43 protein-coding genes and 1 tRNA gene (2 of these 44 cut by a window edge) are annotated in these 57,671 nt (G+C 61.6%); 11 read left to right on the top strand and 33 right to left on the bottom strand.

Translation table 11 applies throughout. From position 1 onward, the window contains the following. Both GXM19_RS09010 and GXM19_RS09005 read right to left on the bottom strand, forming a co-directional pair. On the bottom strand, positions 1 to 889 hold the 5' portion of the coding sequence (locus GXM19_RS09010; RefSeq protein ID WP_022095163.1) for a DMT family transporter. Its footprint begins 194 nt before the window's first position; only the first 889 of its 1,083 coding nucleotides appear in the window; its start codon is at positions 887 to 889; the stop codon falls past the left edge of the window. A gap of 231 nt (positions 890 to 1,120) precedes the next feature. Next, entirely contained in the window at positions 1,121 to 2,113 is a 993-nt protein-coding gene (locus tag GXM19_RS09005; RefSeq protein WP_006235139.1) for an SIS domain-containing protein, read from the bottom strand. 205 nt (positions 2,114 to 2,318) lie between these two features. Here GXM19_RS09005 and GXM19_RS09000 point away from each other — a divergent pair, with 205 nt between their 5' ends. After that, the gene (locus tag GXM19_RS09000; protein WP_006235140.1) at positions 2,319 to 3,041 is read left to right on the top strand and encodes a GntR family transcriptional regulator; all 723 of its coding nucleotides are present in this window, start codon (positions 2,319 to 2,321) and stop codon (positions 3,039 to 3,041) included. 21 nt (positions 3,042 to 3,062) lie between these two features. Here GXM19_RS09000 and GXM19_RS08995 read toward each other — a convergent pair whose 3' ends face one another. The 23 genes from GXM19_RS08995 to GXM19_RS08885 all read right to left on the bottom strand — a co-directional run bounded on the left by GXM19_RS08995 (position 3,063) and on the right by GXM19_RS08885 (position 29,948). Then, positions 3,063 to 3,653, bottom strand: a complete 591-nt coding sequence (locus tag GXM19_RS08995; RefSeq protein WP_006235141.1) for a GNAT family N-acetyltransferase — start codon at positions 3,651 to 3,653, stop codon at positions 3,063 to 3,065. Positions 3,654 to 3,730: 77 nt separating this feature from the next. Further along, positions 3,731 to 4,756, bottom strand: a complete 1,026-nt coding sequence (locus GXM19_RS08990) for a threonine aldolase family protein (RefSeq protein WP_006235142.1) — start codon at positions 4,754 to 4,756, stop codon at positions 3,731 to 3,733. Positions 4,757 to 4,801: 45 nt separating this feature from the next. Next, the gene (locus tag GXM19_RS08985; protein ID WP_006235143.1) at positions 4,802 to 5,665 is read right to left on the bottom strand and encodes a phosphatase PAP2 family protein; all 864 of its coding nucleotides are present in this window, start codon (positions 5,663 to 5,665) and stop codon (positions 4,802 to 4,804) included. Between the two features lie 56 nt (positions 5,666 to 5,721). After that, a complete protein-coding gene (gene mfd, locus GXM19_RS08980) occupies positions 5,722 to 9,354 on the bottom strand; it encodes a transcription-repair coupling factor (RefSeq protein ID WP_006235144.1) in 3,633 nt (1,210 codons plus the stop codon). A gap of 157 nt (positions 9,355 to 9,511) precedes the next feature. Further along, on the bottom strand, positions 9,512 to 10,177 hold the full coding sequence (gene nth / locus GXM19_RS08975; protein ID WP_006235145.1) for an endonuclease III: 666 nt from the start codon (positions 10,175 to 10,177) through the stop codon (positions 9,512 to 9,514). Between the two features lie 63 nt (positions 10,178 to 10,240). Next, on the bottom strand, positions 10,241 to 12,043 hold the full coding sequence (locus GXM19_RS08970) for an ABC transporter ATP-binding protein (protein WP_040359125.1): 1,803 nt from the start codon (positions 12,041 to 12,043) through the stop codon (positions 10,241 to 10,243). A 125-nt stretch (positions 12,044 to 12,168) separates the two neighbouring features. Beyond that, on the bottom strand, positions 12,169 to 13,524 hold the full coding sequence (locus GXM19_RS08965) for a DNA recombination protein RmuC (RefSeq protein WP_006235148.1): 1,356 nt from the start codon (positions 13,522 to 13,524) through the stop codon (positions 12,169 to 12,171). Positions 13,525 to 13,648: 124 nt separating this feature from the next. Next, complete coding sequence (locus GXM19_RS08960; protein WP_006235149.1) at positions 13,649 to 14,071, bottom strand: hypothetical protein; 423 nt, start codon at positions 14,069 to 14,071, stop codon at positions 13,649 to 13,651. Between the two features lie 463 nt (positions 14,072 to 14,534). Next, positions 14,535 to 15,167, bottom strand: coding sequence for a hypothetical protein (locus GXM19_RS08955; protein WP_006235151.1), 633 nt, complete (start codon positions 15,165 to 15,167; stop codon positions 14,535 to 14,537). 278 nt (positions 15,168 to 15,445) lie between these two features. Then, on the bottom strand, positions 15,446 to 15,985 hold the full coding sequence (rbr, locus tag GXM19_RS08950) for a rubrerythrin (RefSeq protein ID WP_006235152.1): 540 nt from the start codon (positions 15,983 to 15,985) through the stop codon (positions 15,446 to 15,448). Positions 15,986 to 16,099: 114 nt separating this feature from the next. After that, positions 16,100 to 17,005 (bottom strand): HhH-GPD family protein, encoded by a 906-nt coding sequence (locus GXM19_RS08945; protein WP_006235153.1) that lies wholly within the window; start codon positions 17,003 to 17,005, stop codon positions 16,100 to 16,102. A 21-nt stretch (positions 17,006 to 17,026) separates the two neighbouring features. Further along, complete coding sequence (locus tag GXM19_RS08940) at positions 17,027 to 17,512, bottom strand: RrF2 family transcriptional regulator (protein ID WP_022094514.1); 486 nt, start codon at positions 17,510 to 17,512, stop codon at positions 17,027 to 17,029. A gap of 359 nt (positions 17,513 to 17,871) precedes the next feature. Then, positions 17,872 to 17,949, bottom strand: a tRNA-Asp gene (locus GXM19_RS08935). A 411-nt stretch (positions 17,950 to 18,360) separates the two neighbouring features. Beyond that, positions 18,361 to 18,828 (bottom strand): YfcE family phosphodiesterase, encoded by a 468-nt coding sequence (locus GXM19_RS08930; protein ID WP_006235155.1) that lies wholly within the window; start codon positions 18,826 to 18,828, stop codon positions 18,361 to 18,363. A 96-nt stretch (positions 18,829 to 18,924) separates the two neighbouring features. Then, a complete protein-coding gene (locus tag GXM19_RS08925; RefSeq protein WP_006235156.1) occupies positions 18,925 to 19,641 on the bottom strand; it encodes a LytR/AlgR family response regulator transcription factor in 717 nt (238 codons plus the stop codon). Between the two features lie 72 nt (positions 19,642 to 19,713). Next, the gene (locus tag GXM19_RS08920) at positions 19,714 to 21,057 is read right to left on the bottom strand and encodes a histidine kinase (protein ID WP_006235157.1); all 1,344 of its coding nucleotides are present in this window, start codon (positions 21,055 to 21,057) and stop codon (positions 19,714 to 19,716) included. Continuing rightward, entirely contained in the window at positions 21,054 to 22,241 is a 1,188-nt protein-coding gene (locus tag GXM19_RS08915) for a glycosyltransferase (RefSeq protein WP_006235158.1), read from the bottom strand. The genes GXM19_RS08920 and GXM19_RS08915 overlap by 4 nt, the downstream gene beginning before the upstream one ends. Positions 22,242 to 22,412: 171 nt before the next feature. Next, positions 22,413 to 23,672, bottom strand: a complete 1,260-nt coding sequence (locus tag GXM19_RS08910; RefSeq protein WP_006235159.1) for an MFS transporter — start codon at positions 23,670 to 23,672, stop codon at positions 22,413 to 22,415. Positions 23,673 to 23,773: 101 nt separating this feature from the next. Beyond that, the gene (locus GXM19_RS08905; protein WP_006235160.1) at positions 23,774 to 24,718 is read right to left on the bottom strand and encodes a zinc dependent phospholipase C family protein; all 945 of its coding nucleotides are present in this window, start codon (positions 24,716 to 24,718) and stop codon (positions 23,774 to 23,776) included. Positions 24,719 to 24,810: 92 nt separating this feature from the next. Beyond that, positions 24,811 to 25,545 (bottom strand): LytR/AlgR family response regulator transcription factor, encoded by a 735-nt coding sequence (locus GXM19_RS08900; protein ID WP_006235161.1) that lies wholly within the window; start codon positions 25,543 to 25,545, stop codon positions 24,811 to 24,813. Positions 25,546 to 25,583: 38 nt separating this feature from the next. Beyond that, complete coding sequence (locus tag GXM19_RS08895) at positions 25,584 to 26,975, bottom strand: sensor histidine kinase (RefSeq protein ID WP_115596235.1); 1,392 nt, start codon at positions 26,973 to 26,975, stop codon at positions 25,584 to 25,586. 112 nt (positions 26,976 to 27,087) lie between these two features. Further along, the gene (locus GXM19_RS08890; protein ID WP_006235163.1) at positions 27,088 to 28,365 is read right to left on the bottom strand and encodes a metal-dependent hydrolase family protein; all 1,278 of its coding nucleotides are present in this window, start codon (positions 28,363 to 28,365) and stop codon (positions 27,088 to 27,090) included. Between the two features lie 131 nt (positions 28,366 to 28,496). Further along, positions 28,497 to 29,948, bottom strand: a complete 1,452-nt coding sequence (locus GXM19_RS08885) for an APC family permease (protein ID WP_006235164.1) — start codon at positions 29,946 to 29,948, stop codon at positions 28,497 to 28,499. Between the two features lie 354 nt (positions 29,949 to 30,302). Here GXM19_RS08885 and GXM19_RS11005 point away from each other — a divergent pair, with 354 nt between their 5' ends. Beyond that, positions 30,303 to 31,304, top strand: coding sequence for a C39 family peptidase (locus tag GXM19_RS11005; protein WP_203572362.1), 1,002 nt, complete (start codon positions 30,303 to 30,305; stop codon positions 31,302 to 31,304). A gap of 304 nt (positions 31,305 to 31,608) precedes the next feature. Here the strand turns inward: GXM19_RS11005 and arcC are convergent, their stop codons facing one another. The 7 genes from arcC to GXM19_RS08845 all read right to left on the bottom strand — a co-directional run bounded on the left by arcC (position 31,609) and on the right by GXM19_RS08845 (position 42,111). Then, positions 31,609 to 32,571, bottom strand: coding sequence for a carbamate kinase (arcC, locus tag GXM19_RS08875; RefSeq protein ID WP_006235166.1), 963 nt, complete (start codon positions 32,569 to 32,571; stop codon positions 31,609 to 31,611). 684 nt (positions 32,572 to 33,255) lie between these two features. After that, positions 33,256 to 36,795 (bottom strand): pyruvate:ferredoxin (flavodoxin) oxidoreductase, encoded by a 3,540-nt coding sequence (nifJ, locus tag GXM19_RS08870; RefSeq protein WP_040359129.1) that lies wholly within the window; start codon positions 36,793 to 36,795, stop codon positions 33,256 to 33,258. A 451-nt stretch (positions 36,796 to 37,246) separates the two neighbouring features. Then, positions 37,247 to 38,185 (bottom strand): FHA domain-containing protein, encoded by a 939-nt coding sequence (locus tag GXM19_RS08865; RefSeq protein WP_006235170.1) that lies wholly within the window; start codon positions 38,183 to 38,185, stop codon positions 37,247 to 37,249. Positions 38,186 to 38,188: 3 nt separating this feature from the next. Beyond that, positions 38,189 to 40,033: a serine/threonine protein kinase gene (locus GXM19_RS08860; RefSeq protein ID WP_006235171.1), complete on the bottom strand. Its 1,845-nt coding sequence runs from the start codon at positions 40,031 to 40,033 to the stop codon at positions 38,189 to 38,191. Beyond that, a complete protein-coding gene (locus tag GXM19_RS08855; RefSeq protein WP_006235172.1) occupies positions 40,030 to 40,935 on the bottom strand; it encodes a hypothetical protein in 906 nt (301 codons plus the stop codon). Before GXM19_RS08855 ends, GXM19_RS08860 begins: the two co-directional genes overlap by 4 nt. Positions 40,936 to 41,180: 245 nt before the next feature. Continuing rightward, on the bottom strand, positions 41,181 to 41,777 hold the full coding sequence (gene recR / locus GXM19_RS08850; RefSeq protein ID WP_006235173.1) for a recombination mediator RecR: 597 nt from the start codon (positions 41,775 to 41,777) through the stop codon (positions 41,181 to 41,183). Between the two features lie 13 nt (positions 41,778 to 41,790). After that, positions 41,791 to 42,111, bottom strand: a complete 321-nt coding sequence (locus GXM19_RS08845; protein ID WP_006235174.1) for a YbaB/EbfC family nucleoid-associated protein — start codon at positions 42,109 to 42,111, stop codon at positions 41,791 to 41,793. 339 nt (positions 42,112 to 42,450) lie between these two features. Here GXM19_RS08845 and GXM19_RS08840 point away from each other — a divergent pair, with 339 nt between their 5' ends. Beyond that, positions 42,451 to 42,924 carry a hypothetical protein gene (locus GXM19_RS08840; protein WP_006235175.1) on the top strand — a complete coding sequence of 158 codons (474 nt, stop codon included), beginning with the start codon at positions 42,451 to 42,453 and terminating at the stop codon, positions 42,922 to 42,924. Positions 42,925 to 42,945: 21 nt separating this feature from the next. On the opposite strand, the gene dnaX is transcribed toward GXM19_RS08840, so the two are convergent. Next, positions 42,946 to 45,423, bottom strand: a complete 2,478-nt coding sequence (gene dnaX, locus GXM19_RS08835; protein WP_006235176.1) for a DNA polymerase III subunit gamma/tau — start codon at positions 45,421 to 45,423, stop codon at positions 42,946 to 42,948. Between the two features lie 115 nt (positions 45,424 to 45,538). Between dnaX and GXM19_RS08830 the strand changes: the two genes are divergently transcribed. From GXM19_RS08830 to GXM19_RS08795, 8 genes are all read left to right on the top strand, one after another. Continuing rightward, positions 45,539 to 46,255, top strand: coding sequence for a hypothetical protein (locus GXM19_RS08830; RefSeq protein WP_006235177.1), 717 nt, complete (start codon positions 45,539 to 45,541; stop codon positions 46,253 to 46,255). A 148-nt stretch (positions 46,256 to 46,403) separates the two neighbouring features. Continuing rightward, positions 46,404 to 48,257 carry a serine/threonine-protein kinase gene (locus tag GXM19_RS08825; protein WP_006235178.1) on the top strand — a complete coding sequence of 618 codons (1,854 nt, stop codon included), beginning with the start codon at positions 46,404 to 46,406 and terminating at the stop codon, positions 48,255 to 48,257. Beyond that, positions 48,254 to 49,267: an FhaA domain-containing protein gene (locus tag GXM19_RS08820; RefSeq protein WP_035136732.1), complete on the top strand. Its 1,014-nt coding sequence runs from the start codon at positions 48,254 to 48,256 to the stop codon at positions 49,265 to 49,267. The genes GXM19_RS08825 and GXM19_RS08820 overlap by 4 nt, the downstream gene beginning before the upstream one ends. Positions 49,268 to 49,273: 6 nt before the next feature. Continuing rightward, on the top strand, positions 49,274 to 49,690 hold the full coding sequence (locus GXM19_RS08815; protein WP_006235180.1) for an FHA domain-containing protein: 417 nt from the start codon (positions 49,274 to 49,276) through the stop codon (positions 49,688 to 49,690). Beyond that, positions 49,687 to 51,621 (top strand): Stp1/IreP family PP2C-type Ser/Thr phosphatase, encoded by a 1,935-nt coding sequence (locus GXM19_RS08810; RefSeq protein WP_006235181.1) that lies wholly within the window; start codon positions 49,687 to 49,689, stop codon positions 51,619 to 51,621. Before GXM19_RS08815 ends, GXM19_RS08810 begins: the two co-directional genes overlap by 4 nt. 16 nt (positions 51,622 to 51,637) lie before the next feature. After that, positions 51,638 to 54,508 (top strand): FtsW/RodA/SpoVE family cell cycle protein, encoded by a 2,871-nt coding sequence (locus GXM19_RS08805; RefSeq protein WP_006235182.1) that lies wholly within the window; start codon positions 51,638 to 51,640, stop codon positions 54,506 to 54,508. Positions 54,509 to 54,640: 132 nt separating this feature from the next. After that, positions 54,641 to 56,602, top strand: coding sequence for a Stk1 family PASTA domain-containing Ser/Thr kinase (gene pknB, locus GXM19_RS08800; RefSeq protein WP_006235183.1), 1,962 nt, complete (start codon positions 54,641 to 54,643; stop codon positions 56,600 to 56,602). A gap of 560 nt (positions 56,603 to 57,162) precedes the next feature. Further along, positions 57,163 to 57,671 carry the 5' portion of a tyrosine-type recombinase/integrase gene (locus GXM19_RS08795; RefSeq protein WP_006235184.1) on the top strand. 799 nt of this gene lie beyond the right edge of the window, so 509 of the gene's 1,308 nt are visible here — the first part of the coding sequence; its start codon is at positions 57,163 to 57,165; the stop codon falls past the right edge of the window.

Here is a 57,671-nt window from a genome sequence, read left to right as displayed (position 1 = left end):
ACGCGAGCACCAACACGATGCCCAGGACTTTAATCGCGCCGGCGGGCTCGGCGTAGACACCAATGCCCACCAGTACGGTGACGACCGTCTCGAAAGACATTACGACGGGAACTTTCGATGTCTCGAGCCCCATGGACAGACCCTGCATATATAAGATGTAAGCAACGGCTGTGGGGATGAGTCCAAAGCCAAGGAACAGCAGCAGCAGCTGTGGCGACATTGCCGCGGCGACATCCGGCCACGGAGCCGCGATAGCTGCCATAACCGCACCGCCAAAAACAAAGCCCCAAAACGTGACAGCCAGCGGGTGGACCGTCTTGGTTGCTATTCGGCTAAACACCGCGAGCGACGCACCACAAAGGCCTGCAATCACGCCCGACGTGACGCCCCAAACCGAAAAATGAAAACCGGAAAGGTCGCCATTGGTCACTGCAAGCACGCAGCCTACGATGTTAAAGACAATGGCAACGAGCTTGTTGGGGGTCACGTCCTCGCGATAAAGCACGCGGCCGAGCATGACGCCAAACACCGGCGAGGTGTAGAGCAGCACCGAGGCCGTGGACATGCCCACCTCGCCCATGCACTCGTAATAACAGGTGTTGGCGGCGGCCAAACCGACGATGCCGACAAGCGCACAGGGAACAAGCTCTTTAGGGCTTGCCTTGAACAGGGCCAGCGGACCCTGAGCCACGGTAGACCCCTCACCCGGACGGCAGCCCATAAACATCAGGACCGGCGCCAAGATAAGCGCTCCGACCAACAAGCGAAAGGCAGCCATGCTCTGGGACGAAACGCCCATGGCCGAGATGCCGTTTACAAAGATTCCGATGCTGCCCCACATAAGCGCGGCGATCAGCACCAGCACATAGCCCAGATTGCTTTTCTTCAACGCAGCCTCCTCGGTATTGTTTCCAATATGTTTCGTACTACGTTATAGTCGTTATATACATTTTTCAAGACACAAATCGGCGAGCGGATAAGTGATCCGTTTTCCTCCGCCCCCAGCGGATTACTGGGCGGTTGCGGTGAAATAGTTCCTAAATAGAGGCTTCAAGCCCCCAAGCAGGAACTATTCCACCGCAACTTATGAGGACATCGAGCTGTTAGGCCGCTCTATCCCCTAGTAGTCCAGCTTCCACATGTAGCGGCGCGTCATGTAGTCCTTGTGGGTGACGGCAGAGAGCGCACGCATGTACACGTTGTTGAGGATCGGGGCAAAGATCAGGTGATTGAAGTACTCGCTCACGCTGTCCTTGATGTCGTTGAGGCCGAGCTCCTTGGCGTCGAGCTGATAGACGCGCTCGCCACCGTACTGGTTGACGAAGCGGATGCCGCGCTCGTCGTTGCAGCGGCTGCGGCCGACGCTGATGAGCTGGAACAGCGAGGTGCGCTTGTCCAGGATCTCGAAGGGGCCGTGGAAGAAGTCGCAGGTGTTGATGGTGCAGGAGTCGATCTGCAGCATCTCCTGCACGTTGCAGATGCTAAAGACGTAGGCGGCACCAAAGAGCGGACCCTGAGCCATCACGTTGATGCAGGGCTTGTCGGCGTTTTGCTCGGCCCACTTGGCGGCGAGCGGACGGGTGTACTCGACGGCCTTGCGATAGATGGGGTCAACCAGGTCGAAGGCGGCCATAGCGGTCTCATACTCGGCATAGCCCTCGGTCTGCTGCGTAAGCTCCATGGCGATCATGGTCACGACGGCGGAGTTGGTACGGCCCATGCAAGACTCGTCGACGGCCAGGCTGTCATACTGAATCTTGTAGTCGCAGACCTCGGTGAGGCCGGACTCATCGACATAGATGGCGATGGTGCTGGCGCCGTGGTCCTTGGCGACCTGGGCGGCGACGATGGTCTCCTTGGTGCCGCGCATGGACACGACGACGGCCAGGGTGTTCTCGTTGACATAGGCGGGCGTGGCGTGCACGAACTCATTGCTGGTGTAGCTGGAGCTCACGACCTGCGTGGCCTCGTGCTCCATAAAGTACTGGGCAGGATAGTTGCCACCGTTGGATCCGCCGGCGCCAATCCACACGACGCGCTTGATGCCGCCCTTGTCTGCCTTGTCGGCCAAAACCTGGGAGACGACGTCCTTAACCTGTTCCTGAGTAGTCATCGTGCATCAGCCTTTCTTCTCGTTTGATGCTCTCGATGGCATACAAGTTACATACATGTTTTGGTTATGTCGACTAGTTGTATGCTATATTTGTCTTAAAAAATTTGCTGATACGGTTTTCGATAACTTGATACCAGCGGTTTTGTTGTTGTATTGAATACATGCTTGATTAGATACGCATACAGGTTAGATACAGGTTGATCGCATGAACGCTTCATCTAAAAAGAGACTGACCCAATACGAGCGCTTGGCGGGCATGCTGCGCGACCGCATCGCCTCCGGCACCTACGCGCGCGGAGACAAGCTGCCGTCCGAGATGGAACTCATGGACGAATCGGGGCTGTCGCGCAGCACCGTACGCCACGCCCTTAAGGTGCTCGTTGACGAGGGCCTGGTGCGCACCGAGCGCGGGCGTGGCGCCTTTGTGGCCGACACGCCGGCACTCCACGAGAACAACCTGGTGTTTTCGAGCTACACGACACAGGTCCAGGGTCAGGGTATGAAGCCCACCACGCGCACGGTGGACTCGGGCTTTGCCAAGGCCGCGGGCAATGCGGCCAAGTTCTTCGATGTCGCCGTGGGCAGCAAGCTCGTCAAACTTGTCCGCCTGCGTTATCTGGACGATGCGCCGCTGTGCCTGGAGACCACCTATCTACCACCGAGCTTTGAAGCACTCATCGATCGCGATATCAACGGTTCGCTCTACGCCACGCTGCGCCAGGAATTCCATCGCGCGCCGGCACAGGGACATAAGACCTTTGAGGTGTGCTATGCCTCGCAAAACGAGGCGTTTTTGCTCAACGTTGGGCGCGGGCAGGCGCTGATCCTGATCACCGACTACGTGTACGACACCGACGGCCGACCGCTCCATGTCTCCAAGCGCATCCAGCGCACCGACCGTGCCAAATACACCGAGCCCATCGGCTAACCTGCCAAAATAAACCTGTCCCTAAATGGTAGGTTTGAGGAGGTCGGGGAACCAGGTTGGTTTGGGTTGGTTGGGGACGCGCTCGGCTAGGACCAACTCCATCCAGCACATGTCGTACCAGCGGCCGAACTTTTGGGCGCAGCGATCGAAGGCGCCCACCAGGCGATACCCCATATGGGCATGGAAGTCCTGGCTGTTGTGCGTCAGGTACTCATCGTCCTTGTCGTGCGGCACGGCGATGAGGGCGCACATGTTGGTGATACCCATCGCGATCAGGCATTGCTTAAGCGCGTCATGCAGCTTGCGGCCCAGCCCGCCGTGGCGCACATCACGCGCCAGGTAGATCGATGTCTCGACCGACCAGTCGTATGCCTCGCGGCTGTTGAGCGGACTCACATAGGCATAGCCTACCGGACGCCCGTCCAGTTCCATCACCAGATACGGATAGCGCTTGAGCGTGCGCTCGATGCGCCCGGCGAACTCCTCAACGCTCGGCACCTCGTATTCGCAGGTAATCGCCGTCTGGCGCACATACGGCTCATAGATGGCAAGCAACGCCGGCGCATCATCGGGCGTCGCCAGACGAATCGTCGGATCGGACATCTCGGTCATACAACCCTTCCCCCTCAAAAACAAAGGCCACCTTGCGCCAAACCCAGCGCAAGGCGGCCCCTCGTCATTACATCAGGCTACAGGACAGCCGCCAACGCGTCGATGTCCTCCTGCGTCGTGGCCCAGCTGGTGCAAAAGCGCACCACCGTGTGAGTATCGTCGTACTTTTCCCAGTACTCGATCGAGGCATGCTCGCGAATGCGGGCCATATCCTCGTTGGGCAGAATCACAAACTGCTGGTTCGTGGGCGTCTCCAAAAAGAACTGGTAACCGCGCTCGTGCAGCACACGACGTAGCGTCTGGGCCGTCTCGATCGCCTGTCGACCAATCTCAAAATACAAGCCATCGGTAAAGAGTGCCTCAAACTGCACGCCCGTCAGGCGGCCCTTGGCCAACAGCGCGCCGTGCTGCTTAATGCGCGGAATGGGATGTGCCGGAGCGTGCATGCCGCAGAACACCACAGCCTCGCCGCAGAGCGCGCCGCACTTGGTGCCGCCGATGTAGAACACGTCGCACAGCTGCGCCAGCTCGGGCAGGGTAATGTCGCACTCATCGGCCGCCAGCGCATAGGCCAGGCGAGCACCGTCCACAAACAGCGGAATCTCGCGCTTCTGGCATACCGCATGAATCGCCGCGAGCTCGGCCTTGGAGTACAGCGTGCCGTACTCGGTCGATAGACTCACGTACACGGCGCCCGGGAACACCGTGTGCTCGTAGCTCTCGTTTTCGTAGAACACCTGGATATAGTTCTCGAGGTCCTCGGCGTGCATCTTGCCCTCGTAGCCGGGGATGGTGAGTACCTTGTGGCCGCCAAACTCGATGGCGCCCGCCTCGTGGCAGGCGACGTGGCCAGTCTCGGCAGCAACGACGCCCTCGTACGGCGCGAGCAGCATGTCGATCACCGTCGCGTTGGCCTGCGTGCCGCCCACCAGAAAAAACACGTCGGCATCGGGGGCCTGGCAGGCCTCGCGAATAAGTTGCTTGGCACGCTCGGTATGCGCATCGGTACCGTAGCCGGGCTGCGGCTCCATGTTGGTATCGACGAGCGCCTGCAGCACCGCTGGGTGTGCGCCGTGGGAATAGTCGTTGTTGAACGCGAGCATGGCAATCCTCTCTTACCGGGTATCGGCCAGATGATTCAAACGGAGCTATTGTACGCCGTTGGGATAGGCAATGCGCGCGGCAAGGCACTCAAGCGCCAGTACCAGGGCAAAACCGCAGCTCACGTCGCTCAAAAAGTGTGCACCGATCACGATGCGGCCAAGCGCGACGAGCGCCGCGACCACAGCCGCCGCCCAAAAGATCACGCGGCGACGCGAAGATTTTTCCTTAAAGGCTGCCGCGGGAAGCCCGGCGAGCATAAGGCCAATCGCCGCATGCGCCGTGTGTCCGCTCGCAAACGACTTAAAGCCGTCCTTGACTACACCGGCGGCAATATAGGCCCACTTGTCAGGGTTGCCGATCACCCACCACGGCTGAAACTCGAGTCCCTGCGTCACCTCGATCACGCGCATGCGTGGGCGCGACCACAGCGGCTTGACAATCACGTTGAGGATGATGGCCTGAGCGACCCACACGACAAGCACCATCAACGCCCAGCGCGTGAGCTCGTCGGGCTCGGTCGTGCGCGTGAGACGATAGACGATAAGATTGGCGGCGATGACCAGCACAAACGTCAGCACCAACTGAGCCGCGATGAGTTTGCCGCCAACCCTCAGGGACGAAACGATCTCGTAGCCGAGCAGGCCCACGTTGATGAGGATGCCGAGCACGGCGAGCCATTTGCTCCCCCTGGAGTCGGGACGCACCGCGCGCACGAGCATAACGCCCGCGATGCTCGCCGTCAGCTCAAACGGCAGCTCGCCGGCCGCCTCGATAAAGCGACCGTACATGCTGCCGATATTGAACAGCGCGCTCGAGATCTGATAATCGAAGAAGCTGCCCACGCCCAGACAAAGACACAGGACAACCGCGATAATGGCGACATCTTTCTTATAGATGTATCCGAACATGCTTTCCTTTCGATGGAGCCAGATTGCCCAAATGGGGCGTTTGCAGCGTCGACCCGTTAGTCGTCGTCGCTGGCACCCAGCTGTTGCAGCAGCATGAGCGCGGCCGCCACGGGGCCGGTGCCGTCGTTGGCGTCGAGACCGCGACCCAGGCCGCTGCCCGCGCCGGCGCCCGCCTTGTAGGGCACCGATAGCTTGCGGCTCTTGGGGAAGTTCACCGCGCCATAGCGGGTCTTAAGCTCAAAGGCCACCTTCTTGGGCACGTCGACGCCCAAAAACGTGATGCGACCGCCGCTGAGCGTGACGCTCTCGAGCCCCAGGCGCTCGCCGCGAATGCGGATGCGCGCGCGATTGAACAGGTTGAGTCCCGCCAACGGCAGCTCACCATGCGCGGCCTCGGTCTCTTCCTGCACCTCGTCAATGCTCTCCAGGTCCTCGGCCGCTGCGAGCTTACGGTACACGAGCACGCGCTGGTCCACCGCCGGCAGGTACTCCTCGGACAAGAAGTAGTCGGCCGGCAGGTTAATACCCACGCTCGCCGCCTCCACGCCGGCGTCGTCATCGCCGCGCGCCTCGGCCACGGCCTGGCCCAGCATCTGCGTAAACAGATCAAAGCCCACGCTCGACAGGTTGCCGTGCTGCTCGGCTCCCATAAGCGAACCGGCGCCACGGATCTCTAGGTCGCGCATGGCGATGCGCATGCCGCTGCCCAGGTCCTGGAACTCGGAAAGTGCGGTCAGGCGCGCCGTTGCCTCCTCGGTGAGCGGCAGCTCGCCGGGGAACATAAAGTACGCGTAGGCCTGCGTGGCAGAGCGGCCCACACGGCCCTTGAGCTGGTAGAGCTGCGCCAGGCCAAGGCGCTGCGAGTCCTCGATGATCAGCGTGTTGGCCGTTGCGTTGTCGATGCCGCTCTCCACGATGGTCGTGGCGATGAGCACATCGATCTTTTTGGTCGCGAACTCAATCATCACGTCCTCGACCTCGCGCGGGCTCATCTTGCCGTGTGCCACGCCCACGCGCGCCTCGGGCGCGGCCTCATGCACGCGCGCCACGGCGTCATCGATGGTCTTAACGCGGTTGGACACGTAGTACACCTGGCCGCCGCGGCCCACCTCCAGGCGAATCGCCGCGCTCACCACATCGGGGTCGTACTCCCCCACGTGCACGATCACGGGACGACGCCCGGTCGGCGGTGTGGTGATCAGGCTCATGTCGCGCACGCCGCTCGTGGCCATCTGCATGGTTCGCGGAATAGGCGTTGCCGAAAGCGTGAGCACGTCGATTTGCTCGCGCAGGTTCTTGAGCTGCTCCTTGTGCTGCACACCAAAGCGCTGCTCCTCGTCGATGATCACCATGCCCAGGTTCTTGGGGTTCACGTCGGCAGAAAGCAAGCGGTGCGTGCCGATGAGCACGTCGATCGTGCCCTCGGCAAACGCCTTAAGCGCGCGCTTTTGCTGCGCCGGGGTGCGGAAGCGGCTGAGCACTTCGACCTCGAGGCCAAACGGGGCAAAGCGCTCAAAGAACGTCTCATAGTGCTGCTGGGCCAGAATGGTCGTGGGGCAGAGCACCATGACCTGGCGGCCGGAGTCCACGCACTTAAACGCCGCGCGCAGGGCAACCTCGGTCTTGCCAAAGCCCACGTCGCCGCACAGCAGGCGGTCCATGGGCTTGGGCGCTTCCATGTCGGCCTTGATGTCGGCAATAGCCTCCAGCTGGTCGCGCGTCTCGTCGTAGGGAAAGCTCTCCTCCATCTCGATCTGCTCGGGCGTGTCGGGCGGGCAGGCGATACCGGTAATCGACGAGCGGCGTGTATACAGGTCGACCAGGTCAAACGCCAGCTTTTTGGCATTCTTGCGCGCCTTGTTGGTAGCCCGCGTCCAGTCGGCGGTGTTGAGCCTGGTCAGGCGCGGCTTGTCGCCGTCGGGGCCAACATAGCGCGTGATGCGGTCGACCTGCTCGAGCGGCACGTAGAGCTTGTCGCCGTCGGCATATTCCAGCAAAAAGTAGTCGCGCTCCTTGCCGCCCACTTCCTGGCGCGCGATCTCGCTAAAGAGCGCGATGCCGTGAGTGGCGTGCACCACGTAGTCGCCCGGCTTAAACGGAAACGTGATCTGCGTAATGTCCACCTTGCGGCGGCTGCGCGCGCGGTTGGCATCCATACGGGCGTTGAGGTCGGCGATCGAGAACACGGCCAGGTTGGCATCGGGCACCACCACGCCCTGCGGCAGGGCGGCATCGACAAAGGTCACGCGTCCGCGCGAGATAGTGGGCACGGCAGCACCGGCGGCAGCCTGGGCCGCGCCCGCCTCGAGCGAGCGGGCGTTGAGCGCGTCAGCCTTACGCTCGCGAATTGCAGCATGAGCATCCTGACGGGCAGCACGATCGGCAGAATCTGCCGCCGCCACGCGCACGCGCTCGCCAATGACGCCGGCGTTTTCGGGCGCGGCCGTCAGCGATTCCTCAAAGGTAATGCCCTCGTCGCCAAAGGTGAGCTCCATCGACTCGCGCGCGCCGCGGTCGGGAATGGCAAACACGCAGGCATAGCGCTTGCCCACGACTTCCTGAACGCGCGTCATAAAACGGTTGTCCGAGCCTGCGATAGCAGGCTGCTCAATCTTGAGCTCGGCCGTCACCGCACCGCCGGCACGGATGAGGCTTACGTAGTTCAAGCGCTGCTGGGCACCAAAATCGAGCTGTTGAGCGCGCACGTACAGACCATCCAGGCGGTCAATCCCTGCCTCGCCGGCACGCGCCTCGATATCCTCGTAGGCGCGCAGGCAGTCGTCGAACAGCGAGCGCGGCTCGGACAGAACCACGAGCGCCTTGCCGCTCACGTGCGCCAACGGGCTTACGGTCTGGCCGTACATCACCGGCAAAAAGCGGTCGAGCTCGGGCGTGACGATGCGCGCATCCACCATCTCGAGCAGCGCCGCCAGTTTGCTGTCATCCTGGCTGGCGCGATAGAGCGCCACATGCATGTTGTGGACGGCCTCGTCGGTGAGTGCCAGTTCGCGGCAGGGAAAGATTTCGATGCTGTCCTCGTTGCCGATGGTCTGCCCCGTGGAGCTCACCATGCGGCGGATGCGGTCAATCTCGTCGCCGAAGAACTCGATGCGCACGGGTGCCTTTTCCTGTGCGGGGAACACCTCGACGGTGTCGCCGTGAACGCGAAACAAGCCGGGCGCATCGGCGGCGCCGGCATTGGTGTAGCCCATGCCCACCAAGCGCTGCGGCACCTCGTCAAAGGGAATCTCCTCGCCCACCGCAAAAGTAGTGGACTCCCAGTAGCGGCTCTCGACCGGCGGCACGCAGCGCAGCAGCGCGCGAGCCGAGGCGACCATGATGCAGTTGTCCCCGCGCACGATGCGCCCCAGAGCCTCGCAGCGCTGCGCCACCACGGCGTCGTCCGGCGCCTGCTCGCGCCACGGATAGTCCTTGCGCTCAGGAAAACGACACACGTGCGCCAGGCCCACGTAGGCGGCAAGGCTACGCGCGGCGCGATCGGCCGCATCCTCGCCGCTCACGATATAGACCGTCGGGCGCGGACGGCGCGCAAACTGGGCGGCCGCCATAAGCGTGCGGCCCGACTGCGACACAGCCAGCGTCACGTCCTCGCCAGCATCGAGCCCGGCCTCGACGGCCTGCAAGGCCTCGGCAGTGTAGAGCTGCGCGGCTATACGGTGAATGAGCATGCTGTTCCTCCGGCATTGCAACGCCAAAAGCCCGCCGGGGCAAGCTCGGCGGGTATGCGGCGGATTTCATTGCCTGTCATGGTAGCGCATGGAGAGGACTCCGGCTCAAGAGCAAACCCAGCCCCGCAAAAAACGCCAGACGAAGATGCGTTCCGCCCTACCCCGCTACGCGCACGCTGGGGCACAAATCTGCCAGCGGACACTCGTCACACTTGGGTTTGCGGGCGTCGCAGATCTCGCGACCGAAGGTGATCCACTGATGGTTGACCGACTCCCAATACTCGTGCGGCAAAATCTTGAGCAGATCCTGCTCGGTCTTGAGCGGCTCCTTGGCATGTGTCTTGGGACTCAACATCAGGCGATGCGCAATGCGGTTGACGTGCGTGTCCACCGCAATGCCCTCCACGATGCCATACCCCACGTTGAGCACGATGTTCGCCGTCTTGCGTCCCACGCCCGGCAGCTTCACGAGTTCCTTCATGTCGGCCGGCACCTCGCCGCCATAGTCGGCGACGATCATCTGCGCGGCCTCCACGGCGTGCTTGGCCTTGCTCTTATAAAAGCCGAGTGACTTGATGGTGTCTGCCACGTCAGCCACACTCGCCCCGGCCATGGCCTCGGGCGTGGGCCACTGGGCAAACAGCTTCGGCGTCACCTTGTTGACCTGCGCGTCGGTCGTTTGCGCCGAGAGCAACACCGCGATCAGCAGGCGGAAGGGATTCTCGTGGTCCAAAAAGCACTCGACCGGGCCATAGCGACGGTTGAGGCGCTCACACACCTCAACGGCGCGCTCGCGTTTGGCGGCATTGGTCTCGCGTGGCATAACGACTCCTCGGCTCAACGGCACAATAAACTTATGGGCACAATTGTCCCACGTCCGAGACGCTTACGCCTCCAAGAATGCGCCGGTCTGACGGCTCCACAGGCTCGCGTACTCGCCACCCGCCTCGACGAGCTGCGCATGCGTGCCGTCCTCGACGATCTCGCCATCGGCCAGCACCACAATGCGGTCGAGCGCCGCCACGGTGGACAGGCGGTGCGCCACCACAATGGAGGTACGTCCACGCATCAGGTTTTCGAGCGCCTCCTGCACCAGCGCCTCGGACTCGCTGTCGAGGGCAGAGGTCGCCTCGTCGAGCACCAGAATCGGCGCGTCGGTTAGGATGGCGCGGGCGATAGCCACGCGCTGACGCTGGCCGCCCGAGAGCTTGACGCCGCGCTCGCCCACCATGGTGTCAAAGCCACGAGGCAAGCGGTCGATAAACTCGGTCGCATTAGCCAAGCGAGCCGCCTCGCGGATCTGCTCGTCGGTGGCGTCGGGGCGGCCGTAGGCGATATTCTCGCGAATGGAGCGATGGAACAGCAGCGCCTCCTGCGGCACGTAGGCAACCTGGCGGCGCAGGCTCTGCTGCGTGCAGTGCGAGACATCCTGACCGTCCACGAGCACGCGGCCGCCCTGAACATCGTCCAGGCGCAGCAGCAGCTTGGTGAGCGTCGTCTTACCCGAGCCCGATTTGCCCACCAGGCCCACGCGCTGGCCCGCCGCCACATGAAGTGTCAGGTCATCGAACACGCTCTCGCCCGCCGCAGCGTCACGGTACGCAAAGCTCAGGTGCTCAAAATCAATCGCGCCCTCGGTCACTTTAAGCTCGGGAGCGTTCTCGTCGTCTGCCACCAGACGCGGCTCGTCCAGCACGCGCGTCGTCTCGGCCGCATCGCCGAGCGCGCGGTTGATGCGCTGCATCATGGAGCTTACGTAGTTCAGGCGCATGGTGAGGTTATAGGTGTAGGTAAAGATCATGACGAGCGAGCCGGCCGAAATGCCAAACCACGCGTTGCCGCCCGCCACGAACACACTCACCACGGCCATGGTGATGACGATGAGGCCCGAGGTCGTAAAGTTGCGCTGCATCATGGCGTGCATCGAGACCGTCTCGGCGTCGCGCGCGGCACGATCGGCGGCGTCGAACAGATCGCGTTCAAAGTCCTCGCGCCCGCAGGTCTTGACGGCCAAGATGTTCGTGACCGCGTCGGAGAGCACGCCCGAGAGCTTGTTCTGCGCGGCGGACGTCGCGGCCGAAAGCGGCATGATGCGCTTGTACATAAGCCAGACAAACGCAATGTAGACGACCATGATGCACACCAGGATCACGGTAAACGTCGGTACCACCGGGGCGAGTGCGGCCACGGTGCAGATGACCGAGGTGATGGTGGGGATGAGCGAATACACCGTCACGTCGACCAGACCCGTGTAGCCGCTCATAAAACGGCTTGTCTGGCTCACAAGCGATCCGCCAAAGCGGCTGGTGTGAAATGTCATGGATTGATTGGAGAGCGTGTCGAAGCACAGGCGCGCCAGGTGATAGTTGCCCGCAATCTCGAGCTTGTAGACGGTGTAGTCCTGCAGCTTGGAGAGGATTTGGCCCACTAGGTTAACGAGCACGAGCGCCAGGATATAGGGGCCGAAGACCTCAAACACCTGGTCGCCTGCCACGGGACCGGCCTGGACGCGGTCGACGATGAGGGCCATCACATAGGTGTTGGCAAACGTGAGCAAAAAGATGTAGCCCGCCGACGAGAACACCGAGAGAAAGACGATCAGCGGCTGCGTGCGCGTGACGTCCCAAAAACGCTGCAGCGTGCGACGCACGGTGGAGCGTTTGAGCGGACTGGTGTTTCTCTGAGACATGGGCTTCCTTTCGCGTCTGATAGGGCGAAACGCCATTGTTGCACACTAAAGCGCACTTCAGGCAAGTGCGACGCGAAAAGCGCCCGCGCCCCGCGCTTGCGCAGGCGCCCCGCCGTCAGATGAAGCTAGTCCTCGTCTTTTTGGTCTGCGAGCAGGCTCGCAGACGTAAGCCCCAAGATCTCGTCGGCCTCCTCGGCATCTTCCAGGGCGTCGATGTCCTTGAGCTTGCGCTCCATGACGTTGGTGCGCGTGGTGATGATGCCCTCGACCGTTTTGCCCGCGGTCTCGATCTGCTGCTGGGCGCGGCGCAGCGCCTTTTGATAGCGCGGCAGCTCGGCCTTGACAGCGGAGAGCACGCGCAGTACATCGTCGGTGCGTTTTTGCAGCTTAAACGTTTGGTAACTCATCTGCAGGCTGTTGAGAATGGCCGCCATGGTGCTGGGGCCGGCAACGTTGACGTGATAGTCGCGGCCCAGGGTCTCGATAAGCCCGGGGCGGCTGACGACCTCGGCGTACAGTCCTTCAAACGGCACGAACATGATGCCAAAGTTGGTCGTTGCCGGCACACTCAGGTACTTTTCGCAGATATCATTGGCCTCGCGCTTGACCATGGTATCGAGCGTCTTGCGCGCAGCCGCCACGGTCTCCGCATCGCCCGACTCCTGCGCGTCGAGCAAATGCTCGTACGCGTCGCCCGGAAACTTGGAGTCAATCGGCAGCAGCACGGGATCGCCCTCGTCCACCGGCAGCTTGACGGCAAACTCAACGCGCTCCGAGGCGCCGGGCTTGGTGGCGACGTTTTCCAGATACTGGTCGGGTGTAAGAATGTCCGCCAGAATTGCACCCAGCTGCACCTCGCCCAAAATACCACGCGCCTTCACGTTGCCCAGCACGCGCTTAAGGTCGCCCACGCCGGTGGCGATGGACTGCATGTCGCCCAGGCCCTTGTACACGGCCTCGAGCTGGTCGCTCACCTGCTTAAACGATGCCGACAGGCGATCGTTGAGCGTGCGGGAGAGTTTCTCGTCCACCGTCGCGCGCATCTGATCGAGTTGCACGTTGTTGTCTTTGCGGATAGCACCCAGCTGGGCATCGACCGTCTCGCGCACCTTGTCCAGGCGGTGCTCGATGCCCTCGCGGTTGGCACCGAGCTGTTGGGCCGTCTCGCGGCGAAGGTCATCCATCCGGTCACCAGCTTGCGAAAACTCACGTGCAATGGTCAGGTAACGTTGCTGCCCCACGGCCGCATCTGTCGTCTGCTGCTGCGCGATGGCGTTGGCCGTGCGGCGAGTTTCGGCCAGCGCGACGTTCAGGGCATCGAGCGCGTTGTTGGCCTGCTCGAGTGCTGCCAGCGTTTCCGCGCTACTGTCGCCACGCTCCCGCAACTCGGCACGCAGGCTCTTGAGCTGGAGGGCGCAAGCCACAGCAACCCCCACCGCCACCAAGGCGATCACAACAAGCACGATATCAATAGCAGACATAGACTCCGCCCAACAAACTCAATCGGTCATCAATCAAAACCGCGATCAATCTTACCCCGCCACACGCACGGATCACCCACTGCCTTGCAGACAAATTTCTCTTAGAGCCGCGGACGCTAAAACGCTAGCTCTCCCAGCCGGTGCGAATGGTTGTCATGACGTCGCCTAGGCGCTGGCCCAGGGCTGACAGATGTTGGAGCACTTCGCCGGGCGAAGCACCGTTGAGGATGCAGGTGAGCGCATACGAGACCAAGAAAATCGCCGCAAGTCCTAGCGGAATGAGCACGATCATCGCCAATGTGCGCAGGCGCTGGCCCACGCGGCGACGACGCGTGCGGCGTTTGTCGAACGCAAGCTCCTGCGCATATGAATCTTGTTGTACGGAATAGTTCTCTGGCGCCGATCCGCCCGCAGGCGAAACCGCAGGCGTGGCATTTTGCGCAGGGGGCTGGGCGGCTACCCCTTGCATTTGCATCTCCATAAGCCGTTGCCGTTGGCGCAACATGCGCTCGGCTTGTTGCTGCGGAGTCTCAAGAAACAGATCCATGCTGGCCTCCAAAATCGGAGCATTCGACGCTTACGACCAGCATCCCGCACCGCCATGACCGCGACAACGCAATCGCCGGCAATAGCCACAAAGTTTCTTCTGCTCAAAAGCTGTCGAAAAGCTCAACAACTCCCCTACCAGCACTTTCTCTGAGCTTTTTTCGCCAACAATCTTTTGGCCTTCCACCCTTACGCCAACTGACCAAAATCTAACCAATAGCTTGACGAAAATTGTGGAGACCGGGACCCCACACAAAAAGTGCCGCCCCAAAGGGGCGGCACACAAACCAATCTATTAGCCAAAACTCGTTGGCAAGCCCGCGTCGTCAGACCCGCGGCGCATGCCTTTGCCTCGCGTGACTCTGCGAAGCCGTGAGCGAGAGGGAAAGGGATGCGCCGCGGGTCTGACGTCCGGAGCGGTGAAACCAGCAGTTGCCCTGCGCTCCGTGGTCGGTGAGGACAGACTACATGCCTGCGAGACCTCGGGCGGCGGTGGCGCACATAAACGCCAAGGCTAGAATCACGAGCGAGCCCGCGATGTCTGCCAGCACGCCCATTGCACGGCGTTCAAACAACCAGCTCTCAAAGTGCGGGGCGACGTTGCGCCAAACACGCCACAGCAAGATGCCCATACCGATGACGCCCGGGATATTGAGCAGTAGGATCTCGGAGCACAAAAGACCGATCAGGTTACCGGCGGCAAAGCCCGCATCACCCTCGCAGTATTTGCGGTAGACCATATACAGCATGTACGCCACAAACGGCTGCAAGCACGCAGAAATAAACGAGACCACCATCGAGGGGTCCTGCGAAAAGACCTCGGTGAGTTTATCGACACTCGTGGCGTCCTTCGAAGCCAAGAATAAACCGATAACCACAAGGGGCACCACGCCCAAAATTACCTCGACCAGAGTAAACAACTTGGCAGTCAAATCCTCACTAGCCGAATTCAAATGAGGCGCCCACTCAGGATGAGCATGCGCGCCGACTTTCTTGTCCTTCTCAGCACGATCGGCCTTTTTACCCTCGGCAACCCGATGACCAGGATCCTTGCGAGTTCCCGCCGCAGCAACCCGAGCTCGAGACTTCTTGCCCATAAAAAACACCCCATCAGGTAGTAGATAAACTAAAAGTCGCTACCCAGTGTACCCCACCCATGAACGGCGCCGTCCCAACCAGTCCCCATACAAAAACGTGCCGCCCCAAAAGGGGCGGCACACAAACTTTTTTATTAGCTTTTCTGTAACGAGCACGCGACGACCCAAAGCGGGCCGGGAGGGCCGGACTACCTTCCCTCAACGCGACCCTGCGAAGCCGTGAGCGAGGAGGGAAGGTAGTCCGGCCCTCCCGGCCCAGCTCACGCTAGCGCCAAGCGCTAGTAGTTCACCACCTGCTCCTCAAAGTACGCCTTCGGGTGGTTACACACCGGGCACACCTCAGGCGCCTCGGCACCAACGTGCAGGTGCCCGCAGTTCAGGCACTTCCATACCTTCACGCCCTCACGCTCAAACACCTCGCCCGACTCGATGCGCTCGACGAGTTTGTTGTAGCGCTCCTCGTGGGCCTTCTCGACGGCGGCGACACCACGGAACTTCTCGGCGATCTCGGCAAAGCCCTCCTCCTCGGCGGTCTTGGCGAACTCGTCGTACATCGTGGTCCACTCGTAGTTCTCGCCCGCGGCGGCGTCGCGCAGGTTGTCCAGAGTGCCCGGAACGGCGCCGTCGTGCAGATACTTAAACCACAGCTTGGCGTGCTCGGACTCGTTGCCCGCCGTCTCGGCAAAGATATTCGAGATCTGAACGTAGCCATCCTTCTTGGCCTTAGATGCGTAGTAGCGATACTTGGTGTGTGCCTGGGACTCACCGGCAAAAGCGGTCTCGAGGTTCTTCTTGGTTTGGGAATTCTCAAAATCCATAGGTGTACTTCCCTTCAACACGTGCCGCCCATAGGCTTTGAGCGACCTTGTCTTTAGGATGCCCTCAAGCCGCGAATTTAAACCTTACAATCCCGTTCTTCAGATTTGAGCGGGCTACACACTCAACCAACGATCGTCCTCGGCTCGGCAAAAGCCCTCGCGCTCCAGGTCAGCTAGAATGCCCGCGATCAAGTCGCACTCGACCGGCCCGCGACCGGCTGCCGCTTCCATCTCGTTAACGCCCACCACGGCATCAGCAAGCGTAATCCCCGCCGGCTGCCCATCGCGCGCTGCCAACAACATACGCACGATATGCGCGCGCTTTTGGCGGCGCGAGCCCTCAAACTTGGACTGACGACTATAGCCCGCCGACCGCCTGGACGGATTGGGCAGCGTCTTTTTAAGATACGCGCCGTAATCCAGCAATGCGTAATACCACGCGCGCGGCGTGTCGGCATCGTCTTGAGGCGCGGCAAAGGGAGCGATCTCGTCCGCCGCCGCACCGGGGGCCGCCGGACAGGCAGCTTGGATCAGCGGCACCAGTTCGCGATCGGGAACGGCCGGCACATCGGGAAAGAAATGATGCAAAAAGACCGTGCGCACATTGGTCTCCAAATACACGCCCGGAAGATCAAACGCAAACGAACGGATGCCCTGCGCCGTTGCCGGGCCAATGCCGGGCAGAGCGACCAAGTCACGCGTCTCGCGCGGAAACTCCCCATCCCAGTCCTCTACAACGCACTGTGCAGCCCTGTGAAGCGCCAAGGCGCGGCGATTATAGCCCATCCCCTGCCACGCATCCAAGACATCGGAAGGGACAGCCTGAGCGAGCGCCTGAACAGTCGGAAAGCGATCGAGCCACGCCGGCATACGCGTCTCCACGCGCGGCACCTGTGTTTGCTGCAACATAACCTCAGAAAGCCAAATGATGTACGGATCGCGTGTACGGCGCCACGGAAGGTCGCGATAACGCAGGACCCCTTCCGAACGAATCATCGAACGAAAGGGGTCCTGAATCATGGCTATGCTCCTTATGCGGCGCTATTCCTCCCGGTAAGCGCACGCGCAGGTGGCGTACTCGGGAAACGCTTCGCGGTCGGCGAACTTGGGATCGACGGCTGGGAACTGGCGGTGAGCGACGATGTCGCCGAGCGAAACGGAATCGAGGTAGTCGCGCATCAACGCCTGGGCTCCGGCCCACAGGGGATGATAGCAGCACGCGCCCATGCGCGCACAGTCACCATCGGGCGCGGTGCAATCGTTCATAACCATAGGACCCTGAACGGCCTCGACGACCTGGCGGATAGTGACGTCGTCCGGACTGACCTTGAGACGCATGCCACCGTGGACGCCACGCAGGCTCTCCACAATACCGGCCTGGACCAAACCGTGCTGAATCGAGCGGGCAAACGAATACGGGACATTGACCTCTTCGGCAGCGGTGCGAACAGAAAGTAAGCACTCCGGATCCTCGGCAAGCATCGCCAGCATACGAAGGGCGTAATCAGTCTTCCTCGATATGTCCATTTTTCCCCTTTCAAGGAATACGAACAGCTCGAACGAGCTCCGGGGCCGAGCTTGTGTCGAGACGCTAAATGACCGCCAGGACATCCAAATGGTAAATCGGATATCCACTGAGTGCCGCGCTTGGAGCGAAATGCATCAGATGCGGCGCACAGTGCAATTTAGTATAACCTAACCCCCTGTCTCGTTGAACAGGTGTTGCGCAACAAAGCTGTTGTTCAGACAGATATACTTATTGGATTTTACTTGCGTTCCCGAAGGCGCGAGGATTCTGGGCGAAGATGCACCAGGGCGATCGTTCTATCGAAACAAAGTGCATCAAACGCAAAAAGCCACGTCCGAAGACGTGGCTTTAATTGCGTTGGCGGGAAGTACGGGGCTCGAACCCGCGACCTCCGACGTGACAGGCCGGCGCTCTAACCAAACTGAGCTAACTCCCCAGGCAGTCGTTCGCGTTTGTTTCCGCTCGCGTGCGCTGCGGGGATTAGTATACACAGAAGTCTGTCCGCCGCGCAACAACTTTTTTGAAAAAATTTTTCGGTCCCTCCGGGAGGGTCTCCGGGGCCGGCTGGCGCGGGTTAAGTTTGCTGCTCTACAGTCCTGCGCAAGACGGAAAGCACATTAAGTGCTTTCCTTTGCGTGCGGAACTCGCGACAAACTTAACCCGCGCCAGCCGGCCCCGGAGACCCTCCCTGCCGTCACTTTGTTCGAGCCGTTGTTGTTGCTCGCCGCTTCGCGGCTCGGCGGCCCCGTTCTCCGCGGCGGGGTTGGTCTGATGGATCTTGTTGAAGCTCGGCCATTGGCTCAAATGGAAACGGGGGACGCATCTGCATCCCCCGTTTTTGTTGTGATTACTCTAGGTCAATAAACTTAGTGCTTAGGATCTTGCCGTCTTTTACTAGCATTCTGGCCATGGTGGGGCCTCGGGTGCCTCTGGGGTAGCTGGCGCTGCCCGGGTTGAGGACTAAGCAACGGCCCACTTGGGCTTCTTTGGTTACGTGGGTGTGGCCGTTGATGGCTACGTCTACGGATCCCACCGGAAGGTCTTCGCGGTAGTGGGCTACGGCGAATTTAAGGCCTTCGTAGGTAAAGAGCGCAAGACGGTCTACATCGGGGCCGTAGTCGCGGTAGTAATCGTTGTTACCCAGTACGGCCCGCACGGGGGCGATGGTGCATAGGTGCTCGTAGTCCATCTCTGACGTGAGGTCGCCAGCGTGGATGATCAGGTCTGCGCCTTCAAGCTCATCCAGGAGCGCAGGCGATAAATAGCCGTGGGTGTCCGAGATGATGTCGATACGCTTGGCGCTTGCACTGTTCATGGGATCCCTTCCGCAAAAAACGATTCGGCAGATACATACAAAAAAGGCCCCACGGCTCCGCAGACGATGGGTCTACAGGGCTGCGGGGCCAGTGTGCTAGAGACTCAGAGCCTTCTTGAGCGGCACGACGCGGCGACGCGAAACCGGAACGCGTTCGTCGACGCCCGTAATGCCCAGCTGGATGGCACCCGAGGGCACCGTCTCCACATCCGTGACGCACGCCAAGTTGACGATATAGCGGCGGTGAACACGGAAGAAGCCAAAGTCGCAGAGCTTGGCCTCAAACTGCGCCAGCGAGGTCGTCGACAAAAAGCGATCATCGACGGTATAGATGCAGGAGTAATCGTCCTTGGCCATGATAAAGCGAATATCGTCCACGGGAATGAGCACCTTGCGGCCGCCCTTTTCCACCGGGATACGCTCGATGGTCACCTTGCTGTCCGTAACCGGCTTGGCGCGTTGCATGACCTTCTCGATCGCGCGATCCAAGCGAGCTTCTTCGACCGGCTTCATCAGATAATCGACGGCATCCACGTCGAATGCCTCGACCGCATGGTCACTATACGCAGTCACAAACACGATCGCCGGCGGATTTTTGAGCTTATGCAGCGCCTCGGCAAGTTGCAGGCCCGAGGCACCGGGCATCGAGATATCGAGAAACACGACATCCACGCGACTTTCCATAAGCATCTCGATGGCGGAGCGGACGCTCGACGCCTCCGTGATCGTGCCGATCTTGCCCGTTTGCTCGAGCAGGAAGCGAAGCTCCGAGCGAGCCGGCGCCTCATCATCCACAATCATCGCACGCAGCATAGGGATAAAACCTTTCGTCAACTAACTACGCCGGGCATCCGTCGCATGACGTTGAGCCCGTAGCCTTTTATTTTACTCTTGAATGTCGAAGATGCTCTCTGACAAATCAAGATGAAGGAGCACTTTGGTGCCCTTGCCCGGCGCCGATTCGACACGCGTATAGGAGTGCGGCCCATAAAAGCGATGGATGCGCTCCGAAATATTGTGCATGGCCACACCGGCGCCGCCACCCTGGGGAGAGCTGGCGTCGGGACGGGCAGAACGCTCGTCAAACAGTCTGGCGGCGGTACCCTCATCCATGCCCACGCCATTATCGGCCACGGCAATCAAGATTGCATCCTCGCCGTCTTGGTGAACGGTCACGTCGATCCTCAGGGCGTCGTCATCGCCCATACCATGACGTACGGCGTTCTCGACAATCGGCTGGATCACGAACGCCGGCACCAGCGTATCTTCCACGTCCTCGGACACATCGAACGTCGCAAGCACGCGGTCCTCGCCAAAGCGGGCCTTCTCAAAGGTAAGGTAGCGCTTGGTCTGTGCGACCTCACGCGAGACCGGAATAAGCGATCCCGAGTTGTCGAGCGTGGCACGATAGAACGATGAGAACTCACGAAGCAGTTCGCGGGCCCGCAGCGGGTCGGTGCGCGTAAACGATGCAATGGTGTTCAGCGTGTTGAACAGGAAGTGCGGGTTAATCTGCGCCTGCAGCGCACGCACCTCGGCGCGCGCCGTGAGTTCCTTTTGCACCTCGAGCTCGTGGATGGCGAGCTGTGTGGACAAGATCTCGGCAAAGCCCGAGGCAAGCGCATACTGGGTACGGTCGACGGCGCGCGGGGTCTTGTAGTAGAACTTGAGCGTGCCGACGGTACGATCGCCCACCTTGATGGGGGCGATAATGCCGGCGGGGACTTGGTTGTGCGAGCCGTCCGAGCCCACGACATCCACCATACGGTTGAACGACTGCACGATGCCATGTTCGATAACGTAGCGTGTGGCAAGCGTGTGGATGGGAGTATCGGGCAGCAGTTTTTCCTCAAACTCGCCCGCGCAGGCAAGCACGTTGTCCTCGTCGGTGATGGCCACCGTCATGGCGCGCGTCTCGGGCAAAATGCGCCGGCACACCAAACGTGCCGACTCCTGCGTCAGACCGCCCTTAATGTCCTCAAGCATGGCCGAGGCCACCGAGAGCGTCTCCTCGGTGTACTGGGAACGCACCGAATCGGGATTGAGCGTCAAAAAGATAAAGATGCACAGAAAGATGCATAGCAGCGCGCAGGCAATCACCGTGGCGATCGGCTCGATACCGGTCACCAAGGCAAAAATAAAGTACACCAGCACGCAAATGGCGCAGGCGACGGCAATGATGCGAAAGATTGATATTGAACTATCGCGCTGGGCGCGGCGGTCGATCATTCGGCCCCCTCCAGGATACTGATCAGTTGTGCGTCACGCCAAAGCCCGTCCATGATCTTGGGCCAAAAGCTCTGGAAACGCAGGTAGCTTGCAGCGTTTTGGCGCGCATAGGCCTTTGCCTCGCCGATACCATGGCGCCAAATGCGCAGGTAGCCCTCATGCTCGCGGGTAAACACGCTGCGGACCATAGCGGTCTTGCGCACGCGGTCGTCGAGCTCGCGCGAAATCCACGGGCCCGGGTAGGGCATGAGCGATGCCGCCGTAACGGGAATGAGCTCCTTTTGATGCGCGGCGAATGTCAACTTGGCCCGTTCGTAGTACCAACGGTATACATCCTGCATAAAGCGCGGTGAGCGCTTTTCGGACTCCGGAGGCAGATGGCGCACGGTCCACTCGTTATCGAACCACACGTCGTAGCCAAACATGCGCATGTTAAAGAGGTAATCCAAGTCCTCGCCGCGGGTGATAAACGGGTCAAAGGCCACACGCGTAAAGGCGCGGGCGTGCAGGGCCATCAGGCCGCCACACACGTAGTTGGAGCGCGAGATGCGGGTGCCCGAGAGCGCCTTTTTCATCCAACGGTTGAACTCGATGCGCTTGGTCCACCAACGATGGCAGATGCCCGCCTTGTCCGTGGGAGCCAGCGGTGAGCCGTCGCGATCGTAGAAATAACCGCTCTTGACCAAGATCGGCAAGCCCTGACGCGTCTGCTGCCCCAACGCATAGGTCGCGCGCTTCATAAAGTCGGCGTCGATGACAGTCTCATCGTCATCCAAAAAGATAACCGCGTCATGCCCCAGCACAGCGGCACAGGCTAGCCCCATGTTGCGGATGGCACCGTAGCCTCGCAGGCTCACGCACTCGCCCGAACCCTTGGGCGCGATCTGAGCAACCCGGTCTGCAATGCGCGAGGCCTGGGTGTTGGTGACAACGGTGACCTTGAGCGTGGGATGCGCGTCGACAATCTCGCGCACGTGCAGCGACACATCGGCTGTGGCAGAAACGGGACAGACCACCAAAAGGATGATGCGAGGGATGTCACGTACCTGCTCAAGCGAGGCCAGGCAGCGGTCGAGTTCGGGATTGTCGGCGTTGAGTCGCGTCGAATGGTCATAGGTGCCAGGGGCGTTTGCGCAAGCGTCATCGCCCGCCCAATACGTTGGAATCACGACTGTGGCGTTCATGCCTTACCCTCCCTGCAACACAAAAACGGGACGCCGCCAAACACAGGCGACGCCCCGCGACCTAGCTGATTCCATCATACCCACTTGGGCAAATCATTGCTCGCAAGTCGCAATGTTTATTGCGGATAACCCCAAAAGAGTACCGTGGACAGGCACAATAGCCGCTCGCTCCTATGCGGCATGCTCTGCCGCCCGAGTCATGCGGGACAGGCGGACCAGCAGCATAAAGCCAACGATCAGCAGCACGCCAATGGAAAGGACGCCCAGCGACGGATTGCCGGTCAGCGAGGTGACGACCGACACTAGGAAAGTGCCCATGACGCTTGCATAACGACCGAAGATGTCAAAGAAGCCGTAGTACTCGTTGGACTTTTCCTTGGGGATAATGCGGCCAAAGTAGCTACGGCTGAGCGCCTGCACGCCGCCCTGGAACAGGCCGACCATAATGGCAAGCACCCAGAATTCAAAGGCGGTCTTTAGGAAGAACGCGGCGAACAGCACAATGCCCATATAGGCGGCGACTGCCACCAAGATCATGTTGAGCGTGCCCACGCGTCCGGCAAGCTTGCCGTAGATGATGGCGGACGGAAAGGCCACGAACTGCGTGACGAGCAGCGCCAGGACCAACTGGGTCGAATCGATGCCCAAGGCCGATCCGTAGCTGGTTGCCATGGAAATGACCGTGTGCACACCGTCGATATAGAAGAAGAACGCGATCATGTAGACCAGCACGGTCTTGTTGTGGGCGATCTCGCGCATGGTGTGTCCGACCTCGGAGAACACACCGCCCACGATGTGGCCGATGGTGTCCTCGGGACCGCGCTCGCGACCGTACTTTTGCTTATAGGTGCGAATGAGCGGCAGGGTAAAGATGAGCCACCAGGCACCGGTGATGATAAACGACAGACGCGTTGCCAGCATGGTGGGGACACCAAGAGCGGGGCCACCCATGATGAGCGCCAGGCAGATGACGAACGGCACGGTGGAACCGATGTAGCCCCAGGCATAACCCGAGCTGGACACGGCGTCCATGCGCTCGTCGGTGGTAATGTCGGGCAGCATGGCGTCGTAGAACGTCATAGAAGAGTTAAGGCCGATGGTGCACAGCACGTACACGGTCAAAAATGCCATGGCGGACATTGGGATAGCCTGCGCCAGGCAAAGCACCAGGCCCGTGAGGAAGAAGCCCAAGAAGAACTTGATCTTGTTGCCGGCGTAGTCGGCAAGCGCGCCCAGAATGGGCATGAGCATGGCGATGACCAGCGAGGCAATCGTCTGCGCATTGCCCCAGGCGACCACCAGGTCGGCCGAGGAAGCGCCGGTATTGATGGCGTTAAAGTAAATGGGCACCACCGAGGTATTGAGCAGCACGAGGGCCGAATTGCCCACATCATACATAACCCAGTTACGCTCGAGCTTGGTGTATTTCATGGACAGGGACCCTTCGTATTCGCCCGATATGCAGTTAGCTCATCGTACCCCAATTGTCCAGAACCGCCGGTAAGGATTCGGCAAAGGGGCACGCACGAGCCCTATTCCTCGCGGTCGAACTCCTCATCGGCATTGAGCACGCGACCGCTGTAGTTGACGTGACTGGTCACGGCATCCATGTCACCGGTCTCGATAAAACGTGCGACCGTGCACTCGTAATCGACCAGCGCGCGATCAAAGACCTCGGGGAAACTCTCGTTCGAGACCTCGTCGGTAAAGGGATTCTTCCATGTCAGATGGCCCAGGTTACCGGTGCGCTCGGGCAGCTCCGTCGTCACGCGATGGGCAAGGCCGTCGAGCAGCGAGTAGTCGTGCACCAAGCCCTCAACCAGCGAGATCGCGCGCGTCTTTGCGGAGCCGGCCGGCTCAATCGCGCGGTAAAGTCGCTGCATATTGGCAACGGCAGCACCGTACTCCCCCGCCGGAATGTCAATGCCATACACGCGTCCGGCAACATAGCTCATCAGCACGCCGGCCACGCGATTGATGCGATCGGTGGTGACGATCTCGCCCGCCGGCGGGTAATCGTCGACCGTAGCGCCATCGCGTTTAAGCTGCAGCATCAGTACATCCAGGTCGCTCTCGATCACGGCATGGACCTGACTGCTCGAATCCTCAAGCTCTGAGTCGGATTCCACGATGCCAAACTGCTGCTCATAGACAAAGGGGTGGGCGTTGCGGTCGAGCACGTAATGAGACAGCAGGCCCAGCGCAAAGGCGCGACCCAAGCTGGCGTCGCGCGGCAGCAGATGCGACACGCCGTCGCGCAGGCACGCGAACTGGCGAGACATGCGCGACCGATGCATGACCTGCGCCAGCAGCGTGCAGTCGGAAACACGCGGTGTCAGAATGTGAAAGAAAAACGGGTCGGGGCCTTGGTTGCCCAAGATAAAGGCAATGCGCTCTTCATCGGACGTGATGACGCCCTGCGGAAGACGGTCGATGCTTTCCTCGCCAAACAGATGATGGGTGATAAGCGCGGGCATAATGATCCTTTCGATTTCATTCGATGCCACCCATTATGCCCACCGCGCGCCCATGCCAAACCTGCGATGGTAAACGACGGCACGCAGACCGTCTACGCAAGCCCCAAGTGTGCTTTAACCTCGGCAGCGCGACGGCGGGACACGGGCACCGTCGAGGTTACGCGATCGAGTCTGAGCTCCATAAGACCCGTGGAACCGATCTCGACATTGTGCACGTCTTCCAAATTGACCAGATAGCTGCGATGAACGCGAATAAAGCCCTCGGAGACCAAGCGACGCTCGAGCGAAGAGATCGACTCATTGATCAGGTACGTTCCCTCGGCGCAGATGGCGTTGCAAAAATCGGCGCGCGCCTCAAAGTAGCAGACGTCTGCGGCGGGAATGAACACCTTTTTGCCCCCGCGGTCCACCGTCAGACGCAAAGGCTGGCGCGGAGCGTGGATAACACGACGGGCACCCAAGGCTGCCTCGATCTTGTCGAGTGCCTTTGACAGGCGTGCGTCCTCGACCGGCTTGACGACATAGTCGACCGCATCGAGGTTATACGCATCGGCGGCAAACTCGGCAAACGCCGTCACAAACACAACCACCGGCGGCGTCTTTAGGTTCTGCAGCGTCTCGGCAAGCTCAATTCCCGAGCGGCCGGGCATCGTGATGTCCAAAAACAACACGTTGGGCTTGTTCGAGAGAATCGACTCCACGGCCTCGGTGACATTGCCCGCCTCGGCAATCTGGCCCACACGCGTATCCTTTTCCAACAGATAGCGTAGCTCAGCCCTAATGGGAGGTTCGTCATCAACCACCAAGATGTTCCAGCCTTCGGACATATGTGCTTCCCCTCTTTTTCTCTCAATCCAACCGCGTGCTACGCCGTCAACGGCGCCGGCTCATGCGGCTCGCCGTTCAGCTCGACGATGACCTGCGTTCCCACGCCCTCCTGGGACTTCACGCGCATGCCGGAATCTTCTCCGTAAAAGAAATGGATGCGCTGAAGCACGTTGAAGAGCGCCAGGCCGCAACCTCGCTTGACGGAGCCGTCGGCGGTAATGCTCTCGGGCTCCTCCAGGCGATGTTGCTCAAACAGATGCGCGCAGACTTCTTCGCTCATACCGATGCCGTCGTCCTCGACGATGATCTCCAAACCGTCATCGGTCTCGAAAGCCCTAACATGAATAGAAAGCGGCTCGGTCTCGCGCTGCGCGTGCTTGATGCAGTTTTCGAGCAACGGCTGCAAGATAAACGGCGGCACCATGCAATCGCGCACCTCAAAGTCGATATCGACCGAGACGCGCAGACGGCCGTCGCCATAACGAGCCTGCATAAGATTGATATAGCGAGTGCCCTGTTCCACCTCGTGCTCGAGCGTTGTGAGGGTATCGGAATCAGAAAGCGTCTGACGGTAGTAATTGGAAAAGTCGATCAGCAGCGACCTGGCCTTGTCCGGCTCGGTACGTACGAGCGACACGATGGTGCTGATGGTGTTAAACAGAAAATGAGGATCGACCTGCGATTGCAAGGCGCGCAGCTCCACGCGGGCCGTAAGCTCGTCCTGGCGCTCGAGCTCAAAGCTCGCAAGCTGCGTGGAAATGAGGTCGGCAAAGCCCGAGGCAAGCGCCGTCTGGCGCATATCGATGCTGCTCAGACGGGGATAATACAACTCGAGCGTGCCCACGCAATGCCCGCGCACGGTAAGCGGTGCGACAATACCGGCGCGCAGGCGCGGAAAGTAGCCACCTGTCTCGGTCGAGGCATCGCGCGAGAACACGCTTTGCTCACCGCTGTTGATCACGTTGAGCGTAGTCCGCAGCACCACCGGGGTGCCCGCGGGGCATTTTGCCGAGTCCTCGCCCCAGCTTGCCAACACCTGCTTGCCGTCGGTAAAGCAGATGGCAGAGGCGGTAGTTTCGGACAGGATGATCTTAGAGGCGCCCAGGGCAGCTTCGGGCGTAAGGCCGCGCGACGTGTAGGCGAATATTTTTGAAGCGATGGCGAGCGTGCGGTCGGTTGCGCTCGATGTGAGGTCGTCGGGAACGAGAAAGACGTACGAGAAGAAGAAGCACAGCATGACCAAGCCGGCAATGACGACAACGGCCGGAACGGGATTGGGATTATCGGTTAGATCCCAGATGAGCAGCAGGATAAGCAGCGGAACGACAATACCGAGCAAGATGGCTTGAACCACATGCTGAGCGGTACGAAAGACCTTGGTAGAGTTGTAGCTCTTGCCCAGAATCAGCCTATTGAGATCCACCGTCATCTCCTTCTTACCGACGCACCCCATAGCAATAAAGAGGGCCGCAAGCGACCCTCTCCATTGCATTATGCAATCAAATACTGTGTTTTACATCAAGCCATCGATGAACGGTAGCTTAGGCGCTGTACTTGTTTGCCTCGCCGAAGGTGCCGCCCTCGACAATCCAGCCGTCCTTCATGATGACGTCCATGTTGTCGGTGTTGAGCACGTGGATGTCGGCGGCGACGTCACCGTTGACGACCAGCAGGTCGGCGCACTTGCCGGCCTCGATGGAACCGGTCTCGTCCTCGATGTGGCACATCTTGGCACCGTTGAGGGTGGCGCAGGTGATGGTCTCGACCGGAGTGAAGCCGATCTTGTCGACGAACTCGTACATCTCCTCGATGGAGCAAGTGCCGTACGGGGTGACGAAGGAGAAGGAGTCGGAGCCGATCGTCATGACGACGCCGCGCTTCTTGGCCTCGCGCAGGCAGTCGTAGTTGCGCTGCAGCTCCTTCTCGACCAGGGTGCCCTCGTACTTGTCGTGCAGCTCGGGAACGTAGACGGGCGGATAGGTGGCGTACCAGGTGGGCAGGAAGGCGATCGTCGGAGTGAAGAAGGTGCCCTGCTCGGCCATGAGGTCCATGGTGCGCTCATCGATATCGAAGCCGTGAATCAGCTGCTCGCAGCCAAAGCGAACGGAATCGTAGGCAGCGGCGTGGTTGTTGTAGCAGTGGCTCCACACGGGGATGCCGACCATCTTTGCCTCTTCGACCACGGCCTGGATCTCCTCGGAGCAGTAGTGCTGGTCGCGGCCGGAGTCCCAGCGCCAGATGCCGCCACCGGTAGCCCAGATCTTGATGGCATCGGGGTTCTCACGCAGGCGACGGCGGACGGCCTTGCGCAGATCCCAAGGACCGTCGACCTGATCGCCCCAGGGGTGCGATTCCTTGTTGAGCTCCTGGCTGCAGTGGTGGGAGTCGCCGTGGCCGGCAACGCGGCAGAAGCCAAGGCCGGTGGCCAGAACGCGCGGGCCCTTGAAGACGCCCTTGTCGATGCAGTCACGGATCTGGATACCAAAGCGGCCGATCTCGCAGACGGTGGTGAGGCCGTGGGTGAGGCAGTCGTAGGCCTGCTTGACGGCGACGGCCTGCTTCTCGAGGAGCGGCTGCATGACCCAGTCGGTGTCATCGTCGGTCAAGTTGCCCGAGAAGTGCAGGTGGGTGTCGATCAGGCCGGGAAGGACGGTCTTGCCGGCGGCGTCGATGACCTCAACGCCCTCGGGAAGGTCCTGCATGGCGCCGGCGTACTCGATCTTGCCGTTGTCGTCGACGAGAACGAGGGAGTTCTCGACCGGCCCGGCACCGGTACCGTCGATGAGCTTGCCGCCAACGATTGCATACTTAGTGGACATGGTTCCTCCTTATGGATCCATATAGTGGGCGAGGCCGCGTTGGGTTAAGGCCTCACAAAGCTACCCAAGTGGTGCCGGGTTCGGTGCGCGGAAGAGAGGGTCCCGCGCACCTGATCCGCCCCGGCTCGGCGTTACTTTTTGCGGGAATTGGTGAAGGCCATGAGAGCCAGGCCGACGGCCAGCCAGCCGATCACGATGCTCCACTCCACCATGTTGAGGGAGGCGGGAGAGAACGGAATCACGAGCAGGCCGATGATGATGGCGCAGGCAGCGATAGCGAGGCCGATGCCAAACTTGCCGCCGGGCACCTCGTAGGGACGAGGCAGGTCGGGCTCGGTGAAGCGCATGCGCAGGCAAGCGAGGGCGACCATGCCGCAGGAGAAGATGAAGGCGAGAGCCGACACGTTGGTCAGAGGGATGAGCATGTTCTTGCCCAGGAACGGACCGACGACGGTGATGGCGCCCAGAACGACGCAGGCGAGCTTGGGAGCGCCGGACTTGGGGTCGACCTCGGCGAACTGCTCGGGCAGCTGGCCCTTGCGGCCCATGGCGAGCATGATGCGGCTCGTGGCGCCGTAGAAGGAATTCATCGGGCCCATGGGTCCAAGCGTGGCGATGACGAGCATGGCCAGGTACAGGAGCATGTTGATGCCCTTGAGGCAGGCGAGCGCGGGAACCGGGCTCTTAACAAACTCATGCCAGTCGAGGATGGTGCCGAACGAGTAGATGCAGACCATGTAGAAGCCGCCGGCGGCCAGCAGAGCCAAGGAGATGATCTTGCCGAACTTGTTCCAGTTGAGGCCCTCGGCTGCTTCCTCAGCCTGCTGAGGAATGGTGTCGAAGCCGGCGTAGAAGAACGGGGTCAGAACCAGGACCGACACGATGCCGGCAAACAGGCTGGAGCTCTCGGTAGCGGCCTTGCCGCCGCCAGCGCCGGCGACCTGGGAGAACACGGGCATGGCGTTGTCCGGCGAGCCGGTGAACAGCGAGACGCCCATGGCGAGCAGCATGCCGCAGAGCAGAGCCTTGGTCAGGAAGGCCTGAAGCTTGGCGGCCGAGCTGGCACCACGGAAGTTGAGGAAGATGACGTAAACTGCAAAGCCGAGCGCGATCAGCGTCGGGAACAGGTAAACGTCGGCCCCCAGGATGGTGTAGAGCTTGACGGCGCGCAGCCACTCAAGGCCGGGCAGGCTACCGAACATCTCGGACACGAGAGTCGAAATGGCAATGGCCTCCCACGGGCACAGGATGCCGTTGCCCAGGGCCAAAAGCCATCCGGTGATGTAGCTCAGCGTACGGCCAAAGCTACGATCGACATACTCGACGATGCCGCCCGAGATGGGGATAGCGGCCGTGAGCTCACCGAAAACAGCTCCGACGGGCACGAGGAAGATTGCACCCAAGAGGAATGCGATCATAGCGGGAACGGGACCGCCGCCCACGACCATCCAGTCGCCGACCTGCAGAACCCAACCGGTACCGATAATGGCACCAAAGCCGATGGTGAAGAAGTTCCAGAGCGAGAGCGTTTTCTTCATGCCGCCGTTATCCTCGACTGCAACTTCTGCGTTCTTGTCCGCCATTGTTCCCCTCCTTTCCTTTTTGACGCCCTTGGCGTCACCCCTTGCGCGGTCCGTTTTGCCGCGCGCTTTTATTCCATGGCTTTAAGATACGGCCTTGGCGCAGCAGCGCCGCTCGCAGCTCGACCGAAGGCAGAACTGCAAAACGAGCGGCACCGTTTTTGGGACGAACGGCGGGAGACGTCATTCGTCTTGGACGCTTTCATCTTGTCTGCTTTTGAAGACCTGTTGCCGTGACGCTTGGCGCGCGGCGCGGCAACGTTCATACCATTTGTCAGGCTTTTGGCGCACATACCCATGTGTCGTGCATCTTTTTATGTAGGATAGACAAGTTACACATGAGGCAAGGTGATTCGAATGGCATACGGATACAATGACGGCGACCAACGGCCACAAAGCGTGCGCCTTGCCGGCCGCACCACGCCAACGCCCAGAAGCACCTCCGACAACGACAACCCGCAGCGCCCCCAAGAGCAGCCCGGGGCTTCTTCGCGGCAGCAAAGCCGTACCGTGCAGCAGTCAGACCGCGTGAGTACGAGCACACGCCAACGTCAGACCGACACATCGCAGCCACGCCGCTACGATCGCCGTAAGACCGACTACTACGTCAAGCGTTCCTTTTCGCGACCTCAACGCGATCGCGGCAATTCCTCCCCTCACCCCGCGTCGCACACCACAAGCCACGCGCTTCCGGCCCGCCGCCTACGCCTTGCGCTTTGCTCCATCGCCGCCTGCCTCGTCTTTGTGTTTTTGGGATCCTGTATCTCCCACGGATCAGCCGGTCTTGAGCCCACTGCCGAGGACAAGCTGCTTAAAGCTCCCGTCGCGCCCGGTTACTCCTTTGCGTTCTCGACCCCACGCTCGCAATGGCAGGCCGGCACCATGCCCCACATCTACCAAATTGACCCCGCATGGTCGGAGCTGCCCTATGCCGGTGGCACTATTCGCGAAAACGCTTGCGGTCCTACCTGCCTCACCATGGTCTATATCTTTAAGACCGGCCATACCGATAAGACGCCGGTCGATATATGCGCGCTGGCCGAAGCCGGCAACTACGCCCCCACTGGTGCCACCGAGTGGTCGTTTATGACAGGCGGTGCGTGGCAGCTGGGGCTCAACGGAACACAGCTCTATAACGATCGCGAATCGATTACTCAAGCACTTCGCTCGGGTGCGCCCGTCATCGCCGCAGTGCGCCCCGGTACGTTTACCAACGTAGGCCACTACATCGTGCTCTACGGCATCGACGATGCCGACCAGATTGGCGTCTACGACCCCAACTCGGCCAGCCGCAGCGCCCGTCGCTGGGGCGTCGTAGAGGTCCTCAACGAAGTCGAAGCCATGTGGGCCTACTACTAGTCATTGGGGACAGACTTGAATGAGTGGTCATTGGGGACAGACATAAATGACCAGCCACTGTGGACAGCCCTTGCGGATGCCGCTCATGGGCGGACGAATAGGCCCATTCCCAGCTGTCAGGAGCTACCTTTAAGGACTGTCCCAAGCTGCCGGCAGAAAGGGAACGTCCCCAAGTGCCGGGTTTCATGAACAGCTACCTCAATAGCAAAAGCCCCGCAGTCGGAGCGGACTGCGGGGCTCATGAAGAGAGGCTAGTTTGTGGGCGCTTTGCCTGGCGCCCACGAGAGAGGCAACAGAGTAGAGACTACTCGTGAATGCGGGTACCGGAGAGGCCGGCCATGGTCTCGGCGGCCTTGTCCAGGGCGCCGATGATGCAGGTGCGGCCCTTGCGGGAACGGGCGAACTTGATGGCAGCGCGGACCTTGGGCTCCATGGAACCCTTGCCGAACTGGCCCTCGTCGGCCAGGCGCTCGGCCTCGTCGGCGGTGAGGTCCTCGAGCTCCTCCTGGTTGGGCTTGCCAAAGTTGATGGCGACATGCTCAACGGCGGTCAGCAGGAACAGAACGTCGGCGTCGCAGTCCTCGGCCAGCAGCTCGCCGCCCAGGTCCTTGTCGATGACGGCGGGAACGCCCTTGTAGCAGCCCTTGTTCTCGTAGTCGCGGACGACGGGGATGCCGCCGCCACCGCAGGCGATGACGATGAACTCGTTGTCGAGCAGGTTGAGGATGGAGTCAGCCTCGACGATCTTCTTGGGATCGGGGGAAGCGACGACGCGACGCCAGCCGCGGCCGGAATCCTCGACGAAGACCTTGGAGGGATCCTCGGCCATGAACTCCTTGGCCTGCTCCTCGGTGTAGAAGGGGCCGATCGGCTTGGTCGGGTTCTTGAACGCGGGATCATCCGGGTCGCACTCGATCTGGGTGACGACGGTGGCGGCGTGCCAACGCTTATAGCGCTTGTGCATCTCGCGGCCGATGCCCTGCTGCAGGTGATAACCAATATAGCCCTGGGACATGGCGCCGCACTCGGGCAGCGGCATCTCGGGGGTGCCGATGGCGTCGTGGGCAGCGGCGAAGGCGTTCTGGATCATGCCGACCTGCGGGCCGTTGCCGTGGGTGATGATGATCTCGTTACCCTGCTCGATAAGACCAAGGAGAGCGTGGGCGGTGTTGCTCACGGCCTCGATCTGCTCGACGGGGTTGTTGCCGAGGGCGTTGCCGCCAAGGGCGACGACAATACGATCGGGCTTGCCAAGAGGCTTAGACATTGCTGGAATCCCTTCTGTAAAAGACCTACAACCCATTAATAACCCGTGTCCGTGCGATACGCGAGTTTATTAAGGTTTATATTCTCTTTATCGCTCATTTTATTCATTTTGAAAACAGTTGAACGGTGAACGGTCATTTTTACCCGCTCAGCGTAAAGAAGCCCAGCTTAGGTATATCTACGCCATTTACGTGCAACTTTATTTTAATAGAGCAGGGATTAGACTAGATTATGCAAACTATATCTCCACTAAACACAAAACAGACAACGTAATATCTTACTCGCACTATACGAGATTCTATGCATTAATAAGACGAGTATGCACCCCTGCAAAAACATGGGGCTTTTCATTCAGCATAAGGAATAAAGATGAGCTCCAAAAAGGCAACCAGCCCCAAAGCACGGGGATAGAAGGCGGCAACAGCCAAAACTCCATCCATCCCCAGAGTGGCGCGCTGTTTCGCGGCAAAGCCGCGAAACAGCGAAGGGGACTAAAGGCCCCCACAACCACGTCCTTCATTCAGCCACACAATCCGAGGACGTAGTCGTAGCAGGATCTGAGGGCTGACCTTCGCGGACATTCCGCAGGACGAAAGAACCCCCGCCGCACGTAGTGCGCAGCGGGGGTTCTTTCATGTCCGAGGACGTCCGCGAAGGTCAGCCCTCAGATCCTGCGGTGGGAGACCTAAGCCTCGTTGTACACCGTCTTGAGCTTCAGCAGGTGAGCGTAGCGGTCCATAGCGGCCTGCTCGTTCTCCTTGAAGAGCTCCTCGGCGCGCTCGGGGAAGGAACGCGTCAACGAAGCGTAACGGGCCTCGTTCATCAGGAACTCCTGATAACCACCCGCGGGCTCCTTGGAATCGAGCGAGAACTTCTTGCCGGCAGCAGCCTCGGGGTTAAAGCGGAAGAGGTTCCAGTAACCGCACTCGACAGCCTTCTTCATCTCGGCCTGGCAGTTCTGCATGCCGCCCTTCTTGATGGAGTGCATCTCGCAGGGGCTGTAGCCGATGATGAGGGACGGGCCGTCGTAGGCCTCGGCCTCGTGGATGGCCTTGAGGGTCTGAGCCGGGTTGGCGCCCATGGCGACCTGCGCCACGTAGACGTAGCCGTAGCTCATGGCAATCTCAGCCAGAGACTTCTTCTTGGTCACCTTACCGGCAGCGGCGAACTGAGCAACCTGGCCCAGATTCGAGGCCTTGGAGGCCTGACCGCCGGTGTTGGAGTAAACCTCGGTGTCGAAGACGAAGACGTTGACGTTGTGGCCGGAAGCCAGGACGTGGTCCAGGCCACCGAAGCCGATGTCGTAAGCCCAACCGTCGCCACCGAAGATCCAGAAGGACTTCTTGGTGAGGTAAGCCTTGTCGGCGAGGATCGCCTTGGAAGCGTCACAGCCGCACTTCTCGAGCTCGGTAACGTAGGCGGCGGCAGCGGTCTTAGAGGCCTCGGCGTCGTTGACGGAGTCAATCCAAGCCTGACCGGCGGCCTTGAGCTCGTCGGACGGACCGTCAGCGGCGATGATCTCCTGCGTAGCAGCGATCAGCTTCTTCTGAACGGCCTCATAGCCAACGGCCATGCCCAGACCGTGCTCGGCATTGTCCTCGAACAGGGAGTTGTTCCACGCCGGGCCGTGACCGTCCTTGTCCTTGCAGTAAGGAGCGGTGGCAGCGGGGTTGCCCCAAATGGAGGAGCAGCCGGTGGCGTTGGAGATGAACATGCGGTCGCCGGCGACCTGGGTCACCAGACGAGCATAGGCGGTCTCGGCGCAGCCGGCGCAGGAGCCGGAGAACTCCAGGTAGGGCTGCTTAAACTGGCTGCCCTTGACGTTGGCCGCGATGAGCTCCTTCTTCTCGGAGACGTTTTCGACCATGTAGTCCCAAACGGGCTGCTGGTCCATCTCCTGCTCGGTGGGAACCATCTCGAGGGCGCCCTTGGGGCAGACCTTGACGCAGTTGGTGCAGCCCATGCAGTCGAGCGGGGACACGGCCATGGTGAACTTCATGCCCTTGGCCTTGGGGCCCATGGCGTCGAGCGTGCGGGTAGCCTCGGGTGCGGCGGCAGCCTCGTCCTCGGTCATCGCGAACGGACGGATGGTGGCATGCGGGCACACATAGGCGCACTGGTTGCACTGGATGCACTTGGTCTCGTCCCAGTGAGGAACGACCACGGCGACGCCGCGCTTCTCGTATGCGGAGGCGCCCAGCTCAAACTGGCCGTCGGCGCAATCGACAAAGGCGGAAACGGGCAGGCTGTCGCCATCCATGCGATCGATGGGCTCGAGCAGGTTCTTGACCTGCTGGGCAATAGCGGACTTGGTCTCCTCGGAGAGCTCGACGGGAGCGGCATCCTCGGCAGTTGCCCAGTCGGCCGGAACCTCGAACTTACGGAAGGCGGTAGCGCCGGCATCGATGGCCTTATGGTTGGCGTCGACGATGGCCTGGCCCTTCTTCATGTAGGACTTGGTAGCCGCGTCCTTCATGTACTGCAGGGCGTCCTCGGCGGGCAGGACCTTGGCCAGCGCGAAGAAGGCGGACTGGAGCACCGTGTTGGTGCGCTTGCCCATGCCGACCTTGGCAGCCAGATCGATAGCGTCGATCAGGTAGACGTTGACGTTGTTGTTCGCGATGTAGCGCTTGGCCACGGCGGGCATGTGCTCGGCGAACTCCTCGTCGCTCCACTGGCAGTTGACCAGGAAGGTGCCACCCGGCTTGACGTCGCGGACCATCTTGAAGCCCTTGACGATGTAGCTGGGGTTGTGGCAGGCGACAAAGTCGGCCTTGGTCACATAGTACGGCGAGCGGATCGGGGAATCACCAAAGCGCAGGTGCGAAACGGTGACGCCGCCGGTCTTCTTGGAGTCGTACTGGAAGTAGGCCTGAACGTACTTGTCGGTGTGGTCGCCGATGATCTTGATCGAGTTCTTGTTGGCGCCGACGGTACCGTCGCCACCCAGACCCCAGAACTTGCACTCGATGGTGCCGGGGGCTGCGGTGTTGGGCGCATCCTCGGCCTCGGGCAGGCTCAGGTTGGTCACGTCATCGACAATGCCGATGGTGAACTCGCGCTTGGGCTCGTCCTTCTTGAGCTCCTCGAAGACAGCGAACGCGGACGCGGGAGGCGTGTCCTTGCTGCCCAGGCCGTAACGGCCGCCGACGACCTTGATACCCGTCTTGCCGGCCTCGTAGAGAGCGGAGACGACGTCCTGGTAGAGCGGCTCGCCGATGGAACCCGGCTCCTTGGTGCGGTCCATGACGGCGATCTTCTGGACGGTCTCGGGGAGAACGTCGACGAAGTGCTTGATGGAGAACGGACGGAACAGGCGAACCTTGACCAGGCCGACCTTCTCGCCGTGAGCGTTGAGGTAGTCGATGACTTCCTCGAGCACGTCGCAGAAGGAGCCCATGCACACGACGACGCGGTCGGCATCGGGAGCGCCGTAGTAGTTGAACAGGCCGTAATCGGTGCCGAGCTTCTCGTTGATCTTCTTCATGTAGCCCTCGACGACGGCGGGAAGCTCGTCGTAGACCTTGTTGCAGGCCTCACGGTTCTGGAAGAAGATATCGCCGTTCTCGTGGCTGCCGCGGGTGTGCGGGTGCTCAGGGTTGAGCGCGTGGTCGCGGAAAGCCTGGACGGCGTCCATGTCGCACATCTCGGCCAGATCCTTGTAGTCCCACATGGCGACCTTCTGGATCTCGTGGCTGGTGCGGAAGCCGTCGAAGAAGTTAAGGAACGGGGTCTTACCCTCGATGGCGGCAAGGTGAGCCACCGGCGAGAGGTCCATGACCTCCTGGACGTTGCCCTCGGCGAGCATGGCGAAGCCGGTCTGACGACAGGCCATGACGTCGGAGTGATCGCCAAAAATGTTCAGGGCGTGGGAAGCGACGCAACGCGCGGAGACGTGGAAGACGCCCGGGAGCTGCTCGCCCGCGATCTTGTACATGTTCGGGATCATCAGGAGCAGACCCTGAGAAGCCGTGTAGGTGGTGGTCAGAGCACCGGCGCCCAGCGAACCGTGAACGGTACCGGCTGCACCTGCCTCGGACTCCATCTCGACGACCTTGACCGGGGTGCCGAAGATGTTCTTGCGACCCTGGGCCGCCCACTGGTCGACATGGTCGGCCATCGGGCTGGACGGCGTAATGGGATAGATTCCCGCTACCTCGGTGTACGCATACGAAACATATGCGGCCGCCTCGTTGCCGTCCATAGACTTAAACTTACGCGCCATATACCCCTCTCCTCTCATATAGGTATACAGGCCCCGGCGATCGCCGGGATGTTGGCGTGATGGGATTTACGCTGTTGCTTCCAATCATCTGGCAGGCAGGCTCAGCAGCAGGTACGTGGCGTGGAGAGAAGACATGCCGAGGCGAGGGACAGCTGATGCGCCCCACAGACCCGACCGCCCGTCTTGCACATGACCGAGCGCCGCAAAGGCCGCATGCCGGATGCTCCCGGGCACGCCCCGGCGATGGGAAGCGCCCGCAACGGAAATCCGCATGCGGGTTTATTGTACCCCGCCTTCAAGTGTAATTTCGGCAAATATAGGCGGGCGGTAAAGGTTTACCTTGGGTGACTGCCAAGGGCCAAAATGGCCTCTCCATCCCCAGGCGACCGGCTCTGGCGCGCCGAGGAGTGTCCCCAAGTGCCGGCAGAAAAGGAACGTCCCTATCTGCCGGCTAGAGAGCACCGAAGAGGATGGCGTAGGTAGTGGATTCGCCGAGCTTGAGCTCGTCGCCGGGATTGAGTTGGGCGGAACGGCCGGGCTCGACCTGAATGCAGACGCGCGTGGCCCCGTTTACCACCACGGTTCCGTTGGTGGACGACAAGTCCTCGACGTGCCAGATATTTTGAGCATCGCACCAGATATGGGCATGGCGGGCCGAGACATCGTCGCCGACGTCGGTAATATCGCCCTCACCAGTGGCCAGCGCGCCAATCTCAACACCCTGCTCACTCGGCTGAATCCAGCGCGGGGCGCTCACGACAAAACTGTTTTGCACGCGCAGCAAGCCCAAGGGGTGCGCCGGGGCGGGTTCGCGTTCGCCCGCAGTCAGCGACATGCCAAGCGAACGCGGCGTGGATGTGCCTCCGCCACAGGTCGCGTGCGCGTAGTCGATGGAATAGTTCACCGAGGACCGCACATCCGCCGAACAACCGACGGCGACAAACAGCACCAGCACGGCCTCGGCGCGCTCGGCGGGCATGAGTTCCGCCGCCTGGGACAGGCGATCGAGCGCGTTGCGATAGAGATTCGTGTCCTGGTGGCACTCTTCGAGCGCGCGTACCATCGGTTCACCTGCAGGACCGCACACCATATTGATCACAGCCGTGGAGTCCATGGGATTGCGCTGGCGCAGGGCCAGTTGCGACATAATACGCGCAGCCGAGGTACCGTATTCGGCAAAGTAGCGCTGCTGAAGCGTGCCGACCGGCGCGCGAACGATAAAGCGGGAAACCCAAGAGCGATCGGCGGCTCGGCTCTGCGGGCTGCGGCCGTCGGCGAGCGGACGGGACGAAAGCACCAAGCCGCACAGCTCGATATGGCTCAGATGCGCCGCGCGCTTAAAGATGTCAAACATGGCCCCGCATGGGGTGAGCTCAACTTGAGATGCCATGACCTAGGCCTCCTTGGTCGTAGAAATAGAATCGGACGATACTTCGACAGGTCCGCCAAAAGTACGGGCAGCTGCGGCTCCACCGGCAAGCGGAGTCGCCATCTGGGCTTTTGTGCGTCGTGGTGCCGAAACGGGAAGTTCAAAGGCAAAGCCCATCGCAAGCAAAAACCACGTAAGCGTATAGGTTGCAACCAGAGCGGCAACAAGGCCGCCCATCACGGCGCGTTGGGAAAATACGCTACATGCAGCCACAACCAGCACCGGAACCTCGCAGGCAGAAAGCGCAAGCACACCCTGCAGGAACCCCGAGCGCCGATTGCGCGCAAGTGCCCCCGCGGTAACGCCGGCTATGCCTGGCAGCGCCAACGCCAGTGCGGCAATAATACTCGGTAGCGACCCAGACCACACGAGCGATCCCAAAGTCGCCGTCACGCGGGCGCCCGACGCCAGCAGCGCGGCCGAAACCACGACCACAGCCCAAACCACGCCACAGACGACCGTCGCGCCGACCATCAGCGCGCGACGAACCGCGCGGCCAGACGCATCCATGGGGCACGGCGTGAGCGGCTCGCCGCGAAGCGAACGACCGACATTTTGCGCATAGTGGTCACAAAACGCCGAGAGCGCCGCCTCGACCGCCGCCGGCTCGGGACGATCTTTTTGATGACTGGACAGACAGGCCATCACCACGTCGAACAGCTGGGCATCGACAAACGCCAGCGCATCGCGTAGCTCTTCGGAATCCGGCTCAAGCCCCAGCTGCTGGGCCTGCTCGGCCGCGGCGAGCGCCACATCGGGCTCACGACGAAGCAGCTGAGTCAAATCACAACCGGGCGCATGGGCACCAATGGGATAGTCGGGCCGTGTGTCCGTCTTGAGACGGTAGGGGCTGGCAATGTCGCGCGTCTTTTTGCGCGAACCCGAGGTGCCCGAAGTGCTCGGCGCGGCTTCGTATGGCACGACGCCGGCAATGAGCTCGTAAACCGTGCTTGTCGCGGCATAGACGTCAATCGCCGGCGACATACGCAAAGCGCGCAGGTCGGGAATATCGTCGGTGAGCATCTCGGGCGGGGCATAGGCAACCGTCGCGCGACGCAGCGTGGCATAACGCTCCGTAAACGACGCCTTGCCGCCGGTACCGGCCACGGCCGACGCAGGCTCAAGCGCCAGCGACGAGCCAAAGTCGATCAGGCACAGGTCAAAGGTGCCCTCGGCAAGCTGTCGGTCAAGCGGCAGGCGCGCCGTACGCACCATAATATTAGCGGGCGAGATATCGCGATGGACAAAGCCCTCGCCCACCAGGCTCATACGGCAGAGCAGATCGAACAGGTCGCGACCCAGACGCGCCGCCACAAGCGGCGATAGGCGTCCGGCATCGTCCACGGCGAGTCGCGAGCGCAAGCGGGCGAGCGTCTCGCCCTCGACCCATTCCATGACAATTGCAGGCACACCGTCAACCTCGCCCCAGCCATAGAGGCGGGGAAAGCCCTTAAGGCCCGAAAGGGCGCGATGGCATTCATATTCCTCGCGAAATGCCGCTTTGAACTTGGCGACCAGCGACTCATGGGCGGCATCGTCGTCAAACTCATCGCGCGTCGGCAAGATGAGCTGTTTGAGTGCTACGTCCTCGCCTTGGGCGTTGACAGCACGCGTCACGCGGCCGATACCGCCACGGCGCATGGTGGCATCGTCGGCAAACAGTATCGTAAAACGACGCAGATAGGCAGGCAGTTCGTCCTGACCGAGCGCAATGGCCGGCTCAAACCCGTCGACACGCGCCAGGCGCAGGCCGACCATGGGATCGCGACCGAGCGATTGTGGTGTGGTGGATGCAAGATCGGTCATCATAGGGCAAGCGCCGCCACGTTATTGTTGAAGTTACCGAGCGCGACGTCATCATCGCCGTAATGGCCGACCCATTGACATAGGTTGGTGTAACAGCCCCACAGATTGGCATACTGCTGATACCACCTTGACCGGGGCGAGAATGTCTGACGACCGAACTCGGCTCGAATGACAAACATCTCCCCGACCAGGCTGTCGCACGGCCTGGGATCTCCCGTAGAGTTATAGGTCGAGACCACGTCATTGGCACGAGAAACATAGCCGTCGAGCATGTTGTACTTGGTCACAAGCCAACTGTGAATGCTCTCTTCCTCAGCAGCGGAAAGGCCGCCGGAGTTTGCATCGTTGTCAGTGTTGCCGCCCGTCGAGCCGCCGTTTCCAGGCCCTCCGGTAGAGGAACCCGACCCAGAGCCGCCGCCCGAACTCGATGAATCCGAGCCGGAGCCAGAAGTATCCGAGCTACCGGGCTTTCCGGACTGCTGGGCGTCCTGCTCCTTTTGCTGCTCGACCTTATTCACCGTTGCCGCCACGCTATTGTTGGACAATCGATCGATGATCTTGGTGTTGGTGAGCACGATGGTTTTGCCATTGGCAAGCGTGACTTCGTTGTCCGGGGCCTCGGCGCCGTCCGCATCGTCGGTGCCAAACACAATATGCCCGACCACACTTGCCCAAGCATATCCAGTCGTGGTGCCCAGATCGCTTTTGACCTCATGCCCCACGCGCGGTTCGCGTGCGGCATGCGCCTGCATCATGGACGGCACGGTCATGCCATAGGCAGAAACGCCAGCTATGACCAGCACCAGCGAGCACGATAGCAGTGCGTACGCCCGCGACGCCAAGCCCAGTCGGCGTCGTATGCGCACCGCGGCGCCGCGCTTTGTCTGAGTGCCACCGGGCCGCATGCGTTCTCCTCCAACAAAAACACGCCGCTCGGGAGCGGCGCATTCATTCGAATCCATATTTGAGTGTATCAGCGAACCAAAAAGGTTGCGCAACGAATGGACAAATTAAGGATGCGAGCGGAAGCATCCATGCGATAAGTGGATACGAAGCATCTTTGTTGCACAACAAACTCACAGTCGCACGGGGAAATTATGACTACCCCGTGCGTCGCGAGGAAAACATACGGCAGGAGCAGGCTCGCCACCTAAATCGCGCGGCGGGCCTCGATGGCGCGGCCAAGCGTAAGCTCGTCGGCATACTCCAAGTCGCCGCCCACGGGAAGGCCGCTTGCCAGACGCGACACCTCGACGCCCAACGGCTTGATGGTACGGGCCAGATAGCTCGCCGTGGTCTCGCCCTCAATATTGGGGTTGGTGGCGATGATGACCTCGTGGATGTCCTCGTGGCCCAAGCGTGCCAGCAGCTCTCGAATGTGCAGCTGCTCGGGGCCAATCTTGTCCATGGGACTGATCACGCCGCCCAATACGTGGTAGAGGCCGTGGTAGCTGCCCGTGCGCTCGATCGCCTGGACATCGCGCGGCTCGCCCACCACGCAAATGCGAGTGGTATCGCGCATCGGGTCCTGGCAGATGGAGCACTCGTCGGCCGTGGCGTAGTTAAAGCAGCGGCTGCAAAAGTGGACCTCCTGCTTGACCTCCAGGATGGCCTCGGCCAGGCGGCGCGCCTCCTCGGCGTCGGCCTCCAACAGGTAATAGGCGATGCGCTGGGCCGACTTGGGACCAATGCCCGGCAGACGGCCCAGCTCATCGAGCAGTTTTTGCAGACTGTGGTTGGCACTCATATATATGCGTGTCTTAGAACGGCATGCCCGGGATGTTGAGGCCGCCGGTGATGGCGCCCATCTGCTTGTTGGCGAGCTCGTTGACGCCGCGGACGGCCTCGTTGACGGCAGCCATGATCATATCCTGCAGCATATCGACGTCCTCGGGATCGAGCGCATCGGGATCGATGGTGAGGTTGACGAGCTCCATCTCGCCGTTAACGGTCACCTTGACCATGCCGCCGCCGGCAGAGGCGTCGACGGTCTGGGACTTGAGGTTCTCCTGCGCGGCGGCAAGCTGCTCCTGCATCTTGCGAGCCTGCTTCATCATCTGCTGCATGTTCATACCGGCCATGATGGCTCCTTTACGTGCGGCCGCACGCCGAGCTGCAAGGGCAGCCGGAGCACGGCGGGACTTTCAAACTCAAAAATCGTACCACGGCGCGCGGCGAGAGAGCGGGGCGGACGTGTTACCTCAGTCGATATACATGTCCTCCAATACAAACCGCACTCAAAGATTATGCAAGGTCGAATTATGCAAGGTTGCATAATATCGCACACTCAATCTAGTAGAGCCGAATCCGGCATTTCATGTGCGCCACTAAATAGCTAAATGCCGAACCGCTGCTCGAGGCGGCGCACATGGCGGCAGGGTATAATTTGATTGCCATAGATAGTAATTTGGAGGTGCCCCATGAATGCCCCCAACGCGCTCCAAAACATCCGCTCAAAACACCCCGTTGCATATGTGGTTCTCTATCTCTTTGTCGGCTGGGCATTGCTGGTTGTCATCACCCATGCCATAGCTTTTGGAGCAGAACTGCTGATAGCCAGCTCGGACCAGCCCGTCGTCAAATGGGAGACGACCGATGAGTGCACCGACGGAACCCGAACCGTCTACTACAACAGCCCGTCCCTCTATCAAGAGTTCAAGGTCAAGATAAAGGACTTCAAGATTGTCGATGCCGAGCTAGGCGTTTATTTGGCAATCGGAGCAACCATTAACGCCGAGCAAGTCGAGTACACGGACAGCCATGCGACGTATCGTATCGACCTCAGCATCCTAGGCCGACCGTCACGCACCTGTCTGCTCAAATGCGACATACGCGGCACCACACTACACATGTCCGAAATACAGATGCGCCCGGACAAGGGGTCCTCTTCTTGAGCAGTATACCCGCCTGCGCAGCTACTCCACCGGCTTGAAGATGGTGGCCTGGCCAAAGACGCTGCGGATGAGGGCCTTGGCCTCGTCCTCGGTCTGCGGGATGCTCGGGGCTGCGCCCTGATGGCCGAAGGGGCTGCCAGCACCGGGATTGGATTCCCAGGGAGCGGCGGGGACGTCGTCGTTTGCAGAGGCTGCGGGTGCCACAGCAGCGGCCTTGGTCGCGGACGCCGCACCCGACACGTCGAACGGGGGCAGATCGTCCCCGCCGGCATCGGCAGCAAAACCACCGACCATAGCATCGTCGTAGGGCACCTGCTCGGATTCCCATGGCGCAGCCTGCGCAGGCGGCTGAGCCATGGGGACGGACGCGCGCTCGGGCGCTCGGGGCGCGGGCTCGGTCGGGAGCTTGCCCGTGGCAGGAGCACCGGCAGGGTTGTCGGAGCGCAGCCAAGGGGCCTTGGCCAGGTCGGATGACTTGGGCGCAGGCGCGGCAGCGGACTTGGGCGCGGGGATCGGAGCAGCCGGTTTGGGCGCAGCGGGTTCAGGCGCCGACGGGGTCGGTGCCGCTACCGGCGCCGCTTTTGGCTGCGTCGCGCTGGCGCTCGAGGATGCAGGGGGCACCGAGGACACGGGTTGCGGGTCCGCAGATACCGCAGCCCGTGCAGATGGAGAATGCTCCTCATGTTGAGGAGCCGGCGTGCCACCCCCATCCAGGACATAGTCGACGGTACGACGACCGAAGACCGCGCAGACCGTCGGCAGGACCACCGACTGCGTATCGGCGCGACCGAGCATCTTGATGGCAAAAGTCGAACCCGCGGGGAACGAGACCGTGAGCTTGGAGCCGTCGTCGGCCGTGGCGCGGGCGTTGAGCAAAAGCCCTGCGTAGGAGGCCTGACGAGCCTTGACGCGCTCGACGACCTCGGCCCATTTGCGCTGGAGCTCGCCGGCGTCCTCAACCGCGGGGGTCTCGGCAGCACCGGCGGCGGCAACCTGGGCGGCGTTGTTGGGCTTGGACACCGACACGGTCGATGCAGCAGGCGCGGAAGCCGGAGCCGCAACGGGCTGAGGTGCAGGCGTTACAGGTCTGGGCGCCGGCGCAGGAGCCGCGGACTTGGGCGCAGGCTGGGCAGCCGGAACAGCAGCGCCGCGGTCCCAAGGCATACCGCCCTGGCGCGCGGACGTAGCAGCGGGGGCAGCGGATGCCGCCGGAGCGGCAGCACGAGCGCCCGAAATGAGCGTCGGCTGTTGGGCAGCAGCGGGTACGGATGCTGCAGGCGCGGCGGCCTGAGCAGCAGCCACGCTCGCCGGCACGGCGCCGTTGGCAATCATGGCCTCCAGGCGTGCCACGCGCTCGGCCAATGCCTCAATCGTTAAATCGGCCTCGGGACGCGCCAGACGCGTGCAGGCAATCTCGAGCACCAGGCGCACGTCGCTCGCGCCCCTCATCTCCAGTGCGGCATCGTCGAGCACCGTCAGCACGCGGGCCAGGCGGTCGGCAGGATGCTCGCCAAAGGCAGCGGCCTCGGCAGCAAGCGCCTCGGCCTGCTCGGAGCCGCCCTCAAACAGCTCGGCACGGGCACCGGCAACGCAGGCAACGTACACGTCGCGCACATGCGCCACCAGGTCGCGCGTCAGCTCCAGCAGGTCATTGCCCTCCTCGACCTGCGCACGGATCAGTCCATAGAGCTCGGCAACATCGCGATCGGCAATGGCGCGGGAAAACTCGCCCAGAATCTGGTCCGAAACCTCGCCCAAAAGCGAGCGGGCGTCGTCCGCATGCACAGAACCGTTGCCAAAGACGCTCAGCTGCTCCAGCGTGGAAAGCGCGTCGCGCATACCGCCCTTGGCATGGCGCGCCACAATGGCGAGTGCCTCGTCGTCGTAATCGAAGCCCTCCTGCTCGCACACGTAGGACAGGCGATGCTCGATATCCTCGTTGCCGATGCGGTGGAAATCGAAGCGCTGGCAGCGCGAGAGGATGGTCTCCAGAATCTTTTGCGGGTCGGTGGTGCACAGCACAAAGATCACGTGCGCCGGCGGCTCCTCAAGCGTCTTGAGCAGCGCGTTGAACGCCGCCGTCGTGAGCATGTGGACCTCGTCGATGATATAGATCTTGTACTTGCCGCGCACCGGGGCAAAGTTGACGGAGTTGATGATCTCCTCGCGCACGTTGTCCACGCCGGTACGGCTTGCGGCATCGAGCTCGTAGACATCCGGGTGGTTGCCCTCGGCGATGAGCTCGCACTCCTCGCAAGCACCGTCGGGCAAGCAGCCGCTTGCACCCTCGGCGCGCGCCGCCTCGGCATTGCGACACAGCAGCGCCTTGGCCAGAATGCGCGCCATGGTGGTCTTGCCCGTGCCGCGCGGTCCGCAGAATAGGTACGCGTGGGACAGGCGCCCCTCGGTGATGGCGTGCTCGAGCGTCGAGACGATATGCTGCTGGCCCACCACGGAGTCGAAGGTGAGCGGGCGATACTTTCGGTACAACGATTCCATGGGTGCTCCCCCGGGTATACTGAGTCTTGTTGCCGCGGCGGCCATGCGGTCGCACGGCATACTGCATTCCATAATACCCGTACGGCGAGCCCGCCGCGATAGGAGTCCAAAGAGCATGGCAGACGCAGAGAGCAACCTCGTCCCCTCCGAAGCAGCCGACCAGGTCGAGGTCGCGCTCGAGGAGCAGGCCGCAGCCGACGACGGCATCCTGTACCTCAACGAGTACCAGTACGAAAACGACCTGGTCACCGACTTCGCCCGCCTGGTCGCCTCGCCCAGGCGTCGCGGCTCGCTGTATGTCGCCGCGGCATTTGCCGCGCTGCTCGGCATTGGCATGCTGGTGGCCGGCGGCAACTGGATCAAGTTTGGCGTCGTCCTGATCGTGTTCGGCGCCTTTTTGGCCTGGTGGAGCAAAAACCTGCACCACACCCTCGCCCGCGACTTTATCGACGCCGTTGAGGCCGACGAGTCCATGGGTGGCCGCTATCGCCGCGTCGCCGCCAACGAGGACGGCCTGATGGTTTGGGGCAAGAGCGGCAAGTCACAGTTCTTCCCGTTTGAAAAGCTCGACCACGTGCTCGACGGCGAGCGCATCTTTGTGGCCATGTTCGCCGACCAGGGCGTGACGATCCCTAAGGACACCTTTGTCCGCGGCGATGCCGAGCAGTTCGGTCCCTTCCTCAAGGCCCGCATCAACAAAAAACTCCGCATCGAGACCAAACGCAAGAAGATGAAGGCAGAAAAGGCCGCCGTCGAGGCCAAGCAGGGCGACAAGCCCCAGGAGACCAAGGGCAAGCAGCGCAAGCAGAAGAAGAACAAGAAAAAGCGCTAGGCCGGACGCAAGGTCCAGACCCCAGACGGAGCTTAAATTGAATGTCGCCCACCTGCGCGTGCTACACTAGCAGCATCTATGCCACCGCGAACGGCTCGGCTCCGCGCCCGCCGCTCGCAAACGAACTTTAAACGCACGAGGGTTGGCCATGCCGCTTTTCTCGCAACATACCGCCCGGTTCTCGCCGGACGTTCCTTTGGAGGGCACCAGCTCTCGCGAGCTGCTCAAGCGGTACCAGCCGCTCGAGACACTTGCGACCGGCGGTTTTGGCTCCATCGAGATCTGCCGCGACACGCACCTGCGCCGCCGCGTCGCCATTAAGCGTATCCCCCTTATCAACGGTGCTGGCATGCCCGCCAGCGACATCATGGATGTCCTGCGCGAGGCGCACACCGCCGCCATGCTTCAACATCCCAATATCGTGCAGGTCATCGACTTTACGCACGACACAGCCTATGCCTACCTAGTCATGGAGTATGTCGATGGCATGTCGCTGGCCGAGTTTTTGCACCGCGTGGACGGCCACTCACTTACCTTTGACGAGGCCGCAGCTATTGCCGATGCCCTGGGCCAGGCGCTCACCTTCGCCCATAGTAATGGCGTACTCCACCTGGACATTAAGCCCGCCAACGTGCTCATCGACCACTCGGGCAATGTAAAGCTCACCGACTTTGGCATGGCGCGACTGTCGTCCGCCGGTGGCTTTGGCGGTTCGCGCGGCGGCACCATCGGCTACATGCCGCCCGAGCAGCTCGATATCGAGACCGGCACGGTCGACGAACGCGCTGATGTCTTTGCCCTTGCCTGTGTGATCTACGAGGGCCTGTGTGGCAGCGCCCCCTTTATGGCGGCCACGCCCGCCGACTCGCTCGGCCACATCATCGGCGGCGCCACCTATCCCAGCGAGCTGATACCACACTTTCCCCCGGGAGCCGAGAGCGCGCTCATGAGCGCGCTCTCCCCCATGCCGCAGGACCGCCCCAACAGCATCGAGGCATTTTGCGACCAGCTCCTTGCCGGTCTGGGCAGCGTGCGCGAAGGCCGTCGCAGCCTGGAGCAAATGGTTGGCGAGCTTTCGGATGACGAGCAGGAGCTCGACGATATCGAGCCGTCGCACTACGAGGACGACGCCATCGAGGTCGACCCCGCACTCGGCTGGGCGGGCACGCGCTGGAGCCATGCGCGCGACTACACCATGCGCACTATCTCGGCGCTAACGTGCGGCACCTTTAGCTTTTTGCTGATGCAAACGGCCGGGGTCGCGGCGCTTCCCGGCCTGGTCATTGCGGCTATCGCGATCGGAGCGGCGGCTGGCCTGGCCCCCCAGATTGGCTCGGCCATCTCGGCTGTGGGCTTTTTGGTGCTCATGGCCAACGCCACCATGCAGGCACAGGGCATCCTGTCGATGCTGCCCGTCGCGGTGATCTTTGCCGCCGCCATGTCCGGTTGGTGGATCGCCTGGGGTCGCACCGAGACTGCCGCGAGCGCCACGCTCACCTGTGCACTCGCGCTTGGCTGTCTGACCGGCAATACCTTCCTGGCAGCTGGGGTCGCCGCCGGCGTCGCGTCATTTTGGCTCGGCCCGGCAAGCGCCGCCGCGGCAACGGGCATGGGCGCGCTTTTTGCCCGTCTGGCCACGGTCGCGCTTTCAGCCGGAGGCGTGCTGGGGCTCGGTAACGTTGCCGCAGCGCTGGGAGACCCGCTCCTTTGGGCTGCCTTTGTGCTGGTCGCGGCAACTGCCGCGGCGTCATCTGCGCTGCTCAATGTCCATGCCAAGCGTGCCAATCAGGGCTCAAACCTTGCCGCAATCGCCGCCATCGCTGTCACCGGCATCGGCTGCGCAGCGGCGTCCTGTCTTGCACACCATATGGAAATTGCCAGCCTTGCAGCCGCGGTCATCGCCAAGGCGGCGGTTGCGGGAATCCTATCCTCTATAATCGTTGGGATATGCCTATATTTGCTCGGATACCAAAGAACTTATACGGAGAGTGATCTTTCGTGAACTTCCTGAACATCTTCGAGGACCACGTGGCCGGCATCTTCGGTGCCACCCGTGCCCCGTTCTCCTTTAAGAAGCTTGCCAAGCAGGCCGCTCGCGACATGGAGGATCAGACTCTGGTGATCAACGGCGTCAACACGGCGCCGGCACTCTATACCATCCTGATCGCCGCCGACGACGATCCCATGCTCGCCCCGTTCTACCCCGAGCTTTCGCGCGAGGTCCGCGAGTTCGTGAAGGCGCAGGCCGAAAAGCGCCGCTATGTCTTTGTCGGCGAGCCCCTCGTGCGCTTTATGATCGATCCGCAGCTGCGCGCCGGCAAGTTCTCGGTCTTTGCCGAGAACGTCGATGCCCCCACGCTCGGCCGCCTGTACGAAGAAGAGCGCGCCTATCAGAACGGCCTGGGCCAGAACAACTCCGCGGCAAGCCGTGCCGCCAGCGCCCCGCGCGCCGGCCAGCAGCAGTTTGCTGCCCCGCAGCAGCAGCGCCCCGCCGCCATGCCCCAGCAGCAGCCGACGCCTCGCGCCGCCGCTCCCGACCCGCTTGCCGTGGCAGACCCCTTCGCGCCTAGCGTCCCCGACCCCGCCGCCGCACCCATCCCGGTGCCTCAGACCGTCTCGCGCGACGCGCTTGCCGGCATGGGCGGAGCCGCCGCGACCGGTGCCGCCGTGGGCCTAGGCGCCGCAGCCGGCATCGCCTCCAACATGGCGAGCACTCGCGCCCCGCAGCGCCCGCTCGCCCAGCTCGTCGACGTCGTGAGCGGCGAGAGCCATAGCATCACCTCCGCACAGGTGACCATCGGTCGCGAGCGCTCAGTTTCCGACATTGCCCTGCGCGACCCCAACGTGTCGCGCCGCCACGCCCAGCTCACCTTTACGGGCTCGGATTGGTCGATCGAGGACCTCAATTCCACCAACGGCACGCTCGTCAACAACCGCCGCATTACGCGCTGCCCGCTGCGCAACGGCGATCTGCTGACGTTTGGCCTGAGCACCTTTGAATTTAGGGGATAGTCGCTTATGAACATCGATATCGTCCTTTTTGCAGGCCGCATCGTCCTGGTCGCCCTGCTCTATATCTTCCTGTTCGCCGTCATGAAGACCGGCGTGGGACTTGTGCGTGGACAGCGCCGCGACTCGGCTATCTGGACGATCGATGTGGACAAGGGTCCGCGCGGTATCCGCGGCATCCACGTAGACATGCTCGGCCCCGTCATCGTCGGTCGCTCGCCATCTTCGGACATCTGCATCAACGAACCGTTCGTCTCGGCCTCGCATGCGCGCTTTTCGCTGCAGGGCCCGGCACTCATCATCGAGGACCTCAACTCGCTTAACGGCACGCTCGTCAACGGCCGCCAGCTCGTGGAGCCCGCAACGCTGCGCGAGGGCGACGAAGTCCAGATTGGCGACGTGGTCATGAAGGTGAACCGTCGATGATCGACGAGGAGAACAAGTCCGCAACTATGACCGAGGCACCGGCTGCCGCCGTAGCTGCACCGGCCCACGCCGCTCCGGCGGACTCCACACCCGTGGAGCCCGAGGACACCGTGTTCTCCCTGCCTCTTTCGCATGTAACGCATGATATTTCGGATCTCGCCGATAACGAGGGCGAAGAGGATGCCGCAGCAGCGCCCATCGGCGCACATGCTGCGGAACAGCCCACAGCGCCCGAAGCAACCCCGGCGCCGGCTCACTTTGCAGAGCCCGTCGCCGCGGCAATCAACGAGAGCGCTGCGGTGTTTGCGGCACCCGAGCCCGCCGCGCCGGCGTTTCCCATGGCCCCGGCGTCCGAGGTTGCGCCCGCGTCTACGCCGGCGCCCGAGGCAGGGACATCCCCCGAGGACGGCCCTGCACCCAAGACCCCGCAGCCTGCGCCCGCAAGCGAGTCCGATGCCGTGGCCGAGCCCGCCGCCCAGTCGCAAAACACGCCCGCGCCGTCGCACTTTGCGACGCCCGAGCCTATAGACGTCAGCCCGCAAGACGACGAGTCGACCGCCCGCGTGTCCGAGGAGCCCGACTCCCCGGACACCGACAATTCCGAATCAAACGCCGAGACCGACACCGTCTCTCCCGGTGACACAGCCGAGATCGACGTTGCCGCCGTTGAGGCCAAGCTCAAAGACCCCGGCTCAACCATGAGCTTTGAGCCCCTGACCGAGGAGCGCATCGAGACCGACTCGACCTATGATGCCGGCACCACCACGCAACTCATGTGGGGCGCCCGCTCCGACGTTGGCTGTGTGCGCCCGCACAATGAGGATTCCTACCTGGTGCAGTCGCCGCTCTTTTGCGTATGCGACGGCATGGGCGGTCACGCCGCCGGCGAGGTAGCCTCTTCTATCGCCGTCGAGACTATTGCCAAAACGGCCCCGCAGTCCGCCGACGCAGCACGCTTGGCCGCAGCCGTCGAGGCCGCTAACGCCGCCGTAATCGAGGCGGCCCTGAACGGCCTGGGCAAGCCCGGCATGGGCTGCACAGCCACCTGCGCCTACATCGAAAACGACACGCTCGCCATCGCCCACGTGGGCGACTCTCGCGCCTATCTGCTCCACGAGGGCACGCTCATCCGCGTGACCCGCGACCACTCCTACGTGGAGGAGCTCGTGGACGCCGGCGAGATCACGGCAGACGAGGCTCGCGTCCACCCCAACCGTTCGGTCATCACCCGCGCACTGGGCTCGGACCCCGCCATGTATGCCGACCACTTCACTCTGCATATCGAGGAAGGCGACCGCCTGATCCTGTGCTCCGACGGCCTCTCGAGCATGATTCCCGATAGCGATATCGAGAACATCGCCACGCAGTCCTCAACCGCGCAAATCTGCGTCGACAACCTAGTGGACGCGGCGCTTGCCGCCGGCGGCCACGACAACGTGACCGTAGTAGTCGTTGACCTGGTTGACGATGGCGTCATGCGCGAGGCGCAACGCGTGCGTCGCCGCAACGTTACTATCGCCGCCATCCTGGCCCTCGTCTTTGTGCTGGCAGCTGGCATCTGGGCCTACACGGGTGTCACCGGCTCGTACTACCTGGGTACCTACCAGGGCAATGTCGCCGTCTGGCGCGGCCTGCCCGGCAAGCCACTCGGACTCAAGCTCCACTGGCTCGAAAGCGAAACCAGCATCAAGCTGTCCGACCTGCCCGAAGACACGCAAAACCGCCTCAAGGCGGGCATTCCGCAAACAAGTGTCGACGATGCGCAGGACACGATATCCAAGTACCGCCACCAGATCGACGAGGAGCAGACCCGCCAGGTGATCGACGCGCAAACGATTCGCGACAACACCAATCAGGGATCGACCTCCGAATCAGATTCCGAGAAAACCGCCGAACAGTCCGCCGAGGCCGAAGCCTCCGATAAGAATTAGAAAGGGAGTGCCGCTTATGAGTCGCCGCAACACCGAGCTGCTCTTGCTCATCGCCTCGGCGTTCCCCGTCATCCTGCTGTATGCGATGTACGTCCTCACCGCGGGCGCTGCCATCTCCTTTGAGACGCTCGCCGTACCGATCGGCCTCTTTGCCGCCTTTGCCGCGGCCCACATTGCCGTGCGCATCTTGGCGCCCGGTGCCGACCCCGCCATCCTGCCCATCGTATTTATACTTTCGGGCATCGGCATCACGTTCGTGACGCGTCTCGCCCCCGCTCTCGCCATCTCACAGCTCATCATCCTGTTTGTCTCGGTGGCGCTCATGGTGGGAACGCTTGCACTAGTCAAAAACCTCGACGTGGTCATGCGCTACAAGTACACCTTTGGCATCATCGGCATCATTCTGCTGATGCTGCCTATCTTTATCGGCACCACGATCTCGGGCTCCAAGCTGTGGATTCGCATCGCGGGCTTTACCATCCAGCCTGGCGAGTTCGCCAAGGTCTTTATCGTGCTGTTCCTGGCCGGGTACCTGGCCGAGAACCGCGAGCTACTCTCCATCTCCAACCGCAAGATCCTGGGCTTTAAGATCCCTCGCCTGCGACTGCTGCTGCCGCTGTTTGCCGTGTGGGGTGTGTGCCTGCTCGTCGTCGTCTTCGAACGCGACCTGGGTTCGGCCGTGCTGTTCTACACCATCTTCTTGCTGATGCTCTACGTTGCCACGGGGCGCTTTTCGTATGTCGTTATCGGCCTTGCGCTCTTAGCTGTCGGAGCCGTGGGCGCCTACAAGTTCCTATCGCACGTTCAGGTGCGTTTCCAGGTTTGGGTCGATCCGTTTAAGGACGCCCAGGGCCAGGGCTACCAGATCGTCCAGTCGCTCTTCTCGCTTGCCGATGGCGGTCTGGTCGGTGTTGGCATCGGCAACGGCATGGCCAACAACATCCCTGTCGTCGAGTCCGACTTTATCTTCTCGGCCATCGGCGAGGAGATGGGTCTTTTGGGCGGCGGCGCCGTGCTCATCCTGTTTATGCTCTTTGCCGTGCGTGGCCTCACCACAGCTGCCCGCGCTAAATCCGACCTCGCCGCCTTTAGCGCCACGGGCCTTACGGCCGCCATCAGCTTCCAGGCCTTCTTGATCGTTGGCGGCGTAACCCGCCTGATTCCGCTGACCGGCGTCACCCTGCCCTTTATGAGTCAGGGCGGCTCCTCTCTGCTGGCAAGCTTTATCATCGTCGCGCTCCTGCTGCGCGCCGGTGACGAGGCGACCGGACGCGAGGCAGAGCTTACCGGCACCGGCACCATGGCCGCCATCACCGATGATCAGGTCGCATCGGCCGCCGCCCCGACGGGCACGCGCTTTGCCACCTCGTCTTCCTACGGCAGCGGTAGCCATTCCGTCGGCTCGCGCATGCGCCGTCGCCTGCTCGACACGCCTGAATCCGGTGTGCTCGGCCGCGTTGCGCTTGCCAACCGTCTAACTCGTGCGGTGCTCGCCTTTACGGCGCTGTTCGCCATCCTTATCGGCAACCTCACCTATGTCCAAGTCATCAAGGCCAAGGACTATCAGGACATGCCGACCAACAACCACACCATCGCCCGCTCCAAGTACATCCAGCGCGGTTCCATCATCACGTCCGACGGCGTGACGCTGGCCGAGTCGCTGCAGCAGGAGGACGGCACCTACGTACGCTCCTACCCCAACGGTAACCTAGCAGCGCACGTGGTTGGCTACGTGAGCCAGCAGTATGGCACCACCGCCATCGAGAGCGTCATGAACGACACGCTCACCGGCTCTAAGGATTACTCCAGCTGGAACAACGCCATCGCGTCGCTCGCGGGCCAGACCCAGCCGGGCAACACCGCCAAGCTCACCATCGACTCGCGTATCCAGACGGCGGCCGAGCAGGCGCTCAAGGGCTTTAAGGGCGCTGTAGTGGTCATCGACCCGCGTACCGGCGCGGTGCTCGCATGTGCCAGCTCGCCCACCTACGACAACACCAACATCGATGCCCTGTTGCAGACGGGCGGCGGCGAGGACGGCTCCATGTACAATCGCGCCATGGACGCGCTGTACACGCCGGGCTCAACGTTTAAGGTCGTTACGCTTTCCGCGGCACTCGAGACCGGTACCGCCAGCCTTACCAGCACCTACCAGGCGCCCGGCTCCATGGACATCGGCAACGCACCGGTCACCAACGATGCCAACGAGAGCTACGGCACCATCAGCCTGCAGCAGGCCTTTGCCGTGTCCTCCAACGTCGTCTTCGGCCAGGTGGCAAACGAAGTTGGCGCAAACACGCTCGTGCAGTTTGCCAACGCCTTTGGCTACGGCCAAAAGCTCGGCCAGGACCTGACCTCCGCGGCCTCCATCATGGCCGACCCGTCGCTCATGACCGAGTGGGAGACCGCCTGGGCCGGCGCCGGCCAGCCTGTCGGCATGGACCACACGCCCGGCCCGCAGACCACCGTCATGCAAAACGCCGTGATTGCCGCCGCCATCGCTAACAGCGGCGTGGTCATGGACCCGTACTTTGTAGCCCAGGTACTCGCCCCGGACGGAACCGTGGTCAAGACCACGCAGTCCCGCTCGCTTGGTCAGGCCGTCAGCTCCGCCACGGCCGACCAGGTCAAGCAGGCTATGCTCGCGGTTGTCCAGTCCGGTACCGGTACCGATGCCCAGATTCCGGGCGTCAAGGTCGCCGGCAAAACCGGTTCGGCCGAGACCGGCGGCACCAACGTCAACTCGATGTTCGTTGGCTTTGCACCTTACGATTCACCCACGGTCGCTATCTCGGTGGCCTTGGAGGATTTCGACAAGCATGACGTCAAGGCCGCCAAGATCGCCGGTATCGTCCTGACCGCGGCGCTTGCCGCACAGGGAGCGTGATGCCCATGATTGAATCGGACACCCGAGGCGCGCCGCGGCCGAAGAGTTAGCGGCAACGCGCCACACGGCCCCAGCGGCCACATCGTAGGTACTACACACATCGTTGAGCGAATAGTTATGTTAGGAGCAGGAATGGAACAGAGGGTCCTCGGGGGAAGATACCTCCTCAAGGATAAGGTGGGAACAGGCGGCATGGCGACCGTCTACCGTGCACAGGACCAGGTCCTCGACCGCACGGTAGCCGTCAAGATCATGCTGCCGCAGTATGCTGGCGACGCAACCTTCGCCGCACGCTTTAAGCAGGAGGCCCAGGCAGCAGCCGGTCTCTCCTCCCCCTATATCGTGGGCGTCTACGATTGGGGCAAGGACGGCGACACCTATTACATCGTCATGGAGTACCTGCGCGGCACCGACCTTAAGAGCGGCATCAAGAGCCACGGCGCCCTCGACCCCAAGAAGGTCGCCCAGATCGGCTCGCAGATCAGCTCTGCGCTTTCGGTCGCCCACAAGCACGAGATCATCCACCGCGACATTAAGCCGCAGAACATCATGGTGCTGCCCGACGGCAACATCAAGGTGATGGACTTTGGCATCGCGCGCGCCAAGAACAGCCACCTCACGCAAGACAATAACGTGCTCGGAACTGCCCACTACGTCAGCCCCGAGCAGACCCGTGGTCAGGACCTCGGCCCCACCTCGGATATCTACTCGCTGGGCGTCGTGATGTATGAATGCGCCACCGGCCGCGTTCCCTTTGACGGTGACGACGCTATCTCGGTCGCACTCAAGCAGGTCAACGAGCTGCCTATTCCGCCGAGCCAGATCAACTCCGGTGTCGACGCCGACCTTGAGCGCATCATCCTCAAGTGCATGGAGAAGGACCCCACAAACCGCTTCCAGACCGCCGACGAGCTGCGTCAGGTGCTCAACAGCTACCTGTCGGGCCGTGCCGTCAACGTCTCGGAGCCCACGCGCATCATCGGTGCCCCCGGTGAACTGGGCGCCACCAAGACTCGCGAGCTTTCCGATCAGACGCGCGCCATGGTGCGTCCCGTCTCGGGCGTGAGCGGCCAGAATACCGCCCGTAGCTCGGTTTCGGGATCCACCGGCTCCTACGAGGTCGAAGAGCCCAAATCCAACAAGAACAAGATCATCGCCGCCGTGGTGGCAGCGGTTGCCGTCATCGGCATCGTGGTGGCCTTTGCCACAGGACTCTTTGGCGGCGAGCAGGTCACCGTGCCCGATGTGCTGGGCAAGGACCAGCAGACTGCCGTCGAGCTGATCAAGGAAGCCGGCCTCGAGGTCGGCACCATCGACCAAAGCTACAACGACGATGTCGACGAGGGCAAGGTCGCCGAGCAGACGCCCAACGGCAACACCAAGAAGACCAAGGGCACCAAGGTGAACCTGGTAATCTCCAAGGGCCCCAAGCCCTCCGAAAAGGTTGAGGTTCCCAAACTTGTCGGCCTGACCAAGGACCAAGCAGAAGCCGCACTGGCAAGCGTTGGCCTGAAGGGCAACGCCTCCGAGGAGGCCAACGAGGCTGATGAGGGCCAGGTCTTTGAGCAGGGCACCGAAGCCGGTAAGGAAGTCGCGAAGGGCACGACCATCTCGTACAAGGTCTCGAGCGGCCCGGATACCACGTCCGTCCCCGACCTGACCGACATGACCGAGGCCCAGGCGCGCAACGCCCTCGATATGGCAGGCTTTGGCGTCGACGTGAGCTACCAGGAGAACGACTCGGTTACCGAGGGCACCGTGATCAGCTGGAACCCCAGCGGCAAGCAGAAGCCCGGCGCCACGATTACCGTCGTCATTGCCAAGAAGTCCGGCAAGGCCACCGTCCCGGGCAACCTGTACGGCAAGAGCATCTCCGCCGCCGTTACCGCGCTCAACAACGCCGGTTTCTATAACATTGGCTTCTGTGACCAGAACGGCAATCCCGTAAGCGGTAACGAGGATGCCACCGTTACGGGCGTCTCCCCCACTGGCAAGCAGTCCACCGACAGCACGATTACGCTGACGGTCGCACTTTCTGGTTCGGGCTCGGGCTCGGGCACGAGCACGGGCGACGATTCCGGTACGACCAACTAGTCGCCACCCCACCGCTTATCGCGGCTTTCGCCGCAAACATATTCGCTCACAGGCGCCCGCTTGCTCCCCCAGCAAGCGGGCGCTTCGTTTTTGACATGGCATTGAACCAGAAGAGCCCGGCACCGTAGCGGTACCGGGCTCGACAAATCTCTGGTGCTCCGGGCGGATTCGACCCCCCCGCGGGGAAATTGGTGACGCGGGTGTCGACGGTCCGAATCCGCCGGCGGTCCCCACAAACCAGAAACGGCGCCGCTCTCGCGACGCCGTCATAATCTTCTGGTGCCCCCGGGCGGATTCGGACCGTCGACACCCGCTTTAGGAGGTCATGAGCTATTACCCTACCTGCGGTTTTTCATTTTCATCAATATCTCTGTTTCCGCAGGTAATTTAGCTATTATGCCGTTTTTGCTCTTCTTGATTAGTTTGCTATTTCACCCTTTTTACACCCCTTTACCCCTTCATTTTGACTTGCAGGGGTGAAATTTTTGGGTTAGCCTCGGGGGCGAGGCCCTCAAAGCCCCGCCCCCGAGGCTAACCCAACGCACCACCCCTGGAGACCCATGGAAACCAGAATCAAACCCACAGCCAAAGGCACTTCCGAACCGATCAAGGGAAAACCCGGTTCCTTCCGCATCTACTTCTCTCTCGGTCGCGACCCCGAATCCGGCAAGAACGGGAAACGAGTCAGATACCTAAAGACACCCAAGAGAACCATCCATTGCAAGAGCAAAAACCCGAGGAACTGGCCCGGTGAGGTTGCGAATGCGCTCGATGCCTACCGGAAGGAGCTGGAGACCTATGAACCGGCTGGCGACATGCCGACCACTGTTTCCGGATACGCCGAGGATTTCCATCGGCTCCGAGAAAGCTCCTTCGGCTCCCCTCTTTCTTTCCAAAGAGAGGAATATGACGTGCGCCATATACGCGAGCTGTTCGGCGACATGCCCCTCGGTGCGCTGAGACCCGACGAGATCAAACGGGCGTATGCCGAAGCGATCTCAACCGGAAGATTCACAGAGGCCGAGATTCGTCGTATCCACGTCAAGCTCAAACAGGTCATGCAGGACGC

The organism is Collinsella aerofaciens ATCC 25986 (assembly GCF_010509075.1).
Lineage (GTDB): Bacteria > Actinomycetota > Coriobacteriia > Coriobacteriales > Coriobacteriaceae > Collinsella > Collinsella aerofaciens.
Note: the sequence above shows the minus strand (reverse complement) of the source record. Positions and strands in the feature narration are given on the sequence as shown.

Excerpts from the sequence above, each read along its gene's own strand:
- GXM19_RS09000 (WP_006235140.1), top strand. The coding sequence starts at position 2,319 with ATGAACGCTTCATCTAAAAAGAGACTGACCCAATACGAGCGCTTGGCG.
- GXM19_RS08815 (WP_006235180.1), top strand. The coding sequence starts at position 49,274 with ATGAACATCGATATCGTCCTTTTTGCAGGCCGCATCGTCCTGGTCGCC.
- GXM19_RS08890 (WP_006235163.1), bottom strand. The coding sequence starts at position 28,365 with ATGTCCACTAAGTATGCAATCGTTGGCGGCAAGCTCATCGACGGTACC.
- GXM19_RS08885 (WP_006235164.1), bottom strand. The coding sequence starts at position 29,948 with ATGGCGGACAAGAACGCAGAAGTTGCAGTCGAGGATAACGGCGGCATG.
- GXM19_RS08945 (WP_006235153.1), bottom strand. The coding sequence starts at position 17,005 with ATGATTCAGGACCCCTTTCGTTCGATGATTCGTTCGGAAGGGGTCCTG.
- GXM19_RS09005 (WP_006235139.1), bottom strand. The coding sequence starts at position 2,113 with ATGACTACTCAGGAACAGGTTAAGGACGTCGTCTCCCAGGTTTTGGCC.
- GXM19_RS08825 (WP_006235178.1), top strand. The coding sequence starts at position 46,404 with ATGCCGCTTTTCTCGCAACATACCGCCCGGTTCTCGCCGGACGTTCCT.
- GXM19_RS08965 (WP_006235148.1), bottom strand. The coding sequence starts at position 13,524 with ATGTCTGCTATTGATATCGTGCTTGTTGTGATCGCCTTGGTGGCGGTG.
- GXM19_RS08905 (WP_006235160.1), bottom strand. The coding sequence starts at position 24,718 with ATGCCCGCGCTTATCACCCATCATCTGTTTGGCGAGGAAAGCATCGAC.
- recR (WP_006235173.1), bottom strand. The coding sequence starts at position 41,777 with ATGAGTGCCAACCACAGTCTGCAAAAACTGCTCGATGAGCTGGGCCGT.
- GXM19_RS08830 (WP_006235177.1), top strand. The coding sequence starts at position 45,539 with ATGGCAGACGCAGAGAGCAACCTCGTCCCCTCCGAAGCAGCCGACCAG.
- nifJ (WP_040359129.1), bottom strand. The coding sequence starts at position 36,795 with ATGGCGCGTAAGTTTAAGTCTATGGACGGCAACGAGGCGGCCGCATAT.
- GXM19_RS08810 (WP_006235181.1), top strand. The coding sequence starts at position 49,687 with ATGATCGACGAGGAGAACAAGTCCGCAACTATGACCGAGGCACCGGCT.
- GXM19_RS08990 (WP_006235142.1), bottom strand. The coding sequence starts at position 4,756 with ATGCTCGCGTTCAACAACGACTATTCCCACGGCGCACACCCAGCGGTG.
- GXM19_RS08925 (WP_006235156.1), bottom strand. The coding sequence starts at position 19,641 with ATGCTGCGTGCGATGATTGTGGATGATGAGGCGCCGGCTCGCTCGGAG.
- GXM19_RS08930 (WP_006235155.1), bottom strand. The coding sequence starts at position 18,828 with ATGAACAGTGCAAGCGCCAAGCGTATCGACATCATCTCGGACACCCAC.
- pknB (WP_006235183.1), top strand. The coding sequence starts at position 54,641 with ATGGAACAGAGGGTCCTCGGGGGAAGATACCTCCTCAAGGATAAGGTG.
- GXM19_RS08960 (WP_006235149.1), bottom strand. The coding sequence starts at position 14,071 with ATGGATCTGTTTCTTGAGACTCCGCAGCAACAAGCCGAGCGCATGTTG.
- GXM19_RS08860 (WP_006235171.1), bottom strand. The coding sequence starts at position 40,033 with ATGATGACCGATCTTGCATCCACCACACCACAATCGCTCGGTCGCGAT.
- rbr (WP_006235152.1), bottom strand. The coding sequence starts at position 15,985 with ATGGATTTTGAGAATTCCCAAACCAAGAAGAACCTCGAGACCGCTTTT.
- GXM19_RS08920 (WP_006235157.1), bottom strand. The coding sequence starts at position 21,057 with ATGATCGACCGCCGCGCCCAGCGCGATAGTTCAATATCAATCTTTCGC.
- GXM19_RS08985 (WP_006235143.1), bottom strand. The coding sequence starts at position 5,665 with ATGTTCGGATACATCTATAAGAAAGATGTCGCCATTATCGCGGTTGTC.
- GXM19_RS08995 (WP_006235141.1), bottom strand. The coding sequence starts at position 3,653 with ATGACCGAGATGTCCGATCCGACGATTCGTCTGGCGACGCCCGATGAT.
- dnaX (WP_006235176.1), bottom strand. The coding sequence starts at position 45,423 with ATGGAATCGTTGTACCGAAAGTATCGCCCGCTCACCTTCGACTCCGTG.
- nth (WP_006235145.1), bottom strand. The coding sequence starts at position 10,177 with ATGCCACGCGAGACCAATGCCGCCAAACGCGAGCGCGCCGTTGAGGTG.
- mfd (WP_006235144.1), bottom strand. The coding sequence starts at position 9,354 with ATGCTCATTCACCGTATAGCCGCGCAGCTCTACACTGCCGAGGCCTTG.
- GXM19_RS08845 (WP_006235174.1), bottom strand. The coding sequence starts at position 42,111 with ATGGCCGGTATGAACATGCAGCAGATGATGAAGCAGGCTCGCAAGATG.
- GXM19_RS08865 (WP_006235170.1), bottom strand. The coding sequence starts at position 38,185 with ATGGCATCTCAAGTTGAGCTCACCCCATGCGGGGCCATGTTTGACATC.
- GXM19_RS08910 (WP_006235159.1), bottom strand. The coding sequence starts at position 23,672 with ATGAAATACACCAAGCTCGAGCGTAACTGGGTTATGTATGATGTGGGC.
- GXM19_RS08915 (WP_006235158.1), bottom strand. The coding sequence starts at position 22,241 with ATGAACGCCACAGTCGTGATTCCAACGTATTGGGCGGGCGATGACGCT.
- GXM19_RS08970 (WP_040359125.1), bottom strand. The coding sequence starts at position 12,043 with ATGTCTCAGAGAAACACCAGTCCGCTCAAACGCTCCACCGTGCGTCGC.
- GXM19_RS08895 (WP_115596235.1), bottom strand. The coding sequence starts at position 26,975 with ATGACGGTGGATCTCAATAGGCTGATTCTGGGCAAGAGCTACAACTCT.
- GXM19_RS08855 (WP_006235172.1), bottom strand. The coding sequence starts at position 40,935 with ATGCGGCCCGGTGGCACTCAGACAAAGCGCGGCGCCGCGGTGCGCATA.
- GXM19_RS08955 (WP_006235151.1), bottom strand. The coding sequence starts at position 15,167 with ATGGGCAAGAAGTCTCGAGCTCGGGTTGCTGCGGCGGGAACTCGCAAG.
- GXM19_RS08840 (WP_006235175.1), top strand. The coding sequence starts at position 42,451 with ATGAATGCCCCCAACGCGCTCCAAAACATCCGCTCAAAACACCCCGTT.
- GXM19_RS11005 (WP_203572362.1), top strand. The coding sequence starts at position 30,303 with ATGGCATACGGATACAATGACGGCGACCAACGGCCACAAAGCGTGCGC.
- GXM19_RS08940 (WP_022094514.1), bottom strand. The coding sequence starts at position 17,512 with ATGGACATATCGAGGAAGACTGATTACGCCCTTCGTATGCTGGCGATG.
- arcC (WP_006235166.1), bottom strand. The coding sequence starts at position 32,571 with ATGTCTAAGCCTCTTGGCAAGCCCGATCGTATTGTCGTCGCCCTTGGC.
- GXM19_RS08805 (WP_006235182.1), top strand. The coding sequence starts at position 51,638 with ATGAGTCGCCGCAACACCGAGCTGCTCTTGCTCATCGCCTCGGCGTTC.
- GXM19_RS08900 (WP_006235161.1), bottom strand. The coding sequence starts at position 25,545 with ATGTCCGAAGGCTGGAACATCTTGGTGGTTGATGACGAACCTCCCATT.